General features: G+C 66.2%; 45 protein-coding genes, 2 tRNA genes, 2 rRNA genes and 1 pseudogene (2 of these 50 only partly in view). 32 read left to right on the forward strand and 18 right to left on the reverse strand.

Annotated elements, in window-relative coordinates; all coding sequences use genetic code 11:
* From AC2ITM_RS03265 to AC2ITM_RS03310, 10 genes and pseudogenes are all read left to right on the forward strand, one after another.
* A 23S ribosomal RNA gene (locus tag AC2ITM_RS03265) occupies positions 1-1,030 on the forward strand; it begins 1,797 nt to the left of the window's first position.
* Positions 1,031-1,108: 78 nt separating this feature from the next.
* A 5S ribosomal RNA gene (rrf, locus tag AC2ITM_RS03270) occupies positions 1,109-1,223 on the forward strand.
* A 210-nt stretch (positions 1,224-1,433) separates the two neighbouring features.
* Positions 1,434-1,856, forward strand: a complete 423-nt coding sequence (locus tag AC2ITM_RS03275; RefSeq protein ID WP_486466498.1) for a transposase — start codon at positions 1,434-1,436, stop codon at positions 1,854-1,856.
* On the forward strand, positions 1,856-2,203 hold the full coding sequence (tnpB, locus tag AC2ITM_RS03280) for an IS66 family insertion sequence element accessory protein TnpB (protein WP_486469385.1): 348 nt from the start codon (positions 1,856-1,858) through the stop codon (positions 2,201-2,203). The genes AC2ITM_RS03275 and tnpB overlap by 1 nt, the downstream gene beginning before the upstream one ends.
* Positions 2,204-2,257: 54 nt before the next feature.
* Positions 2,258-3,809: pseudogene (gene tnpC, locus AC2ITM_RS03285) on the forward strand (IS66 family transposase).
* Positions 3,810-4,150: 341 nt separating this feature from the next.
* Positions 4,151-4,552: an acyloxyacyl hydrolase gene (locus AC2ITM_RS03290; protein ID WP_486468403.1), complete on the forward strand. Its 402-nt coding sequence runs from the start codon at positions 4,151-4,153 to the stop codon at positions 4,550-4,552.
* A gap of 74 nt (positions 4,553-4,626) precedes the next feature.
* The gene (locus AC2ITM_RS03295) at positions 4,627-5,499 is read left to right on the forward strand and encodes a glycosyltransferase family 2 protein (protein ID WP_486468404.1); all 873 of its coding nucleotides are present in this window, start codon (positions 4,627-4,629) and stop codon (positions 5,497-5,499) included.
* A 91-nt stretch (positions 5,500-5,590) separates the two neighbouring features.
* Positions 5,591-5,845, forward strand: a complete 255-nt coding sequence (locus AC2ITM_RS03300; protein WP_486468405.1) for a hypothetical protein — start codon at positions 5,591-5,593, stop codon at positions 5,843-5,845.
* 126 nt (positions 5,846-5,971) lie between these two features.
* A tRNA-Met gene (locus tag AC2ITM_RS03305) sits at positions 5,972-6,048 on the forward strand.
* 184 nt (positions 6,049-6,232) lie between these two features.
* Positions 6,233-6,309, forward strand: a tRNA-Met gene (locus AC2ITM_RS03310).
* Between the two features lie 856 nt (positions 6,310-7,165).
* Here AC2ITM_RS03310 and AC2ITM_RS03315 read toward each other — a convergent pair.
* Positions 7,166-10,084, reverse strand: coding sequence for an EAL domain-containing protein (locus tag AC2ITM_RS03315; protein ID WP_486468406.1), 2,919 nt, complete (start codon positions 10,082-10,084; stop codon positions 7,166-7,168).
* A 648-nt stretch (positions 10,085-10,732) separates the two neighbouring features.
* Between AC2ITM_RS03315 and AC2ITM_RS03320 the strand changes: the two genes are divergently transcribed.
* From AC2ITM_RS03320 to AC2ITM_RS03355, 8 genes are all read left to right on the forward strand, one after another.
* Positions 10,733-11,383, forward strand: coding sequence for a hypothetical protein (locus AC2ITM_RS03320; RefSeq protein WP_486468407.1), 651 nt, complete (start codon positions 10,733-10,735; stop codon positions 11,381-11,383).
* Between the two features lie 28 nt (positions 11,384-11,411).
* A complete protein-coding gene (bcsA, locus tag AC2ITM_RS03325) occupies positions 11,412-13,760 on the forward strand; it encodes a UDP-forming cellulose synthase catalytic subunit (protein WP_486468408.1) in 2,349 nt (782 codons plus the stop codon).
* Positions 13,757-16,024 (forward strand): cellulose biosynthesis cyclic di-GMP-binding regulatory protein BcsB, encoded by a 2,268-nt coding sequence (locus tag AC2ITM_RS03330; RefSeq protein ID WP_486468409.1) that lies wholly within the window; start codon positions 13,757-13,759, stop codon positions 16,022-16,024. The genes bcsA and AC2ITM_RS03330 overlap by 4 nt, the downstream gene beginning before the upstream one ends.
* A complete protein-coding gene (locus AC2ITM_RS03335) occupies positions 16,021-17,136 on the forward strand; it encodes a family 8 glycosyl hydrolase (protein WP_486468410.1) in 1,116 nt (371 codons plus the stop codon). The genes AC2ITM_RS03330 and AC2ITM_RS03335 overlap by 4 nt, the downstream gene beginning before the upstream one ends.
* Positions 17,121-18,569: a hypothetical protein gene (locus AC2ITM_RS03340; protein ID WP_486468411.1), complete on the forward strand. Its 1,449-nt coding sequence runs from the start codon at positions 17,121-17,123 to the stop codon at positions 18,567-18,569. Before AC2ITM_RS03335 ends, AC2ITM_RS03340 begins: the two co-directional genes overlap by 16 nt.
* 10 nt (positions 18,570-18,579) lie before the next feature.
* A complete protein-coding gene (locus AC2ITM_RS03345; protein ID WP_486468412.1) occupies positions 18,580-19,437 on the forward strand; it encodes a viral aspartic protease in 858 nt (285 codons plus the stop codon).
* A complete protein-coding gene (locus AC2ITM_RS03350; protein WP_486468413.1) occupies positions 19,427-20,494 on the forward strand; it encodes a hypothetical protein in 1,068 nt (355 codons plus the stop codon). Before AC2ITM_RS03345 ends, AC2ITM_RS03350 begins: the two co-directional genes overlap by 11 nt.
* 501 nt (positions 20,495-20,995) lie before the next feature.
* Positions 20,996-22,459 carry a sensor domain-containing diguanylate cyclase gene (locus AC2ITM_RS03355; RefSeq protein ID WP_486468414.1) on the forward strand — a complete coding sequence of 488 codons (1,464 nt, stop codon included), beginning with the start codon at positions 20,996-20,998 and terminating at the stop codon, positions 22,457-22,459.
* Here AC2ITM_RS03355 and pepT read toward each other — a convergent pair whose 3' ends face one another.
* The 3 genes from pepT to AC2ITM_RS03370 form a co-directional block, all read right to left on the reverse strand.
* Positions 22,460-23,695 carry a peptidase T gene (gene pepT, locus AC2ITM_RS03360; RefSeq protein ID WP_486468415.1) on the reverse strand — a complete coding sequence of 412 codons (1,236 nt, stop codon included), beginning with the start codon at positions 23,693-23,695 and terminating at the stop codon, positions 22,460-22,462. It lies immediately after the preceding gene.
* Positions 23,696-23,763: 68 nt separating this feature from the next.
* Positions 23,764-24,408 carry a DedA family protein gene (locus tag AC2ITM_RS03365; protein ID WP_486468416.1) on the reverse strand — a complete coding sequence of 215 codons (645 nt, stop codon included), beginning with the start codon at positions 24,406-24,408 and terminating at the stop codon, positions 23,764-23,766.
* On the reverse strand, positions 24,405-24,752 hold the full coding sequence (locus AC2ITM_RS03370) for a hypothetical protein (RefSeq protein WP_486468417.1): 348 nt from the start codon (positions 24,750-24,752) through the stop codon (positions 24,405-24,407). Before AC2ITM_RS03370 ends, AC2ITM_RS03365 begins: the two co-directional genes overlap by 4 nt.
* A 198-nt stretch (positions 24,753-24,950) precedes the next feature.
* Here AC2ITM_RS03370 and AC2ITM_RS03375 point away from each other — a divergent pair, with 198 nt between their 5' ends.
* Entirely contained in the window at positions 24,951-25,604 is a 654-nt protein-coding gene (locus tag AC2ITM_RS03375; RefSeq protein WP_486468418.1) for an HAD family hydrolase, read from the forward strand.
* Positions 25,605-25,779: 175 nt separating this feature from the next.
* Here AC2ITM_RS03375 and AC2ITM_RS03380 read toward each other — a convergent pair whose 3' ends face one another.
* Positions 25,780-27,420, reverse strand: a complete 1,641-nt coding sequence (locus AC2ITM_RS03380; RefSeq protein WP_486468419.1) for an alpha-amylase family glycosyl hydrolase — start codon at positions 27,418-27,420, stop codon at positions 25,780-25,782.
* A gap of 312 nt (positions 27,421-27,732) precedes the next feature.
* On the opposite strand from AC2ITM_RS03380, the gene AC2ITM_RS03385 reads away from it, so the two are divergent.
* The 6 genes from AC2ITM_RS03385 (at position 27,733) to AC2ITM_RS03410 (ending at position 34,164) form a co-directional block, all read left to right on the forward strand.
* On the forward strand, positions 27,733-28,644 hold the full coding sequence (locus tag AC2ITM_RS03385; protein WP_486468420.1) for a nucleoside hydrolase: 912 nt from the start codon (positions 27,733-27,735) through the stop codon (positions 28,642-28,644).
* Positions 28,645-29,218: 574 nt separating this feature from the next.
* Positions 29,219-30,283 carry a ubiquinol oxidase subunit II gene (gene cyoA, locus AC2ITM_RS03390; protein WP_486468421.1) on the forward strand — a complete coding sequence of 355 codons (1,065 nt, stop codon included), beginning with the start codon at positions 29,219-29,221 and terminating at the stop codon, positions 30,281-30,283.
* Positions 30,273-32,270: a cytochrome o ubiquinol oxidase subunit I gene (cyoB, locus tag AC2ITM_RS03395; protein ID WP_486468422.1), complete on the forward strand. Its 1,998-nt coding sequence runs from the start codon at positions 30,273-30,275 to the stop codon at positions 32,268-32,270. The genes cyoA and cyoB overlap by 11 nt, the downstream gene beginning before the upstream one ends.
* A 2-nt stretch (positions 32,271-32,272) precedes the next feature.
* Positions 32,273-32,914: a cytochrome o ubiquinol oxidase subunit III gene (cyoC, locus tag AC2ITM_RS03400; protein ID WP_486469386.1), complete on the forward strand. Its 642-nt coding sequence runs from the start codon at positions 32,273-32,275 to the stop codon at positions 32,912-32,914.
* 1 nt (position 32,915) lies between these two features.
* Entirely contained in the window at positions 32,916-33,341 is a 426-nt protein-coding gene (gene cyoD, locus AC2ITM_RS03405; protein ID WP_486468423.1) for a cytochrome o ubiquinol oxidase subunit IV, read from the forward strand.
* 91 nt (positions 33,342-33,432) lie between these two features.
* Positions 33,433-34,164, forward strand: coding sequence for an SURF1 family protein (locus tag AC2ITM_RS03410; protein ID WP_486468424.1), 732 nt, complete (start codon positions 33,433-33,435; stop codon positions 34,162-34,164).
* A gap of 1 nt (position 34,165) precedes the next feature.
* Here AC2ITM_RS03410 and AC2ITM_RS03415 read toward each other — a convergent pair whose 3' ends face one another.
* Entirely contained in the window at positions 34,166-36,010 is a 1,845-nt protein-coding gene (locus tag AC2ITM_RS03415; RefSeq protein ID WP_486468425.1) for an adenine deaminase, read from the reverse strand.
* On the reverse strand, positions 36,007-36,651 hold the full coding sequence (locus AC2ITM_RS03420; RefSeq protein WP_486468426.1) for a phosphoribosyltransferase: 645 nt from the start codon (positions 36,649-36,651) through the stop codon (positions 36,007-36,009). The genes AC2ITM_RS03415 and AC2ITM_RS03420 overlap by 4 nt, the downstream gene beginning before the upstream one ends.
* 69 nt (positions 36,652-36,720) lie before the next feature.
* Between AC2ITM_RS03420 and AC2ITM_RS03425 the strand changes: the two genes are divergently transcribed.
* Positions 36,721-37,890 carry an amidohydrolase gene (locus AC2ITM_RS03425; RefSeq protein WP_486468427.1) on the forward strand — a complete coding sequence of 390 codons (1,170 nt, stop codon included), beginning with the start codon at positions 36,721-36,723 and terminating at the stop codon, positions 37,888-37,890.
* Here the strand turns inward: AC2ITM_RS03425 and AC2ITM_RS03430 are convergent.
* The 7 genes from AC2ITM_RS03430 to AC2ITM_RS03460 all read right to left on the reverse strand — a co-directional run bounded on the left by AC2ITM_RS03430 (position 37,887) and on the right by AC2ITM_RS03460 (position 44,821).
* Positions 37,887-38,762: a nucleoside hydrolase gene (locus AC2ITM_RS03430; protein WP_486468428.1), complete on the reverse strand. Its 876-nt coding sequence runs from the start codon at positions 38,760-38,762 to the stop codon at positions 37,887-37,889. The genes AC2ITM_RS03425 and AC2ITM_RS03430 overlap by 4 nt on opposite strands.
* Entirely contained in the window at positions 38,759-40,072 is a 1,314-nt protein-coding gene (locus AC2ITM_RS03435; RefSeq protein ID WP_486468429.1) for an amidohydrolase family protein, read from the reverse strand. The genes AC2ITM_RS03430 and AC2ITM_RS03435 overlap by 4 nt, the downstream gene beginning before the upstream one ends.
* Positions 40,069-41,130, reverse strand: a complete 1,062-nt coding sequence (locus AC2ITM_RS03440; RefSeq protein WP_486468430.1) for an ABC transporter ATP-binding protein — start codon at positions 41,128-41,130, stop codon at positions 40,069-40,071. Before AC2ITM_RS03440 ends, AC2ITM_RS03435 begins: the two co-directional genes overlap by 4 nt.
* A 5-nt stretch (positions 41,131-41,135) precedes the next feature.
* Complete coding sequence (locus AC2ITM_RS03445; protein ID WP_486468431.1) at positions 41,136-41,924, reverse strand: ABC transporter permease; 789 nt, start codon at positions 41,922-41,924, stop codon at positions 41,136-41,138.
* 4 nt (positions 41,925-41,928) lie between these two features.
* On the reverse strand, positions 41,929-42,756 hold the full coding sequence (locus AC2ITM_RS03450) for an ABC transporter permease (protein ID WP_486468432.1): 828 nt from the start codon (positions 42,754-42,756) through the stop codon (positions 41,929-41,931).
* Positions 42,757-42,876: 120 nt separating this feature from the next.
* Complete coding sequence (locus AC2ITM_RS03455) at positions 42,877-43,893, reverse strand: ABC transporter substrate-binding protein (protein WP_486468433.1); 1,017 nt, start codon at positions 43,891-43,893, stop codon at positions 42,877-42,879.
* 262 nt (positions 43,894-44,155) lie between these two features.
* A complete protein-coding gene (locus AC2ITM_RS03460; protein WP_486468434.1) occupies positions 44,156-44,821 on the reverse strand; it encodes a DUF1028 domain-containing protein in 666 nt (221 codons plus the stop codon).
* Between the two features lie 101 nt (positions 44,822-44,922).
* On the opposite strand from AC2ITM_RS03460, the gene AC2ITM_RS03465 reads away from it, so the two are divergent.
* From AC2ITM_RS03465 to AC2ITM_RS03490, 6 genes are all read left to right on the forward strand, one after another.
* Positions 44,923-46,512, forward strand: coding sequence for an ABC transporter substrate-binding protein (locus AC2ITM_RS03465; protein ID WP_486468435.1), 1,590 nt, complete (start codon positions 44,923-44,925; stop codon positions 46,510-46,512).
* A gap of 40 nt (positions 46,513-46,552) precedes the next feature.
* Positions 46,553-47,500: an ABC transporter permease gene (locus tag AC2ITM_RS03470; protein ID WP_486468436.1), complete on the forward strand. Its 948-nt coding sequence runs from the start codon at positions 46,553-46,555 to the stop codon at positions 47,498-47,500.
* Positions 47,497-49,362, forward strand: coding sequence for a dipeptide/oligopeptide/nickel ABC transporter permease/ATP-binding protein (locus AC2ITM_RS03475; RefSeq protein WP_486468437.1), 1,866 nt, complete (start codon positions 47,497-47,499; stop codon positions 49,360-49,362). Before AC2ITM_RS03470 ends, AC2ITM_RS03475 begins: the two co-directional genes overlap by 4 nt.
* Complete coding sequence (locus tag AC2ITM_RS03480) at positions 49,359-50,315, forward strand: ABC transporter ATP-binding protein (protein WP_486468438.1); 957 nt, start codon at positions 49,359-49,361, stop codon at positions 50,313-50,315. Before AC2ITM_RS03475 ends, AC2ITM_RS03480 begins: the two co-directional genes overlap by 4 nt.
* The gene (locus AC2ITM_RS03485; RefSeq protein WP_486468439.1) at positions 50,284-51,048 is read left to right on the forward strand and encodes a FadR/GntR family transcriptional regulator; all 765 of its coding nucleotides are present in this window, start codon (positions 50,284-50,286) and stop codon (positions 51,046-51,048) included. The genes AC2ITM_RS03480 and AC2ITM_RS03485 overlap by 32 nt, the downstream gene beginning before the upstream one ends.
* A 138-nt stretch (positions 51,049-51,186) precedes the next feature.
* On the forward strand, positions 51,187-51,873 hold the full coding sequence (locus tag AC2ITM_RS03490) for a GntR family transcriptional regulator (protein WP_486468440.1): 687 nt from the start codon (positions 51,187-51,189) through the stop codon (positions 51,871-51,873).
* A 4-nt stretch (positions 51,874-51,877) separates the two neighbouring features.
* On the opposite strand, the gene AC2ITM_RS03495 is transcribed toward AC2ITM_RS03490, so the two are convergent.
* From AC2ITM_RS03495 to AC2ITM_RS03510, 4 genes are all read right to left on the reverse strand, one after another.
* Complete coding sequence (locus AC2ITM_RS03495; RefSeq protein ID WP_486468441.1) at positions 51,878-53,722, reverse strand: glycosyltransferase; 1,845 nt, start codon at positions 53,720-53,722, stop codon at positions 51,878-51,880.
* Between the two features lies 1 nt (position 53,723).
* Positions 53,724-55,361 (reverse strand): cellulose biosynthesis cyclic di-GMP-binding regulatory protein BcsB, encoded by a 1,638-nt coding sequence (locus AC2ITM_RS03500; protein ID WP_486468442.1) that lies wholly within the window; start codon positions 55,359-55,361, stop codon positions 53,724-53,726.
* A gap of 95 nt (positions 55,362-55,456) precedes the next feature.
* Positions 55,457-56,674 carry an NAD-dependent epimerase/dehydratase family protein gene (locus AC2ITM_RS03505; protein ID WP_486468443.1) on the reverse strand — a complete coding sequence of 406 codons (1,218 nt, stop codon included), beginning with the start codon at positions 56,672-56,674 and terminating at the stop codon, positions 55,457-55,459.
* Between the two features lie 526 nt (positions 56,675-57,200).
* On the reverse strand, positions 57,201-57,671 hold the 3' portion of the coding sequence (locus AC2ITM_RS03510; RefSeq protein WP_486468444.1) for a carboxymuconolactone decarboxylase family protein. 75 nt of this gene lie beyond the right edge of the window; only the last 471 of its 546 coding nucleotides appear in the window; its start codon lies off the right edge, out of view; it ends in the stop codon at positions 57,201-57,203.

Below are 57,671 nucleotides of genomic sequence, written 5' to 3' on the forward strand. Positions count from 1 at the left end.
AGGTTAAAAGGAGGGGTGCAAGCTCCGAATTGAAGCCCAGGTAAACGGCGGCCGTAACTATAACGGTCCTAAGGTAGCGAAATTCCTTGTCGGGTAAGTTCCGACCTGCACGAATGGCGTAACGACTTCCCCGCTGTCTCCAACATCGACTCAGCGAAATTGAATTGCCTGTCAAGATGCAGGCTTCCCGCGGTTAGACGGAAAGACCCCATGCACCTTTACTACAGCTTCACACTGGCATCAGGCCAAGCATGTGCAGGATAGGTGGTAGGCTTTGAAGCAGGGACGCCAGTTCCTGTGGAGCCTCCCTTGAGATACCACCCTTGCTTTGCTTGATGTCTAACCGCGCACCGTCATCCGGTGCCGGGACCCTGTGTGGCGGGTAGTTTGACTGGGGCGGTCGCCTCCTAAAGCGTAACGGAGGCGCGCGAAGGTTGGCTCAGGGCGGTCGGAAATCGCCCGTTGAGTGCAATGGCATAAGCCAGCCTGACTGCAAGACTGACAAGTCGAGCAGAGACGAAAGTCGGCCATAGTGATCCGGTGGTCCCAAGTGGGAGGGCCATCGCTCAACGGATAAAAGGTACGCTGGGGATAACAGGCTGATACTGCCCAAGAGTCCATATCGACGGCAGTGTTTGGCACCTCGATGTCGGCTCATCTCATCCTGGGGCTGGAGCAGGTCCCAAGGGTATGGCTGTTCGCCATTTAAAGAGGTACGTGAGCTGGGTTTAGAACGTCGTGAGACAGTTCGGTCCCTATCTGCCGTGGGTGTAGGATACTTGAGAGGAGTTGCCCCTAGTACGAGAGGACCGGGGTGAACGAACCACTGGTGGACCAGTTGTCGTGCCAACGGCAGTGCTGGGTAGCTATGTTCGGAAAGGATAACCGCTGAAGGCATCTAAGCGGGAAGCCCCCCTCAAAACAAGGTATCCCTGAGGGCCGTGGTAGACCACCACGTCGATAGGCCGGAGATGTAAGTGCAGCAATGCATTCAGTTGACCGGTACTAATGGCCCGATAGGCTTGATCTGAACCAGTAGAAAACAGACCAAGATCAGAAGCACACACTTCGGACACGTTGATTGTATCCCTCAAAGGTTTTTCCTTGGTCTGGTGGTCATAGCACGAGCAATACACCCGGTCCCATCCCGAACCCGGAAGTTAAGTGCCGTCGCGCTGATGGTACTGCGCCTCAAGGCGTGGGAGAGTAAGTCACCGCCAGACCTAGAAAAAACCTGAACGATGTCCAATAACAAGAAGGCCCCGAGCAAATCGCTCGGGGCCTTCTTGCTTGCTAAACAACCCCAGGGCCGGGATGCCGATCCGACAGACCCCGAAGATCCCGGAGCGCCAGAGGAGACGTAACCGGTGTCTGTAGCCCACGTTGCCGTGTGTGGCGTCGATTGCGAAGTGATACGCATCTCATGATGGGGAGTGCGTTTCGCAATGTGCGCGATCAGATCGTTTCTCAATTCTCTGGGCGTCGAGGTCCATGCCTCGGGTCATCGGCGCTGGCCGGATGGGGCCAAGGCCCGTGCGGTTTCGGAAACGCTGAAGCCCGGCGTGACTGTGAACTCCGTGGCCGAGCGGTACGGCATCCGTCCCAATCAGCTTTCGGCATGGCGACGGCTTGCGAAGGACGGCAAGCTGGTGCTGCCCGCCGCTGCTCCCGACGAACCGGTCTTCTCGCCTCTCGTGGTCTGCGATCCTGCCGAAGATGTTGGGACGCATGAGGCAGGGCCTGTTCTGTCCCCGATCCAGATTGCCCATGGCGGCGTCGTGATCGAGTTGGCGCATGACACGCCTGCGGTCCGCATCGCGGAGATTGTTCATGCCCTCGGGATGACGCCGTGCTGATGCCGTCTCAGGGCGTGCGGATCCTGGTGGCGACGAAGCCGGTAGACTTTCGGAAAGGCCATGACGGGCTCGCAGCGCTGGTCCAGTCCACGCTGGCCGAAGATCCTTTCACGGGGACGGTATTTGTCTTCCGCTCAAAGCGGGCTGACCGGTTGAAGATCCTGTTCTGGGACGGCAGCGGTCTGGTCATGGCTTACAAGCGCCTGGAGGAAAGCACCTTCACCTGGCCTGCCATCCGCGACGGCGCCATGACGCTGAACCGGGCGCAGTTCGAGGCCCTGTTCGCAGGCCTGGACTGGCGCCGGGTGCGATCGCTGGAGGTGCGCCGTCCGGCTGTGGCAGAGTGACTCGGCCTGGGGAATATCCGCGCAGTACGGCCTGAAGCGCGGTATCATCCGGCCATGTCCAGCGCCTCGCCCATCGACCTGTCCGCGATCCCCGAGAGCCAGCGCGCCGCTGTTCTGGCGCTGCTGCAGGAGCGTGATGCGCTGAAGGACGCGAGACCTGTGGCTGGAGCATCTCGTGGCCGAGCTGAACCATGTCGTGCATGGCAAACGCTCCGAGAAGCTGAGTGAGGACGACCGGCAGCTGGCCTTCGAGGACCTGGAAACGGCCATCGCCGAGACCGAGACCCGCAAGGAGCAGGCTGCGCCGTCCACCACGACGCCGCGCCGAACGCGTCAGCGCAACCTCGGCCATCTGCCTGCGGATCTGCCGCGCATTGAGCGCGTCATCGAACCGGCGAGCCTCGATTGCCCTTGTGGCTGCGGTCGCATGCACCGGGTCGGCGAAGATCGTACAGAGCGCCTCGACATCGTCCCGGCGCAGCTCCGCGTGCTGGTCGACATCCGGCCGAAGTATGCCTGTCGGATCTGCACGGACGGGGTCACTCAGGCTGTCGCAGCGCCCTGGCTGATCGAAGGCGGGATGCCGACCGAGGGCGCCATCGCGCACGTCCTGGTGTCCAAGTTCGCGGACCACCTGCCATTTTACAGGCAAAGCCAGATCCTTGCCCGCTCCGACATCCAGATCGACCGCAGCACCTTGGCGGACTGGGCGGGCACAGCCGCGTTCCACCTCGGCCCCGTGGTCGACCGGCTGACCGAACACCTGAAAGGATCGACCAAGCTGTTCATGGACGAAACCACCGCCCCAGTGCTGGACCCCGGTCGGGGCAAGACCAAGACCGGCTACCTCTGGGCTCTGGCGCGTGATGACCGCGGTTGGGGCGGAGAGGATCCGCCCGGTGTCGTCTTCACCTACCATCCCAGCCGCGCAGGCGCGCACGCGGAACAGATCCTGCAGGGCTTCGACGGAATCCTGCAATTGGACGGCTACACCGGTTACGATCGGTTGACGCGCCCCTCCCGCAAGGGCGGCGCGCCGATCACGGTCGCGCATTGCTGGGCACACGGTCGCCGGAAGCTGAAGGAGGTCTTCGACCGGGATGGATCCGAGATCGCTGCCGAGGGACTGCGCCGGATTGCCGAGCTCTACCGCATCGAGGCCGAGATCCGCGGCATGGGCCCCGGTCAGCGCCTGTCGGCCCGCCAGACCCGCAGCGTGCCCCTCGTGGCCGAGTTCGGTGATTGGCTGCAGGCACAACGCCTGCGTATCTCGGCCAAGTCGCGGCTGGGTGAAAAGCTGACCTACATCCATCGCCACTGGGGCGGACTGCAGACCTTCCTCCACGACGGTCGCATCGAAATCGACTCAAACGCCATCGAGAACCTGATCCGGCCGATCGCCTTGACGAGAAAGAATGCCCTCTTTGCAGGACATGACGAGGGCGGTCGTACCTGGGCCCGCATCGCCTCCCTGATCGCCACCGCGAAGGTCAATGGCGTGGAACCCTTCGCTTATCTGAAGGCGACCCTCGAAGCGATCGCCGCCGGTCATCCGGCCAGACGGATCGACGAGCTCCTGCCATGGAACTTCACCCCGTCAAGCTGAACACGCGTGGGGCGGAAACACCGGTTACTCTCGTCACGGTACTTCGACAAGATCTGATCCGAGGTATCACCAGAAGGTTGGCAGTCTCTGAAGGCGTTGCAATCGGGCAGGGGGGGCTTCACGGAAACGCGACTTGTGCCGTTGGGTCATGCGGCTGGACACGGGAATGCGACGCGCGCAAAGATCGCGCATCATTTCTTCTTGTGTCAAATCGGACGTGTATCGTGAACGGAACCTTCGCCGTCTTATTCCTCTTGGCCGGTCTGACCGACATGGGGGTTAACCATTGTGGAACGCAGAATGGTTGCCTGGGGCAGACCCCCTCGGATCAGCACCTCACGTTGGGCTATGGCTCTGTGAACTTCCAGGACAAGCTGGTCGGGCACGAGCTTTATGCCAGTGTCGATCTTCCGCACAACTATGGCCCCTTCACCCCGGCCATGGCGCTGTCGGTCTCGGAGGATGGCGAGGGCTGGATCGGCTTCGGGGCCAACTGGACCAAGCATTTCCTCGATAACCGGACCTTCGTGCAGCTGTCGCTGATGCCGGGCCTTTATACCCGGGGATCCGGCATCGACCTGGGATCCCCGATCGAGTTCCGCTCGGGCATCGCGCTTGGCTACGAGGCGGTGAACGGCGTGCGCTATTCGATCAGCTATGATCACCGTTCCAATGCCGACATTTCTTCGCTGAACCCAGGGATGGAGACGGTGGGCTTCCGGGTGTCCTTCCCGCTGAAATAGGCCACCGCTGCCGCCTTGCATGGGGAACTCTGCCACAGGTAGAGTGACCCATATCGCTTGCGAGGGGCGTCCGCATGAGGATCGCGTTTCTGACCATGGTCTGGCAGGATCATGTCTTTCTGCAACTCTGGCTGCGCCATTACGGCGGTCAGGTCGGGCGGGCGAACCTTTATGTGATCAATCATGGCGATGATCCCGGGGTCCGGGATCTTGCCACCGGGGCCAATGTGCTGGCCCTGCCGCGCGATCCGCCGGACGCGTCTTTCGACCGTACCCGTTGGGGGCTGCTGTCGGACCTCGCCTCGGGGTTGTCGCGGTTCTATGATCTGGTGATCGTCGGCGACGTGGACGAGCTGATCCTGCCGCTGACCCCGGGGCTGACCCTGGTCGAGGCGCTGCGCCGCAGCCCGCCGGTGGGGCTGAGCGCGCCAGCGGGATACGAGCTGTTTGCCGAGGACGACCACCCGATTGATCCAGAGGCGGGCGTGCTGGCCCGGGTTGGCGCAGGGGTGCTGAGCGGCACCTACACCAAGCCCTGCCTTCTGACCGGCCCGACCCGGCTGAGCGCCGGTGGCCATGGCAGCCGGACGGAATTTGCCCTGCGCCCGGACCTTGCGCTGCTGCACCTGCGGTTCCTGCCTTTGCCGGGCCTGGCGGAACGCCGCGCCGCCCGGGCCGAGATCGCCCGGGCTGCAACCAGGGCCAGCGATGCCGCCAGCCAGTCCTTTCTGGCCGGGTGGCGCCGGTCCGAGGCGGTGCGCGACAAGATCCGCGCGCAATTCGATGCGGCGCCGCCGGTGCCCTCGGCCGAGGCGCCAGAGCGCGCGGGCCGGGTTCTGCAGGGCGCGCGGCGACGCAAGGGGGCGATCCATTCCATCGACATGCAGGCGGTGCGGCGCGACGATTTCCGGCTGATGCTGGATCCCGCTCTGCGCCAGGCCTTCTGACCCGCGTTAACGAGTTTGCAAGACTCTTCTGGGTTGAGCGACGCCGCTGGCGTACCAATGGCCTTATCCGAAAATTGTTGGAAAATTGCCTATGGAACCGCTCGTCCTGCTGTCCGCGGGCTTTGTCGCCGTGCCCGATTACGACAAGCAACTGCATTACCTGACCGGCGCCGCGATCACCGCCGCAGCCCGGGAAAGCGATTACACCCCGTTGCAAAGCTGTCTGTTCTCGCTCGGGGCAGGGTTGATGAAGGAGGCCTGGGATTCGACCGGCCGGGGCGATGTAGAGCTGGCCGATGTCGCCGCCACCGGCTTTGTCGGCTGTCAGATCCGAATCCGGTTCTGACCTGCCGGTGCAGGTCACCGGTTGACGTAGGGGAGATGAAATTTTTGTCAAAAATAGACTTCCACCTCTTGCGGCTCCCGGCCTCAGACGATAGATGGGGCGCACACCAGAAGACACGGTGTTTGGCGCGGGGTGGAGCAGCCCGGTAGCTCGTCAGGCTCATAACCTGAAGGCCGCAGGTTCAAATCCTGCCCCCGCAACCAAATCAATAAAAACCATTGCAGCCATCCGCGCTGCGATGGTTTTTGTGTTTTTATTTCCAATCTTTCCAAAGGTTTATGCTGACTTTAGGTTATCCTGAAAACTGCCGGTTAAAGTGCGGAATTCGCTTGCGGCCCCCGGCCTCAGACGATAGATGAGGCGCACACCAGAAGACACGGTGTTTGGCGCGGGGTGGAGCAGCCCGGTAGCTCGTCAGGCTCATAACCTGAAGGCCGCAGGTTCAAATCCTGCCCCCGCAACCAAATCTAAGTTCGAAAACCCTGCCTTTTGGCGGGGTTTTTCGTTTGTACCGAAAGCTTAAGGATCCGGGCAAGATCGCCGCGCAGGTCGATTTTCACTTTGCATCCACCAGCGTCGGGACAATGCCCTCGACCAAGTGTCCTGATGATATCGGCGGTTTCCCTGCGTCTTCATCCTGGGTCCCCGGACGCGCGGGCGGCAGAGCTGCGCCATCGAAGGGTGCCGAAAGGGGGGGGCTGCGGTGAGCTATGGCTTGCAGGCGTCCAGGCGCTTCATGTCATTGACGATGGCTTCGTTCGGTCCGACGGAGGTGTTGCTGGTCAGTAACCTGGCAAACGCGCGATCACTCTCTTCGATCTCGGCTGCGGCGACCCCGGAGCGACCCGCCATGTCGGGGCGATTGACCTTGCATCACGACGGGCGCCGGATGGGCGAGGCGGGTGGCCTCGACGGGCAACGCATTGCGTCCAGAGAGGTATGGCCGCGGCCGGGACCAAATGAAACGATCTTTCCGGGGGGGGGCGCAGATCTGCCTGTCTGCAGTGCAGGCCCGGAACCTGGCTGGGCCGGCGGGGGTGCTGGCCGCTCATCCCGCCTTGGGCGATGGGATCGCCGACCGAGGTTGCGATGTCCGAGCGGATTGCCGTGCATTGCCGTCGCGCTCACTTTTTCAGATCGTGCGACCGGAAGGCCCTTAGATCGGTCGATGCCGCGCTCTGCCGCAGGCGCAACGGTTCTTCGGCGGGCTCGGACACGTCAGGAATGTGGCCTTGGGATACGACCAAACCGCCGGACACGACCTGACGGCTGTTCTTTTGGGGGGTTCAAGGCGTTGGCCAAGCGGAATAAGGCCGCATCCTAGCGCTTCAGTGGCAGCAGATAGCGGCGTTCGAAATCTTCGGGCGGGACGGCGCGGCCGCCTAGATAGCCCTGGATCACCTTGCAGCCTTCGCGGCGCAGCCAGTCCCGCTGGGCCTCGGTCTCGACGCCCTCGGCGACGGTCTGCAGGCCGAAGCGGTCGGCCAGCGCCAGGATCGCCCGCAGGATCGTCGTGGCGCCCTCGTCGCTGTCGCCGCGCGACAGTGGCGTGATGAAACTGCGGTCGATCTTGATCTCGGAGGCGATCAGCCGCTGCAGATAGCTGAGCGAGGAATAGCCGGTGCCGAAATCATCGACCGAAATGCTGATGCCGCCCTGCCGGAACAGGTCGATATTGGTCAGCGCATTGCCCGACGCGGACACCAGAGAGGTCTCGGTGATCTCGACCGTGACGGCCTCCGGGGGGACGCCCTCGGCGGCCAGCCAGTCCAGCAGACGCGGCGCCAGGGCGGGGCTTTCGAAGGTACGCGGCGAGATGTTGATGCTGGCGGGCAGGGCGTGGCCCGCGCGGTGCCAGGTGCCCATCTGCCGGGCGAACAGCTCGATCACGTGGAAATCGATCTCCGAGATCATCCCGGACGTCTCGGCCACCATGATGAATTCATCGGGCCGCACCTTGCCCAGCCGGGAAGAGTTCAGCCGCAGCAGCGCCTCGGAACCGACCAGACCCTCGTCGCCCGACAGCGCGAACTTGGGCTGGAAGACCAGCTGGAACTCGCCGCGTTTCAGCGCCAGACGCAGCGCCTGGATCAGTTCCGTGCCACGGGCAAAGCGGCGCTCCATCGTGGCCGAGTAATAGGCAAAGCGGTTGCCGCCCGCGCCCTTGGCGACCTCGATCGCCAGTTCCGCCTGGCGCAGCAGCCCCTCGGGGGGCATGGCGGGATCTTCCATGGCACTGATGCCGATGCTGCAGGTCAGGTAGAAGGTGCCGCCGTCGATGTCGCAGGGTTCGGCCACGGCCTGGCACAGGTCCCGGGCGATCCGTTCGGCGGTGCCGGCATCCGCATCGGTGACCAGGGCCACGAAACAGTCGCTTTCGGTGCGGGCCAGGGTCGCCCGGCCGGCCAGCAGCGTGCCCATGCGTTCGGCCTGCAGGCAGATCAGCCCGTTGCCGATGTCATGCCCCAGTACCGTGCGCACGCGCTTGAACTTGTCGACATCCATCGCCAGGACATGAACCCGGCCGGGCGCGGTCTGGGCCATCGCCTGCCGCAGCAGCCGGATGAAATGGCGCCGGTTCGGCAGGTCGGTCAGCAGGTCGTGGTCGGCATCATGCAGCGCCTTCGCCGCCACGGCGCGGCGCGCCTCGTCGGCTTCGTGCCGCTCGGTCACGTCGGTCAGCGACAGGACAAGGTGGTCGGCGGTTTCAGGGGCGCGCAGCGGCGAGGCATTGACCGAATAGATCACCTGCCGCCCCCCGGGCTGGGGGCGAGAGAACATCAGCCCCCGGATCGGGCTGTCGCTGGCCGCCACCTGCGCGAACGGGATCGCCGCCGCCGCCGGATCGGTCACCACCGGGGCAAAGGGCCAGTCGCGGGCGGGCAGGGCGCCCGGGGGGCCGAAACTGTCAAGGATCCGCCGCCCCTCGGAATTGGCGAAGATGCAGTGCCCGTCCGGTCCGCAGACCATCAGCGCCGAGACGCCGGTCTCGGTCAGGGTCGAGAGGAAATCGCGTTCCGCCCGCAGTGCGGTTTCCAGCTCGCGCTGCTTGGTGATGACGGTCGAAACAAAGACGAAGCCCGACAGCGCCCCCTGCGCGTCATTGAGCGGCTGCATGTTGAAGGCCACCCAGTGCGGCTGATGGGTGGCATCATAATAGGCATCGACCCCCTCGCAGCCTTCGCCCGCCAGCATCGCCGCCAGGATGCGCTCGGCCAGGGCGGGGTCGCGCTCGGGTCCGGCGGTGACATCGGCCAGACGGCGGCCGCGCAGCGTGGCGGTGTCCTCGCCGATCAGGTCCTCGAAGGCGTTGTTGGTCCAGGTGATCGTGCCCTTCGGATCGACGATCACCACCAGGTTGGTCATCAGCTCGACGATGCGGCCCAGGCGCTGCAGCTCGGCCTCGCCCTCGATCCGTTCGGTGATGTCGCGCATCACCAGCAGATAGCCCAGACCTTCGCCCCGGGCACGCGGCGCGCAATGCGAGCCCGAGACCTCGTACCAGGCGCTGCGATTGCCGGTGGTTATTCGGTGAATGCGGCACTGGACGCTGTGGTTGTCGTCGATCTCCTGCATGTAACTGCGCATCTCGCGCGCCAGGTCGGGGGGCAGGACATCTTCCAGAAGCGATCCGACCATCTCGGTCGAGGCCTCGATCTCGTTCGAGGTATCGGGAGAGATCACGCTGCGCAGCCGGCCGTCGCGGTCGATCTCGAACATCAGGTCGGGCATGGCCCAGTGGGCGGCGGTGCGGATCTCGTCCGAAAGATCGGCGCCGGCATGGCCCTGCAGCGGGCGTCTGGGGCGCGCCTGCTGCGTCAGCGTCAGCAGCATGTCCGAGATCATCGTCAAAAGCCCGGGATCCTGTGCCGCGCCCGAGGCCAGGGCCTCGCCGCGGTCAAAGACCAGAAGGCCCTCCATCTGCCGCCCCGAGAACATCGGCATCAGGAACACCGGCTGATCGTGGAACGGGTTGTCGCGTCCTGCTGCCAGCAGCACACCTGAGCCGCCGCGCAGCCGCTCCAGGCTGGCCGAGAGCGCCTCGGCGCTGACCGCCACGGGGCCCAGCCCGCGCGAAGGGGCACTGCGCGACCAGTCGAACATCTTGCGCAGCCCGCCGTCGGGGCGCCGTTCGAAAATCGCGATTCGGCCGGTGTCGTAGTAATCGCCCAGATGGGTCAGCGTGTTCTCTACGACCGAATCGACTTCATCCTCGGATGCATTCAGCGCCAGCTGCATGAGCTGTCCAAGAAGCGTTTCCCGCGCCATTTTCGGATGTGTCGGCACGGTCCTGTGCACCTCTGGTTCTTTCCAGGTCTTGGGGTCTTCGGCGGCGGGTGTCATCTGGGCCTGGGGCGAGTGCACGCTGGTTCCTGATCCCGGAGGCGCTGTGCCACCGGGCGCGATGGGGTCAACTCTGGTCGATCTATCGCGATCTGCGCAAAGGGTTTTTCCGTTTCAATGAAAGCTGGCACCCAGATGCAACGCTTTGGGCAACACAAGAATACGGCAAGAGTAAGCCCGAGTTGACGTCACGGCGCAAGTCCCCGAAAGTGGCCGTGTGGAACACAGGACTACATGGTGTGACGGGCCGATGCCGGGTCGGGGGGCTTTGACCCCGGAGGGGCTTCGCGGAATGTGCCTTCTTGAGGGCGTTCCGACCGACGGACCAATAAAAATGCCTGGTATCTGCTTGGGGTAGAAGACATTTGACCGCGCCTAGCGCGACATTTGCGCAACGCTTAACAGGTAAGCGGGGATGTGATTGGTCACGCGTGCTATATACCCTGAATATCTTAACCCTATGTTAACTTCCACGTGTCGCGGCGGTTGGTCGCGTGTATTCTGGATAAAATCCGAATGACTTTCCGCTTGCTGTTGTGTCGCATGAAAAACGCTTTCCGCCTTGTCGCCCTTGGGGCGATCTGCCTGGTTTCCGCCTGTGCCCGTCCCGGTCTTTTGCCCTTCGAGCACAAGGCGATGTTGGACAACGTCCAGTATTCCACCGGCAAGACCAGCCAGATGTGGGTGGCCCCGAAACCGACGCTGATCATGGTGCACCGCGGTCTGAACCGCGACCAGGAGCAGCTGATCGGCCTGCGCAACGATACCACGCTTGATGGCGACAACTTCGTTTGGGTGCGGGCGCGCTCGGACGAGGGGTTGAATGGCGGGCGGCTGACGCTGAAGGGGCTGCTGGCGCGCTTCGGCAGCGTGCCCGCGCCCTTCACCAAGATCAGCGAGCAGAACCTGCATTCCGCCTCCGACAGCCTGGGGCCCTACCTCTGGCAGGAATACCGCACCGGCGTCTCGACGGTCTGCGTGCTGGCGATCCGGCGGCTGTCGGCGGATGCGCGGGTGCTGCCGGGGCAGACCTCGGATCTGGAAATCCTGATGCGCAACTGCGTGAACGGCACCGTGGATCAGGCCCTGGCCCCGATCCTCGACGGCCAGATCGGTTTTGGCGTGATCACCGACCCCTCGGCGCCGCAGGGCGGCAACCGGATGCTGTCGCCGCTGGCAGCCCCGCTGCAGTAAGGTCTGCCAAGAGAATGGATCGAACATGATGAGCCGCAAAGCCCGGACCGGAAAGACCACACGCAACGCGCCGCTGTTCCTGCTGTGGTGCGTCTTCCTGGTGCCCATCGCCGTGATGATCAGCGTGCCGACCTCGACCGCGGGGCAGGCCTTCCTGGGCATTGTCGCGGTGATCATCGTGGCGCTGCTCAAGCCCTTCGCGAACCGCATCGTGCCGCGCTTCTTCCTGCTGGCCACAGCCAGCGTGCTGGTGATGCGCTACTGGATCTGGCGCGTCGTCGAGACGCTGCCCGAACCCTCGCATCCGTTCTCTTTCGCGATCGCCATCGTGCTGCTGCTGGTCGAGACCTATTCGATCTGCGTGTTCATGCTGAACGCCTTCATCTCGGCCGACCCGACGCAGCGGCGTTTCCCGCCGCAGGTCGATCCCGACAAGCTGCCCACCGTCGACATCCTTGTGCCTTCCTACAACGAGCCGACCGAGATGCTCTCGATCACGCTCGCTGCGGCCAAGAACATGATCTACCCGAAGGAAAAGCGCACCGTCGTGCTGTGTGACGACGGCGGCACTGACCAGCGCTGCAACCATTCGAACCCCGACATCTCGGGGCCTGCCCGCGCCCGCCGCGCCGAGCTGCAGGACCTGTGCGACCGCCTCGGCGTGAAATACTCGACCCGGGCGAAGAACGAGAACGCCAAGGCCGGCAACATGTCCGCCGCGATGGAGCATCTGGATGGCGAGCTGGTGGTGGTCTTTGATGCCGACCACGTCCCCTCGCGCGATTTCCTGGCCCGCACGGTGGGCTATTTCGTCGACGACCCCAAGCTGTTCCTGGTGCAGACGCCGCACTTCTTCATCAACCCCGATCCCATCCAGCGGAACCTGGAGCTGAGCCCCAAGTGCCCGCCGGAAAACGAGATGTTCTATTCCACCGTGCACCGCGGCCTGGATCGCTGGGGCGGCGCGTTCTTCTGCGGCTCGGCGGCGGTGCTGCGGCGCGCGGCGCTGGACAGCGTGGGCGGTTTTGCCGGTGAAACCATCACCGAAGATGCCGAAACCGCGCTGGAAATCCACTCTCAGGGCTGGAAGAGCCTTTACATCGACCGCGCGATGATCGCCGGCCTGCAGCCGGAAACCTTTGCCTCGTTCATCCAGCAGCGCGGCCGCTGGGCCACCGGCATGATGCAGATGCTGCTGCTGAAGCGGCCGCTGTTCCGCAAGGGCCTGCGCCTGCCGCAGCGCCTGTGCTACGTCAACTCGATGAGCTTCTGGCTGTTCCCGCTGATCCGCCTGACCTATCTGGTGGTGCCGCTGATCTACCTGTTCTTCGGGGTCGAGATCTTTGTCGCCACCTTCCCCGAGGTGATGGCCTATATGCTGAGCTACCTGGCCACCGCCTTCCTGGTGCAGAACGCGCTGTATTCCAGGACGCGCTGGCCGCTGATCTCGGAGATCTACGAGGTCGCGCAGGCGCCCTATCTGGCGAAGGCCGTGTTCAAGACCGTGCTGCGGCCGCGTTCGGCCAGCTTTGCCGTGACCGCCAAGGATGAAACCCTGGCCGAGAACTACATCTCGGGCATCCACTGGCCGCTGACCTGGCTGTGGCTGGCGATGGCGGCGGGCGTGGTGGCGCTGGTGATCCGCTGGATCCTGTTCCCGGGCGACCATTCGGTGCTGGCGGTCGTGGGGGGCTGGGCGGTCTTCAACTTCATCCTGGTGACCATTGCCTACCGTTCCGTGGCCGAAAAGCAGCAGCGCCGCGCCTCGCCGCGGGTGCCGATGAACGTGCAGGGCAGCTTCTGGGCCAACGAGACCACGGACGAGGAACTGCCCGCCCGCATCCTCGATGCCTCCACCAGCGGCGCCCGCGTCCTGGTCGAGGGGGTGTCGAACGTCTGGCGCAGCAGTGACGAGATCAAGGGCAAGAAGGTCTGGTTCAAGCCGACCTTCCCGGAATCGCCCAAGCTGGAAACCCGCGTGCGCGCCAAGGTGATGTCGGTCACCTCGACGCCGGCGGGGCAGGTGCTGGGCCTGCTGATTGATGCCGACCAGGACCTGAAGGTGCGCGAGACCGTGGCCTTCCTGATCTTCGGCGACAGCGAGAACTGGCGGCGGATGCGCGCGGCGGCCACGACCCGCAAGGGGATGACCGGCGGTTTCCTTTATACGCTGGTGCTGTTCCTGCGCGGCACCCCCAAGCTGATCGGCGACATTGCCCGTGAACCGGCGCGCCGGGCGCGCGTTGCGGCCACCGTGCCCGCAGACCGCAAGGCGGCGCACCTGCTGGCCTTCGGGGTCGATCTGGATGACAAGACGGCCGAGGCGGAGGACGACGAGTTCAACCGCATCGCCCGCGAGACGAGGGCTGCCTCATGAGCACTGGAACCGCCGTCCGCCTTGGCCGCGGGCTGGGCTTTGCCATGGTCTGCGCCGGGGTGGCCCTAGCGGCGCCGCAGCGTCTGCGCGCGCAGGCGTCGGACAACGTGCCGACGGTCAATCTGGCCCCGCTGATGAAAACCCTGGAGGCCGGTGTTGCCTCCGGGGGCGCCGGGACCCCGGCCGATACGTCCGAGCCCGGCAGCAAGGGGGCGATCCCGGAATACATCCGCAGCGCCGGCGACAACCCGGTCAGCGGCGCCGGTCTGGCCGCCGAGGCCCCGGCCCCCACCACCATGCTGCTGCCGCTGCAGGTCAAGGGTGGCGCGCCGGTGGGCGCGGACCGCATCGTGCGGCTGTCGGGGGAACGGGCGACGCGCAGCTTCCAGCTGAACGTGCCTAATCCGCAGGCGGTCTCGGATCTGACGTTGGCCTATCGCATCAGCATCAACGTGCTGCCGGAACGCTCTCAGATCCGCATCCGCATCAACGGCACCGACGTGCCTGCGGTGCAGCCTGACGCCTTCAGCGGTTTCGCGCAGATCCCGCTGCCGAAGGATCTTCTGATCTCGGGCAACAACACGATCGAGGTGACGGTGCAGGAATCGCACCGCATCTTCTGCGGCCCCGATGCCAGTTTCGAGATCTGGACCGAGTTCGACCTGAACGCCAGCGGTGCCACGGTCGATCCCGCCGGCCTGCCGCTGGATGCCGATGGCTTTGCCGCCGCGCTGCAGGCCCAGCTGGCGCTGCACCAGTCGATCCCGGTGCGGATGCCGAAGGGCACTTCGGCGAGCGTCCTGCCGGAACTGACGCAGCGCCTGGCCGCACTGCGCGATGGCGGCGCGGTGACGATCGATTCCCGCAGCCCCTATGACCTGCCTCTTGATGCCACGCCGCTGGCGCGCATCACCGTTCTGCCCGGCAACCCCGTCCCGGCCGAGATCCGTCGCGGCGCCGACGGGGCGGCGGTGCTGGTGCTGTCCGAGGCCCCCGGCGGCGGCCTTGACCTTGCCAGCCTGGACCGCTTCCTGCCGGCCCCCGGCCCGGTCGAGGACGTCGCGCAGCTGCCGCCCGGCACGGCCACGTCGCTGACCGGGCTGAAATTCACCGATACCTCGACCTACAACCACTATTCCGAGCAGAAGGTCACCTTCCGCCTTCCCGACACCTGGCTTGAGCTGTCGTCGCTCGACGGGTTGCTGCGGCTCAGCTACCAGTTCGCCGACGGGCTGCCCTACAACGCGCTGATGCTGGTGAAGGTCAATGGCACCACCGTGCGGCTGCTGCCGCTGGGCCAGGGCGGGGGCGGCAAGATGCTGCCGCTGCTGGACGTGGGTTTTCCGGCGCGGCTGATGCATCCCGGGGTCAACGAACTGACCTTCGAGGCCATGGTGCCCGGCGATCCCGCCGACCTGCCGTGCCCGACCTATGACAGCCCGCTGCTGACGATCAACCCGGCCTCGACGCTGCTGGCGCCGAAAGTGCCGAAGATGACCATGCTGGACATGAGCGCGCCGCTGGCCTCCGTGCAGGCGGGCCAGGTGGCTGATGAGGTCGATGGCGACAGCCGCGCCAGCCAGACCGCGCTGGACCTGCAGACCGCGCTGCGGCCGGTCTCGGGGGTGGCACCGCGCCGGGACGCGCAACTGCACGTGATCGAGGCCTCCAGCCTGGATCTGCTGAAGATGGGCGAACTGGGCGTCACCCGCCGCGATCTGGAAGAGCTGTTCTTTGCCGCGCGCCCCGCCGCCCTGACCCAGCCGATCGAGGATCCCTCGACGCGCAGCTGGTTCATGCCGGCGCTGCGGCAGACCGCCGGTGCCCTGGCGCAGAACCTGCGCGATCTGGCGATGCCGGGCGAGGGCGCGCTGTCGGCCTGGCTGCACGGCCGCAAGGCCGATGTCCTGCTGGCAATGCCCGACGCCAGCAAGCCCGATGACCTGTGGCTGGTGCTGGGGCCGCATGTCGATCCGGCCTATGCCGCCCAGGCGCTGGCCCAGGCGCGGGTCAGCCCGGACGGGCCGCATGGCCGCTTCGCGCTGTTGGATGCCTCTGATGGCAGCTGGTCCAGCTGGACCGACACCCGCCATCCCCCGGCCCTGCAAGAGCCCCTGACTCCGAAAAACTTCCGTGCTGTGGCAGGTAATTACGCTTCTTGGTCGCCACTGTATTTTGTCGCCGTCCTTCTGGGACTTACCATTGTGTCCGTCATCGTGGCGCTGATTTTCGTTATCTCCACCAGGGGAGCACGCAAGCAATGAACCGTAGAACCCTGCTGGGCCATCTGGCCGGCAGCCTTCTTCTTGGGGCCGTCCTGCCGGGCGGTGCCGCCCTGGCGCAGGACGCCACCGATACGGATACCGATGTGGCCGACCTGCTGGTCGCGCCCTGGGCCGCATGGAAGGATGCCTATCTGTCGCAGGATGGCCGGGTGGTCGATGCCCTGCAACAGGGCGCCAGCCATTCCGAAAGCCAGGGCTACGGCCTGCTGCTGGCGGCGATCATGAAGGACAACCAGGCCTTCGACCTGATCCGCCGCTGGACCGAGGCGAACCTGGCGGTGCGTTCGGATGCGCTTCTGGCCTGGCGCTGGCTGCCCACCGGCGCCAGCCGCGTGCCTGACCGCAACAATGCCAGCGACGGCGACCTGTTCTATGCCTGGGGCCTGGTGATCCGGGGCCAGCGTGACGGCCAGCCGGACCTGGTCGAGCGCGCCTCGGGGATCGCCCGGGCGCTGGTGTCGAAATGCGTGGTGGCGGCGCCCGACCGCTCGGGGCGGCTGCTGCTGGTGCCCGCGGCCGAGGGGTTCTCGGTCGAGGGCGGGGGGGTGATCGTGAACCCCTCCTATTCGATGCCGCGGGCGCTGCGCGAGGTGGCCGAGGCCACCGGCGTGGCCGAGCTGGCCACCTGTGCGACCGATGCGGAATCCATGATGGCCGAGCTGGCCGCGGGCGGGTTGGTGCCGGACTGGGTGCTGGTCAATGCCGCAGGCATGTCCGAGGCGCCGGGCAAATCGTTCCGCAACGGCTACGAGGCAATGCGCGTGGCGCTGTTCCTGATCTGGTCGGGCGGCTCGGGCAGCCTTGCCGTGACCCAGCAGGCGGCGGCCTACCAGCAGGCGCTGCGCACCGGTGCTGCGGCACAGGGCAAGTATGTCACCATCTTCGACCGCACCAGCGGCGAGGTGCTTGAGACCAGCCCGAATGTCGGCTACGGCGCCATCGCGGCCTTCGTGAACTGCGCCGTCTCGGCCGGCCATGGCGCCGAGATCCCGTTTTACCAGACGGTGGATCAGCCCTATTATCCGGCCACGCTTCACCTGATGACCCTGATTTCCCAAGTCCAGAGTGCCGCAACATGCCAGCCCATCTGAGTACCCGCCCCGGCCCGTTCCGCTCTGTCCTGCTGGCAGGGATGCTGGCCTTGACGCTGGCGCCTGCGGCCTTTGCCCAGACCCAGGCCGCCGCCACCCCCAGCAACGAAGACCTGCGGGCGCTGCGCTTCTACATCGAGAAAAACCAGACCGCCGCCGTCAACGCCGAGGTCAACCGGCTGGAAAAGGCCTTTCCGGGCTGGACCCCGCCGAAGGATCTCAAGCAGCTTCTGGTCACCGGTCCGACCACCGAGATCGCGGATATCTACGCCCGCCTTGGCCGTGGCGACGTGACCGGCGCCCAGGGCCTGATCGCCCAGACCAAGGCGAAATACCCCAGCTGGAGCGTCCCGCAGGACCTGCAGGCGCAGATCGACCTGACCCAGGCGCAGAAAAGCTTTGATGCGGCGGTGGCCAGCCGCGATGTGTCGAGCGCGCTGGATCTGGTGTCGCAGACCCCGGCGCTGCTGCGCTGCGACCGGATCAACAATACCTGGAACCTGGCGCTGCTGCAGCAGCAGGCGGGCAACAAGTCCGGTGCCTTCGTGACCTACCAGCAGATCGTCAACACCTGCAACGGCGTGCCGGATCTGGTCTCGACCATCGAGAAGGCCGACCAGGTGACGACGCCGGCGCAGCTGGGCACGCTGGTGGATGCCGCCAAGGCTCGCTTCGTCACCCAAAGCGCCACGTTCGACACGCTGGAACGCCGCCTGCTGGCCGGGCGCGGCATCGCGACGCCCGGCGCCGTGACCACAACGGCCGCCACCACGCCGCGCAGCCCGGCCGCACCGCGCACCACCGCCCCCGTGCGCCGCACCACTGCGCCGGCCGTCGGGATGCCGCTGGCGCCCGCCACCCGCACCAACCTGCCGCGCAGTGGTGACGGCCGCCTGGCCCGCACCCGCGCCGATGCCAAGGTCGGCAACTGGCGCCAGTGCGCCGCCGACAGCGCCGATCCGCGCTCGATCGACATTGCCTATGAACGGGCCTGGTGTGTCTACAACCTGGATCGCCCGCTCGAGGCGCTGGCCTATTTCACCATGACCGCCCAGGGTGGCGGCAGTGCCGACGTGGTGCGCGATGCCCGCTTTGGCATGGCGCTGGCGCTGCTCAAGCGCAACATGACCGAGGATGCCTCGCGCGTGGCGGCCAGCTCGAATTTCACCATGGACCAGCGCAAGCAGGTCGAAAGCACCATCCTGAACCAGCGTGGCGTGCGCGCCTACAATACCCGCGACTATGCCAAGTCGATCGAGTATTTCGATGCGCTCGAGAAGGTCTCGGGTTCGATCACCCGTGACCTGGCCTTGATGCGCGGCTATGCCTACCTGAACATGGGCAAGACACAGCAGGCCCGGGCCGAGTTCGAGAAGCTGAACAACGAACTGTCGACCAAGGACACCCGTGCGGCGCTGAACGCCACCTACTGAGGATCGCCTGATGGCCCGCCTGCCTTTCCTGCGCCTGCCTTTCCTGGCCCCCGCGGCCCTGCTGATGACCCTTGCCGCCTGTGGCGGCGGCGGGGCCACGGCCGTCAGCGGCAATGCCCCGGCCGAGGGCACCACGATCGACACCCCCGGCATCGAAAGCTACGTCACCGACGATACCGGCTATACCCGGGCGCGGATCACCACCGGGACCTCGGACAGCGATACCGCCGTGCTGAACGCCTTCGACACCGGCGACAGCCCGGCGGGCTACAAGCGGCTGATCACCCTGACCGAGCAGAAATACCTCGACAACATGCACCTCGAGGTCATCGCCCAGATGTCCAGCGACGAGGACGACGCCACCGTGGTGCGCATTCTGCGGCTGACCGCCGATCAGGGGGCGTTCAACAACGTCGATGATGACGGCAACCTGATCGCCTCGGGGAAATACTATTTCCGCGGCAGCGCGCAGGTCTATGCCTCGGTCGATGGCGGGGCGCTGCAGGTGGGTGTCGGCGATCTGGAGAACCTGGTGGTCGATTTCGACACCCAGACCGTCAGCATCGACCTGCGCACGCCCTATGATCCCGACAACGGTTCCGACATCGAGACCGAGCTGACCGCCGAGGTCCCCCTGAACGTGCTGACCGGCACCTTCGGCGGTGACGTGACGCTCAGCTCGCGCTCGGCCAGCACGGGCGAGACGACGACCGCCTCGGGCGAGCTGCGCGGCAACATCAACGGCGATTCCGAGGGCCTGTCGCGGCTGGTCGAGAACATGACCACATCCGGGGTATTCTCGGTCTCGGGGGACAGCCTGGATGCGACGGGGATCTTCTGGGGCAGCCAGCTGAACTATGGCAACTAGACTGCGCCTGCTGGCGCTGGTGCTGCTGGCCGGGCTGACGGCGGGAACGGCACAGGCCGGCACGGCCTCGGAAGAACTGCGCGACACCGCCCAGCTGGTGGTGTCGGAACGGCTGCGGACCTATGCGCTGGCGCATGGGCTGCAGGAGGGGCTGGCGCAGGGCGGCCCGGATCTGGGCACGGCGCTGGACCTGAAGCGACTGCTGGAACACCAGGGCTATTACCTGAAGGGCAAGGGCTGGCAACGCATCGACGCCGAGCAGGAGCTGTACCCGCTGCTGTCCTATGTGCCCAACATCAACGGCGGCGCACCGCAGGACAAGCTGGTCCTGTATGGCCTGACCTTCACCCTGCGTGACGACCTGCGGGCGCGCGGCGCCTGGGCGGGGGGCTTGGGCTATGACGGGCTGGTCCGCTACGGCTGGTCCGAGGGCCGCTATGTCGAGATGCGCGGCCAGATCTCGGGGATGCATGCGCTGTCGGACGACTATGGCTATACCCGTGGCCAGGTGCAGATCTGTTCGCGCAACAATATCTCGGGGTGGAATTTCCTCGATGCCTGCGTGATCCATACCGAAAGCCACCGGCAATTGTCGGACAGCGAACAGGACGTCTTCGAGGTCTCGGGGGTGCATCTGTTCGGACGCGGCAGCACCCGCCATGAAACCACCCTGGCGCTGCGCCGCACCCGGCTGGACGGGATCGAGCGCACCGAGGCCGAGCTGGGCCTGGGATCGGTCTGGCGGCGCAGCGCGACGCGGATTTCGGCTACGATCGACAGCCCCGGCCGCGACGAGGAAGGCGCGGGGCTGGGCCTGGCGGGCGATGTCCGCTGGCGGGTGGCCGGGCGGCTGGCGGGGCTTGGCCTGTCGGTCAGCCGGTCGTCGCATACGCAATTTCTGGGCATGGACCGGCAGGACCTGAGCTATGGTCTGAACGGGCTGTTGCAGCTGTCGCGCAAGACGGTGATGACCGTGTCGCTGTTGCGGGTCGACTCTTCGGTCGCCTTCTTCGATGACCGGCAGATCGCGGTGAACCTGACCTATCAGATTCGCTGACAGGCCCGCCACGTCCGGGCCGGCCGGAAACCGGTTCGGGGCCAGGAGGCTTTTCAACATTTTTTGTGGCCCCGTTAACCTTTCAGGGGGGGGAGATGCGTGCCGGCCGCTGTCCCCGCAGGGGCCGCGGCAGGCCGCGCGCGCGGCCTGCGGTACGTGCCGAGACGGCTGTTCAAGGTATTGAAATGGGGTTCGTTTCCGCTCTGGTTGTGGGCAGGTGCCAGCGGGCCGGGGGGCCGGTTGGACTGTCAAAACCATCGGATTTCCCGTGAAATGGCCCCTTCCAACGCGCAAAGATGCCCTTTTTCCGCACCGTTGCCAGCAAACGGTTAACATGCCTATTTAGAATATGTGCATTCCGCAAGGTTGGCGCCGGGGCCGGGACGCCCTGGCCGGGGGCGCGCATATGCCCGGCGGACATGCGGCAAGCGCAGCGGTCCGGGTATTGGTTTTCATGGGTAAGCCCGTTTTGGCTACGTAATGCTTTTCGAGGGTAGAGTAATGAACGTCCGATCCGCTGTACTGGATCTGTCCGCCACATTCGAACTGGCGCCGGTGTCGCTGTGGCTTGAGGATTTCAGCGGCGTGGCCGAGATCTTTCGCGACTGGCGGGCGCGGGGCGTCACCGATCTGGAGGGCTTCCTGCGCGAGGATACCGCGCGGGTCGCGCAATGTGCCCGCCAGATCCGCGTGCTGCGCGTCAATGCCCGCACCCTGGAGATGTTCGAGGCCGAGGACGAGGCCCAGCTGGTGGCGAACCTGGCGCAGGTGTTCCGCGATGACATGCTGGAGACGCACATCCACGAGCTGATGCAGCTGTGGGAGGGCAAGCTGTCGTTTTCCAGCATGGCGGTGAACTATACGCTGGCGGGGCGGCGGCTGGATGTGCAGCTGAACGCCGTGGTGTTGCCCGGGCATGAAACCGACCTGTCGCAGCTGTTGCTGACCCTCGAAGACGTCACCGCCCGCGAAACCGCCCTGCGCGAAAGCGAGGCCAGCCATGCCTATGCCCAGGGCATCTTCGAACATTCCCCGGTGTCGCTCTGGGTCGAGGATTTCTCGTCGATCCGGGACCTGCTGGAAGAGCTGAAGGACATGGGCATCACCGACCTGCGGGTCTTTACCGATGTCCATGCCGAGTTCATCGAGAAATGCATGCGCGAGATCCGCGTGCTGGATGTCAATGCCGCGACGCTGACGCTGTTCGGGGCGCGTGACAAGAACCACCTGCTCGACAATCTGGGCCTGGTCTTCCGGGACAACATGCGCGACCAGTTCCGCGAGCAGCTGATCGACCTGTTCAACGGCAGGACCTTCCACACCCGCGAGGTGGTGAACTATGCGCTGGACGGGACAGAGCGACACCTGATCATGCAGTTCTCGGTGCTGCCGGGCCATGCCGACGACTGGTCCCAGGTGCTGGTGTCGCTGACCGACATCACCGCGCGCAAGAAGGCCGAGGCCTATCTGGAATACCTGGGCAAGCACGATGTGCTGACCGGGCTGCACAACCGCTCCTTCTTTGCGGACGAGATGAACCGGATGGACCGGCGCAACGTGATGCCCGCCTCGATCGTGGTGGTGGATCTGAACGGGCTGAAGCGGACCAACGACCGGCTGGGCCACGATGCGGGCGACAAGCTGCTGCGCCGCGCCGGAGAGGTGCTGAAAGAGGCGACGACCGGCGCGCTGAAGGCCTGTCGGATCGGTGGCGATGAATTCGCCATCCTGATGCCGCGCGCCGGCGCCGAGAAGGTGGCCGAGCAGGTCGACGCGATTGAAAAGCTGATCGCGCTGAACAACACCTTCCATTCCGGCAAGCTGCTGTCGATGTCGATCGGCTGGGCCACCCGCCGCGACGGCGAGACGATGGAGGCCGTCGCCCGTCGCGCCGATATGCGGATGTACGACAACAAGCGCCAGTTCTACGCCCAGGCCGAGGAGAACCGGCGCGAGGCCGACTGATCAGCCGGCAGCGCGGCGCACCAGACCCAGGCACAGCTGCGTCGCGGCGGCCATGTCCTGCACGGAAATCCATTCCAGCGGCCCGTGGATGTTCTGCATGCCGGTGAACAGGTTGGGGCAGGGCACGCCCATCTCGGTCAGCCGAGATCCGTCAGTGCCGCCGCGGATCGGCACGGAAACGGGCTCCAGCCCGATGTCGCGGGCGGCATCGCGGGCCAGCTCGACGGGGGTCATGTCCTTTTCCAGCCAGTAGCGCATGTTGCGGTACTGCGGCGCGATCTCGCAGGTGATGCGGGCGCGGGGCTCGCCCGCCTGCACGGCGTCGCAGACCTTGCGCAGCAGATCGCCCTTGGCCGCCAGCCCGTCCAGTTCGAAATCGCGCAGGATCAGCGTCAGCTTCATCTCGAAGGCGTCGCCCGTCATGTTGGTGATATGCACGAAGCCTTCGGTCCCCGAGGTCGTCTCGGGGGTCATGGTGGCCTGCGGCAGCGCCGAAACGATCTTCGAGGCCAGATGCGTCGCGTTCACCAGCTGCCCGGTGGCATAGCCCGGATGGATCGAGACGCCGCGCACCGTCACCACCGCACCATCGGCCGAGAAGCTTTCGTATTCGATTTCGCCCACCCGGCCGCCGTCGAAGGTATAGGCGAAATCGCAGGCCAGATCGGCGGGCAGGGCGGGGGCGACGCCTCGGCCGATTTCCTCGTCCGGGGTGAAGGCCAGACGCAGCTTGGGATGCGCGATGCCGGGGTTTTCCAGCAGGTGGCGCGCGGCGGTCATCACGATGGCAACGCCCGCCTTGTCGTCGCCGCCCAGCAGCGTCGTGCCCGAGGCGGTGATCAGGTCATGCCCCTTGCGAGAGGCCAGGTAGGGGTAATCCTCGGGCGACAGGATCAGGTCGTTGTTGTCGGGATAGGTGATGGCGCTGCCGTCGTAATCGCGGATGACGCGCGGCCGGACACCGGTGGCGTTGAACTGGGGGGCGGTGTCGACATGGGCCAGCAGTCCGATGACCGGGCCGGGGGCGGTGGCGGGGATGGTGGCCAGCACGACGCCGTAATCCGTCAGGGTGACATCCTGGGCGCCCATGGCGGTCAGCTCGTCGTGCAGCAGGCGCTGCATATCCAGCTGGATCGCGGTGGTGGGGCGGCTGGTCTGGTCCGGATCGCTCTGGCTGTCGATGGCGGCATAGCGGGTCAGGCGGTCTTCCAGTTCCGCGTCGAATGGGGTCTTCATCCCGGGTCTCCTGTGGCTTGGGCCCCAGAAGGATGCCGGCCGCCGCCAGTGTCAAGGCAGGCGGCGCGTCAGGGGTTCGGTTCCGGTTCGGCGCCCTCGGGGGTGCCTGCGGGGGCCGCAGCGATGCGCCGACGTTGATGCGTGCGCCACAGCGCCCGCCCCAGCCACAGCGCCAGCGCGCCCGCGCCAAGCGCCAGCACCGCCGACAGCGCCGCATCCGAGGCCTGCCCCAGGCTGCCGGCAAAGACATAGCCAAGGCCAAGGTAGATCGTCACCCAGATCAGCTCACCCGGCGTCCCCCAGGCGGCAAAGCGCGGCCACGACAGCCCCGAGGCTCCGGCGGCAAAGTTCACGTAAGGCCCGATGGGAGAGAACAGCCAGCGCGACAGGAACAGGAACGGCCCGCCGCGTTCGATCAGCATCCGGCGGGCGCGCTCGATGGGGGCGGCGCGGCGGGCCAGGCGCTGCATCAGCCCGGCGCCGCCGAAGCGGCCCAGCAGATAGACGCTCTGGTCGCCCGCGATCAGGCCCGCCAGGGCCGCCGCCATCACCGACCAGATCGACAGATCCCCCACCGCCGAAAACCCCCCCGCCGCCATCAGCATCATCGAGGCCGGCAATGGCAGCGCGAAGCACGACAGGAAGATCACGCCGCCCAGCAGCGGCGGGCCATAGCTGGGCACCAGGGCCAGAAGCCAGTCGGTCAGGCTCATGGGCGGGGTCCGGGGGCGGGCATCTGGGCCAGGGCGGCCTCGATCCGGGCGATGACGGTGGCGATGTCGGTGTTCTGAATGCGGGCGATCTGCTCGATCGTGTAGGGATGGGCGCCGGGGGCGGGCAGGCCGGCGATCCGGTCGATGTCGCGGGGCGAGACATGGTGGATGCGGGCGATCACCCCGACGGTCATCCAGGGCTGCAGGCCGCCGTCGGCGGGCGGGTGCCAGAACATCAGCACCATCGCCAGCCGTGCCAGGCAGAAAAGTGCAAGGACCAGGGTGGCAAGGAAGGCCAGCGCCAGGCGCGGATGATGGCGGCAAGAGGTGATCAGGGTGGGCATCGGGGTCTTTCCAGGCAGGTCCGGGGCAGTCTGGCAGGTTCCGCAACGCTTGCCCATGGGGCACGGCGCCTGCCGCAGGGGCGGGCGGGGCCGCGATGACTTGCCCTTGGGGGCGTGGCGCCGTTACTCTGACCCCAAACCGACCTCTTGAGGGAGAGCTTCCTTGATCCGTTTCCCCCGCCGCGGTGCCCTGCGCCGATGACCGCAGACTTCCCCCATGCCGCCGTCCTGTGGGACATCGACGGAACCCTGGCCGACAGCGAACCGCTGCACCTTGAGACCTTCCGCCGGGTGGCGGCTTCGGTCGGGGTGACGCTGCCGGATGACTTCCACGAACGCACCATCGGCCGCAGCGAGGAAATGTCGCTGGCCCTGCTGCAGCAGGATTACGGCCTGCCGCTGGGGATGGCGGAATGGACGGTGCGCCGCTTTGCCGACTACATCAGCCACACGGACGAGATCACACCCTTTGCCCAGACCGTGACCCTGTGGCAGCAACTGCAGGCGCTGGGCGTGCCGCAGGCGCTGGTGTCGAATTCCGATCGCATGATCGTGGCGGCGAACGTCCAGCGGCTGGGGCTGGACCGGCCGGGGCTGGTCTGCGTGACCCGCAATGACGTGGTGCAGGGCAAGCCCGCGCCGGAACCCTATGAACGCGCGGCCCTGCTGCTGGGGGTCGATCCGGCCCGCTGCGCCGTGGTCGAGGACAGCGCCACCGGCATGCGCGCGGGCCTTGCCGCCGGCGCCACCGTCTATGCCGTGCCCCATGCCGAGGGCGATCTGCCCGAGGGCATCCGCCCCCTGGCCGCGCTTTTGGCCATGGTGCCCGCCGACCAGGGCGAAACCGTCTGATCCAGACCGGGGGCGTCGCTTCTGCTCGGGGTCCGGTGCGCTGCGCCGGGCCCCGTTCCGTTTGGGCCGCCTCCTGTTCGGGCCCCCTCTGTTCGGGCCCCGATGTTCCAGTGCTCGTGTTGCAGTTCGTGTGCCGGGGCGCCCTTGTCCGGGCGCCCGCGGTCCCGCCCCCTGGTCAGGCGCTGCGCGACAGCAGCATGAAGCCCCAGCCGGGCAGGACGGCCTGCGGGCCGGGGGGCACCGCGCCGCTCAGCCCGGTGCCGATATCGGTCCAGCGGCCCTCGGGCAGGGTCAGGGGCAGGGGATCGGGGCCAAGGTTGAAGGCGCAGAAGACCTCTTCCGTGGCATCCTTGCGGCGGAAGCACAGCAGCGCGCCGGTGCCGGTCATCTCGGGCGTGGCGCCGGTGCGTAGCACCGGATGGTCGCGGCGCAGCGCGATGGCCGCGCGGTAGTGGTTCAGCAACGAGGCCGGATCGGCGCTCTGGCTGTCCACCGCCATCGCCGCCTGCACAGGCGAGACCGGCAGCCAGGGCTTGCCATAGCCAAAGCCCGCATGGGGCGCGCCTGCCTCCCAGACCATCGGGGTGCGGCAGCCGTCGCGGCCCTTGAACTCGGGCCAGAACTCGATCCCGTAGGGGTCCTGCAGGTCGTCATAGCCCACCTCGGCCTCGGGCAGGCCCAGTTCCTCGCCCTGGTACAGGCAGGCCGAGCCGCGCAGGCACATCAGCAGCGTCGAATAGGCCCGCAGGCCCTCGGGCGTCAGGTGCCAGCGGCTGGCATGGCGCACCACGTCATGGTTGGAATAGGCCCAGCAGGCCCAGCCATCGGGCGCCGCATGGTCCAGATCCGCCATCACCTGCGCCACGTAATCGCCGCGCGGCGCATCGCCCGACAGCAGCTCGAAGGCGTAGCACATGTGCATCATGTCGTCGCCGGCAGTGTATTCGCCCAGGATCTCCAGCCCGCGCTGGTCATCGCCCACCTCGCCCACGGCGGCGGCACCATAGGGTTCCATCACCGCGCGCAGGCGGCGCAGGAAGGCCAGGTTCTCGGGGCGGGACTTGTCGAAGAGGTGTTCCTGCCAGGTGTAGGGATTGACCGAAGGGGCGGTCTTGGATTCGCGCCGTTCGGGCGGCAGGGCGGGGTTGTTGCGCAGTTCCTTGTCGTGGACGTAGAAGTTGATCGTATCCAGCCGGAAGCCGTCGACACCCCGGTCCAGCCAGAACCGCGCCACATCCAGCAGCGCATCCTGCACTGCAGGACAGTGAAAGTTCAGGTCCGGCTGCGAGGTCAGGAAATTGTGCATGTAGTACTGCATCCGCGCGCTGCTCCACTGCCAGGCAGAGCCGCCGAAGATCGACAGCCAGTTGTTGGGGGCGGTGCCGTCGGGCTTGGGATCGGCCCAGACGTACCAGTCGGCGCGGGCATTGTCGCGGTCGGTGCGGCTTTCGGCGAACCAGGGATGCTGGTCCGAGGTATGCGACAGCACCAGGTCGATCATCACCCGCAGGCCCAGTTCATGCGCGCGCGCCACCAGCGCGTCGAAATCGCTGAGGGTGCCGAACATCGGATCGACGGAATAGTAGTCGCTGACGTCGTAGCCGAAATCCTTCATCGGCGAGGTGAAAAACGGCGAGATCCAGACCGCATCGGCCCCGAGGCTGGCGATATGGTCCAGCCGCATGGCGATGCCGGCCAGATCGCCGACGCCGTCATTGTTGCTGTCCTGGAAGCTGCGCGGATAGATCTGGTAGATCACCGCGCCGCGCCACCACGGGCCGCCACCGGGCACTTCAGTCCTGAGTTGGGAAGTCATGGGCATCATCCTGTCTGACGGGGCGGCCCGCAGGCCGGTCCCCAAGTATGTCTGCGCGGGACGCCGGCCGATCAATGGCTTGCGACAGCGCAGCCGCCCGGTGCACGCGGAATGTCCCCGCGCTGCACAAGGCGGCGCCTTCGCGGCCCCGCACATCGGAAAACCAACCCCTTTGGGGCGGGGGCTGTTCCCTGCGACGGCGGCGGGGCAGGGTGACGCGGCGGGCAGTGGGGCGGCCGGACAGGCCCTGCGTGCCATGGTACGCGTGTAATGGATTGACGGCGCTCGCGCGGCGCAGCACATCCTTTTCCCATGAAAATGATCATCGACACGGATCCGGGCGTTGACGACGCCATGGCGATCCTCTTCGCGGCACTGCATCCCGGGATCGAGCTGCTGGGCCTGACCACCGTCTTCGGCAACGTCACCGTTGAACAGGCGACGCGCAATGCGCTGCGCCTGGTCGAACGGGCGGGCCTGGATATTCCCGTGGCCGAAGGCGCGGGCCAGCCGCTGGTGCTGCCCCCGTTCGAGCCCGCCCATATCGTCCACGGCCCCGAGGGCTTTGGCCACCTGCCGGCCGAGACCCCCGCGCGCAGCCCGCTTGCGGAATCCGCGCCCGCGTTCCTGGTCCGCATGGCCCGCGAACACAAGGGAGAGCTGGTGCTGTGCCCGGTGGGTCCGATCACCAACGTCGCCGAGGCGATCCGGCTGGACCCGGAATTCGCGACGAATGTCGACCGGATCGTCCTGATGGGCGGCACGCTGGATGCGCCGGGCAATGTCTCGGCCGTGGCCGAGGCCAACACCTGGCACGATCCCCATGCGCTGGATGTCGTGCTGGCCTCGGGGGCGAAGGTGGTGGTCGTGGGGCTGGACGTGACGATGCAGGTGCTGCTGCAGGCCCCCGATTTCGACCGCCTGGCCGAGGCCCATCCCGAACACGGCGGCTTCCTGAAGGCCATGAGCCACTTCTACCTGGAGTTCTATCACTCCAAGGGAGAGGTCGGTTGCGGCCTGCATGACCCGATGGCCGTGATCGCCTGCCTGGAGCCCGATCTGTTCACCATGGAAGAGGGCCCGCTGGCCTGCATCCTTGAGGGAGACGAGATCGGACGCGTGGTGCGCGCCCCCGACAGCAGCCGCCGGCCGGCCCTGACCTGTCTGGATTGTGACCCCGCCGTGATCGCCGAACGCTTCTTCGCGCCCTTCGAAGCGGACTGAAAACCGCTCGGCCGAAGGGGCCCAGTTAACCTTTTCGGCCGAGTCGCCCTGCCTGCCGTCGCGTCGCCGGCAGGGCGCGATATCATGAAAACGATGCCAACTAGCGTCAGTTTACCTTAAAACATCACAACTCTGTGTTGAGCCGCACCTGTTTTGTCATGTCCCCATCGGGAACCTGTCATGATCTGAGTGCATGGCGCAGGATCGTAAAAGGTTAACGCACCTCGCTGTAACGTGTTCTGCACGTGACCGGCCGGGTCTGGTATGCGGGCTGCGGGATGCCCATCTTTTGCCAGCGATTTCAGCGCCGAACAGCCGTTTCCCAAGGCGGAACGCAGGGACGGCATCAGGGTTATCAAAGCTATGTTGCGGACGGGATTCGCAGATCAACCAGAGGGCGAATTCCGCAAAGCCTCTTTCGGTGCGGCACATTGACGCCTACTGCTGCGACGCACACAGCCGTATCGCACGGGGTGTTCCCACGACGCGCCCATCGTTCTATAGACGCGCCGCAACCTTCCCGCCGGTCGTAGGGCATCGTTCCTTGCGGCCGTGTAGCCTCATGAGACGAACATTGCTGAGACCCTGGAAAATCCTAGTCGCGCTGGCCATGACTGCCGCGCTGTCGGGATGCCGGTATGAGGTGCTCTTCCCCAGCGGCTGGGTAGCCGCGCAAGAGCGCAACCTGCTGGTCATCTCGACTGTAATCATGTTGATCGTCGTCATCCCTGTCGTGGTGATGGCCATCTACTTCCCCTGGAAATATCGCGCTGGCCGCCCTGACAAGAGCGACTACGAGCCCGGGTTCACCCACTCGAACAAGATCGAGGTCGCCGTTTGGGGCGTGCCGATCCTGATCGTGATCGCCCTCGGTATCTTCACCGCGATCTATACCTACCGGCTCGATCCGTACCGCCCGCTCGACTATGCGGGGATGGAAAACAAGGACAAGCCGATCGAAGTCCAAGCCGTGTCGCTGGACTGGAAATGGCTGTTCATCTACCCGCAGTACGGCGTGGCTTCGGTGAACGAGCTGGCGATCCCCGCCAACCACCCGATCGACATCAAGCTGACCTCCTCGACGGTCATGAACACCTTCGCGGTTCCGGCCCTGGCCGGCATGATCTACTCCATGCCCGCCATGGAGACTCAGCTGCACATGATCGCCAACAAGGAAGGCACCTTCGAGAGCCGCTCCGCCCACTACTCGGGCCCGGGCTTCTCCAAGATGACGTTCCAGACGATCTCGATGAGCGACGGTGATTTCGCTTCCTGGATCAAGAAGGCAGGCGAGGCCAATGCGCCGCTGACCCGCGCCTCCTACCTGAAGCTGGAAAGCCCGACCATCGCAGAGCCCGTGCACTTCTACTCGTCGGTCGAAGACAACCTCTTTGATCGCGTGGTGGGTCTGTGCGTCGAGCCCGGCAAGGTCTGCGTCAGCACCATGATGATGCAGGACAAGCAGGGTGGCGGCGGCAAGGCCGGCATCGACGCGAAGGCGCAATACGAGTACGATAACCAGCGCGCCATCGACAGCTTCGGCAACCCGATCGGCAAGGCGGACGACGTCAAGCCCGAGAAATCCCACGACCAGGAAGTATCCTCCCTGGAAATTCAGCGAGGGACGAATGTCAACTGAAGTCACCCATTCCCCCCAGGAAACGTGGTCGCCGCTGTTCGGCCGGCTGACGCTTGACTGGATCCCCTACCACGAGCCGATCCTGGTCGGCACCTTCGCGGGTGTCGCCGTTGCGGGCATCATCGTCTTCGCGCTGATGACCTACTACCGGCTCTGGGGCAAGCTCTGGACCAACTGGGTCGTCTCGATCGACCACAAGAAGATCGGCATCATGTACATGGTGCTTGGCTTCATCATGTTCGTGCGCGGCTTTGCCGACGCCATCATGATGCGCCTCCAGCAGGCCCTGGCCGCCGGTGGGCACGAGGGCTATCTGCCCCCGCACCACTTTGACCAGGTGTTCACCGCCCACGGCGTGATCATGATCTTCTTCGTCGCCATGGCCTTCATCACCGGCATCATGAACTTTGTCATGCCGACGCAGATCGGTGCCCGCGACGTGGCCTTCCCGTTCCTGAACAACTTCGCGTTCTGGATGACGGTTGCGGGCGCGCTGCTGGTCAACATCTCGCTGTTCATCGGTGAATTCGCCCGAGTCGGCTGGCTGGCGTTCCCGCCATTGTCGGACGCGGCCTATTCGACCGGGCCGGGCATGGACTACTACCTGTGGGCGCTGCAGATCGCCGGCATCGGGACGACCATTTCGGGCGTCAACCTGCTGGTCACGATCTTCAAGATGCGCGCACCGGGCATGAAGCTGTTCGACATGCCGGTCTTCACCTGGACCGCGCTGTGCACGAACGTGCTGATCGTCGCCGCCTTCCCGGTTCTGACCGTCTCCCTCGCGCTGCTGCTGCTTGACCGTTACGTCGGCACGCACTTCTTCACCAACGACCTTGGTGGCAACGCGATGATGTACGTCAACCTGATCTGGATCTGGGGCCACCCCGAAGTTTACATCCTGATCCTGCCGATCTTCGGTGTCTTCTCCGAGGTCGTCGCGACCTTCTCGGGCAAGCCGCTGTTCGGCTACAAGACGATGGTCTGGGCGACCATGGCCATCATGGTCCTGTCGTTCATCGTCTGGCTGCACCACTTCTTCACGATGGGCTCCGGCGCGGATGTGAACACCTTCTTCGGCATCACGACGATGATCATCGCCGTGCCGACCGGTGTGAAGATCTTCAACTGGCTGTTCACCATGTACAAAGGCAACGTGCGCTTCGAAGTGCCGATGCTGTGGACCACCGGCTTCATCATCACCTTCGTGATCGGTGGCATGACGGGCGTCCTGCTGGCCGTTCCGCCGGTCGACTTCCAGCTGCACAACTCGCTGTTCCTGATCGCGCACTTCCACAACGTGATCATCGGCGGCGTGGTGTTCGGCGTCTACGCGGCCGTCACCTACTGGTGGCCGAAGGCCTTCGGCTTCAAGCTGCATGACGGCATCGGCCGTGCGACCTTCTGGTTCTGGTGCATCGGCTTCTATGTCGCCTTCATGCCGCTCTATGCGCTTGGCCTGATGGGTGTGACCCGCCGGATGCAGTCCTACATGGACACCGCCTGGCAGATCTACTTCATCATCGCCCTGATCGGTGCGCTGTGCATCTTCACGGGCATCCTGCTGGCCTTCTTCAACTTCTTCTACTCGACCATCAACCGGAAGAAGCTGGCCTGCGGTCCCGACCCGTGGAACGCCCGGACCCTGGAATGGGCAACCCAGTCCCCGCCCGCCTACTACAACTTCCCGCAGGAAATTCACGTGCGCGGCAAGGACGAGTTCTGGCGGATGAAGCAGGAAGGCTTCAAGTGGTCGGATCACTACAGCCCGATCCACATGCCCAAGGACACGGCAACCGGCGTCATCATGGCCTTCTTTGCCCTGATCTTCGGCTTCGCCATGGTCTGGTACATCTGGTGGCTGGCGATCCTGGGCTTCGTGGCCTGCATCGCAACCGTCATCGCCCATACCTTCAACTACAACCGTGATTACTACGTCCCTGTGTCGGAAATCGCGGAAATTGAACGCAAGGGAACCGTCGCATGACCATGATCGACACCCCCCTGACCGGACGAGTGGAGGGGCCTGCTGGCCCCTCCCACCCGGCCGACGCCCACGCCCACGATCACGGTCATCACGACAGCCCGACGCCGCTTGGCTTCTGGGTCTACCTGATGAGCGACTGCATCATCTTCGGCACGCTCTTTGCGACCTATGCCGTTCTGGGCTACAACTATGCAGGCGGCCCCGCGCCGAAGGACCTGTTCGAACCGGGCTTCGTCCTGATCGAAACCGCCTTCCTGCTGATCTCTTCGGTGACCTTCGGCGTGGCGATGCTGCGCGCGGAAGCCGGCAAGCTCGACGCCACCTCGCTGTGGCTGATCATCACCGCCGTCTTCGGCGCCGGCTTCATCGGCATGGAACTCTATGAATTCCATCACCTGATCGAAGAAGGCGCGGGCCCTGACCGTTCGGCCTTCCTTTCGGCCTTCTTCACCCTGGTCGGGACCCACGGGATGCACGTGACCGCCGGTCTGATCTGGCTGGTGACGCTGTCGTTCCAGCTGCGCATGCACGGCCTGACCGAGGCCAACATGCGTCGTCTGGGCACGCTCAGCATGTTCTGGCACTTCCTCGACCTGGTGTGGATCGGCGTCTTCTCCTTCGTCTACCTGGTGAGGCTGATCTGATATGAGCACTCCGACCACGCACAGCCACGGCACGATGGGCAAGCTCATGATGGGCTTCGCCATGTCGATCATCCTGACGATCATCCCCTTCGGTGTCGTCATGGGGAATCCGGCGATGTCCTCGGGCATGAAGATCGGGATCATCATGGGTCTGGGCGCCATCCAGATCATCGTGCACCTGGTGTACTTCCTGCACCTCGACGCCAAGGGCGAGGGCGGCTGGACGCTGGCTGCCACCTTCTTGGCGCTCATCATCCTGGTCATCGTCATGGCAGGCTCGCTCTGGGTCATGCACAACATGAACGAGTACATGATGCCGATGCCGAACGACATGAAGGCCCTGATGAACGCCCAGGGCGGCGAGGCGATGCCGCTGGATCTGCAGAACATGCAGCACGGCGGCACCGAAGCCACCACGGGCAACTAAGCCCCGGGCCTTCGGCCTGACAGTATCGACGGGGGGCGGGCAATCCGGCCCCCGTTTTCGTTTCTGACCTACTGATGGGAAGGCGCCCGCCATGACGCGCAACATCCGCTGGCCGCTGACGATCATCGTCACGCTGTTCGCCCTTTTCGGGCTCTGGGGCTTTGCCAGCCTCGGGATCTGGCAGGTGCACCGCCTGCACTGGAAACTGGACCTGATCCAGCGGGTCGATGAACGGGTCCATGCGGCGCCTGTCGCGCCCCCCGCCAAGGCCGACTGGGCCGGTGTCACCACCGACAGCGCCGAATACCTGCATGTGACCCTGACCGGCCATTTCCTGCAGCAGGACGAGGTCCAGGTCTACACGCCCTCCGATTTCGGGCCGTCCTACTGGGTGATGACGCCGCTGCAGCAGGCGGATGGCACGCAGGTCTGGATCAACCGCGGTGTCGTCCCCGAGGCGATGCGCGCCCCCTCGGCCCATCCCGCCGCGCCCGAGGGCGAGGTGACGGTGACGGGCTTGCTGCGGATTTCGCAGGCCAAGGGGTGGCTTTTCTCGCAGAAGGATGATCCGGCGGCGGGCAAGTGGTATCGCCGCGACATCGCCGCGATGAGCCAGGCCAAGGGCCTGACCGATGCCGCGCCCTATTTCATCGACCAGGCCGAGGTCCCCGGCACCGACTGGCCCAAGGGCGGCCAGACGGTGATCCAGTTCCGCAATTCGCACCTGTCCTACGCGATCACCTGGTTCGCGATGGTCCTGCTGGTGGCGGCCTGCTACGGCTTCTTCCTGTGGACGGAAATGCGTCCCCGGGACGAGGACTGATCTACCAGACGACCGGGTGGGTCTGCCCGGTCTGCACCTGCACCAGCCCCTCCGGCGCATGGTCGGAGGGCGCGACCAGGTTCCACCGCCAGGGCGAGCAGGTCAGCGTCGCAAAGGCCAGCCGTTCCGGGAAACCCGGCGCCCAGCGGGGGTGGAACGAGGGTTCGAACATCCACTCCACCTGTTCGCCCGCCGCATAAAGCGCCGCCATGTCCGCCGCCAGTTCGGTGGCGGGGCGGGCGGTCATCAGGCCCGCGATCTCGTAGGGGACGCGGGCGGTGATCTCTCCGCGATGGACCAGCACCCAGCCGCCCTGCATCTGGGCGCAGGCATTGACCGCCAGCGCCATCGCCGCATCCGAGGACCCCACGGCCCAGACATTGTGCTTGTCATGCGCCATCGAGCAGCACAGCGCCGTGTCGGGATCGCGCGGGCCGCAGCCCAGCCAGAACATCTTCGAGACCGAGGCCGTGCCGCTGTAGCGGTCGATGATGGCGAACTTGGTGATGTTGCGCGTCGCGTCGCGCTGCACCAGGCCCTGGGCCACCGGCAGCTCATAGGTCAGGAAATCGTCGGTCCAGTGGAACGGGCGCAGCACGGCGGCCTGTGCGGTGGCACCGTCGCGGGGGGCGGGGATGGCGAAATCCTGCGCCGTGAGGGCCCGGCCGATGTTGACGGTCTGGCGCGCCCAGTCCGGCCAGTCGATCTTCGGCACCTCCAGCAGGTAGTCGGTGCCGTCCGAGGCCTGCCGGCCGTCGGCCCAGACCTCGGCGATCTCGAAGGTTTCGACATCCGACAGAAGGACGATATCGGCAAAGCGGCCGGGCGTCAGCGATCCGACCCAAGGGGTCAGCCGCATGTGCCGCGCCGGGTTGATCGTGGCCAGCTGGATGGCCTTTTCCGGCGACAGCCCCGCCTCGATCGCCATGCGGACGTTACGGTCGGTGGCGCCTGTCGCCAGCACCTCCTGCGCGGGGCGGTCGTCCGTTGCCAGCGCCACCTGCGACCAGTCGGTCAGGCCGCGGTCCAGCAGGCCCGCGATGATCTCGGGGCCGGTGTGGATGCGGATCTCGACGAAAAGACCGGCCTGCAGCTTGTCGAAGGCTTCTTCGGCGGTCCAGGCCTCGTGGTCCGAGGCAATGCCCGAGGCCGCGAAGGCGTTGATGTTGGGCAGGTCGCGAATGCCCGCCGCGTGGCCCTCGACCACGGCGCGGGCGGCCCAGGTGGCCTCCATCATCGACCACAGGCGGTCATGGGCGGGGTTCTGGGGGTCCGACACGGCGGGCCAGTCCATCACCTCGTCCAGACCGGCGGCCATCAGGCTTTGGGTCAGGAAACGGGACTGGTCCTGCCCGTCCAGATGCGCGCCATGTTCCCAGGCGGTGGGCGGCACGGCCGAGCCGGGCAGGGGAAAGATCTTCAGCGGCGATCCGGCCCGCGCCGGGGCCAGCCAGAAATCGAGCGTCTTCTGCGGCACCACGTTCGAGAACTCGTGGCTGGCCTCGCAGGTCCAGGTGTTGCCGCGTGGAATGACCAGCGCGGCCTCGTATTCCGGGGTGACATGGCTTGATTCGATATGCTTGTGGACCTCGCCCAGACCGGGCACGGCCGACAGGGCGGGGCGCTCGACGGTCTGCAGGGCGGTCCCGGCAAAGCTGCCACGGGGCCCGACAAAGGCGATGCGTCCGGCGTGGATCGCCAGTTCGACATCGGTGCGCCAGAGGCCGGTGTTGGTGTCCAGCAGCCGGCCCACCCGCAGCAGCAGGTCAGCGGGCTGGCGGCCCAGGGCCACGGCGATCAGGGTCTGGCGGAGGCGGGCCTCGGCGGCGGCGGTGATCTCGGTCATGCCCAGCCCTCGGGGGTTTTCGCCAGGATCGGCGTGGCGAAGGCGCCTTCCACGGGGACGGCACCGACATGGGATTGCCAGCCGGTGCCCTGCAGCATCGCCGCGCCGATGGCGACGGGGGTGACGCCCACCAGATCCATCAGCCGCAGCACGGCGGCGATGGACTTGCCCGAGGACAGCACGTCATCGACCACCGCCACCCTGCGCCCCTTCAGCAGCGGCAGCATCCGCGGATCGATGTAAAGCCGCTTGCCACCGGTCGGCGTGGTGATCGACGACAGCTCGACCGAGAGCGCCTCGTCGTACCAGAACTTGCGGCTGGTCCCCAGCGGCACCAGACGGGCATGGCCCAGACGGCGGGCGACGGCCTCGGCCAGGGGCAGGCCCAGGGTGGGCACGGCGATGATCACCTCGGGGGCATAGCCCTGCAGGCCGGTGGTCACGCGCTCGGCGATGGCATCCAGCACCGGGAAACTGGCCTGGTTCAGGATCAGCGAGGCCGTGCCGCGCGTGCCCTCGGGCAGGGTGCGGATCGGCAGCAGCAACTGGTGCGCCCCCATCTGCACGACAAAGGTTTCCCCGTCCGGCTGCACGCCGGGTGCCAGGTCTTCATGCAGCTCTTGCCAGACATCGGTCCTCACGCCGGGTCCCCCCTTGAGATTGCGCGCCACGGGCTTACCCTCGCGCCGATCCGGATGGGAGAGCAAGCCATGACAAACGTGACGATGGACCAGGATACCCTCGCGGAACTTACCGCGTTCCGGCGCGATCTGCATGCAAATCCGGAACTGGGGTTCGAGGAACGCCGCACCGCCTGGCTGGTCGCCCAGCGGCTGGAGGCCGCCGGGATCGAGGTGACGCGCGGCCTTGGCGGCACCGGCATCGTCGGCACGCTGCGGCGCGGATCGGGGAACCGGGCGATTGCCCTGCGGGCCGATATGGATGCGCTGGCCATGCCCGAGGAAACCGGGCTGCCCTATGCCTCGACCAGCGCCGGCAAGATGCATGCCTGCGGCCATGACGGCCATACGACGATGCTGCTGGGCGCGGCCGAGGCACTGGCGGCATCGGGCGATTTCTCCGGCACGGTGCATTTCGTCTTCCAGCCCGCCGAAGAGGGGCGCGGCGGTGGCGCCGCCATGATCGCGGATGGGTTCCTTGAGCAGTTCCCGGTGGATGCGGCCTATGGGCTGCACAACATGCCGGGGCTGGATCTGGGGGTGATCGCGGCGGTGACGGGGCCTCAGCTGGCCTCGTCCGACAGCTGGACGGTGACGTTCCGCGGCATCGGTTCGCACGGCGCCAAGCCCCATCAGGGCCGCGATGCGGTGACGGTGGCGGGGCAGTTCCTGGGCCAGGTGCATTCCATCGTCGCGCGCGAGGTCGATCCCCTGGAACCCGCCGTGATCAGCGCCTGCGCGCTGGAGGCGGGCGATTTCAACGCCCTGAACGTCATCCCCGAGGTCGTCCGCATCGGGGGCACCGCGCGCGCCTATTCGACGGAGGTGCGCGACCATCTGGAAGAGGCGATCGGCCGCCATGCGAAGGGTCTGGCCGCCAGCTACGGGATCGAGGCCGATTACACCTTTACCCGCCGCATCCCGCCGGTCGTGAATGCCGAAGCCCCGACCGAGGCCGCCCGCCGCGCCGTGCGCGCGAAGATGGGCGCCGATCTGCTGCGCGAAAGCTTTCCGCCCTCGACCGCGGGGGATGATTTCGCGGAATTCGGCACAAGGGTGCCCGGCTGCTATGTCTGGCTGGGCATGGGGGAAACGCGGGTGAACGGCCAGCACCACAACCGCAACTACGATTTCAACGATGCCTGCATTCCCCATGGCGTGGCCTTCTGGCGTGCCATCGTGGAAGAGGAACTGGCCTAGGCGGCCAGCCCCTCCAGCAGCTTTGCGCGCAGGGCGGGGGCATCAAGGCCCATCGCTACGCGGACCTGATGCGGCCCCTCGACCAGTGCGCCGATCCCGTCGACCTGCAGGGGGCGGGTCTCGACCCGGAAGAGGTCGGGGTAGAGCGCGTAAAGCGGCACGCAGGGGTCATGCAGCGGGCGGCTTTCACGCTCGGTCTCGCCGAAATAGGCCTGCACCAGATCGGCCGAGGTGACGGCGGCGACCTGTCCCGTCGCCCGCAGCGCCGAAAGCCAATTGGCATCGGCGCGGAACTGGCGGGTGGCGTCCAGCGGGATCAGCGTCAGATCCAGGCCCGAATGCAGGACGCGTTGCGCGGCTTCGGGATCCTGGCCCAGGTTGAACTCGGCCCGGTTGCCGGGGCCGAAGTTGCCGTGGGTCTCGACCGCGCCGCCCATGGCGATGATCCGGCCGATGCGGGCGGCGGCCTGCGGCGCCTGATCCAGCAGTAGCGCGATATTGGTGAGCGGCCCGAGGCAATGCAGATCAAGGCTGCCCGCCGGGTGATCCATCAGCAGCCGCGTCAGCGCCGGGATGGCGGGGCCGGCGGGGCCTTCGGCGCTGGCGGGCAGCACCACGCCGCCCAGACCGTCATCGCCGTGGATCGCCAGCTCGGGTTCATGCGCGCGGGCCAGGGGGGCATTGGCGCCGGGATGCACGGGCACCTGCGCCCCGGCCAGCGCCACCAGGTTCAGCGCATTGGCGGTGGTCACGCCCAGCCCGATGTTCCCAGAGACCGAGGTCAGCGCGGCGACCTGCAACAGCGGCGAGCGCAGCGCGAACAGGATTGCCAGCGCATCATCAAGGCCGGGGTCGGTGTCGATGACGATCATTGCAGATGCTCCCGGTCGATCTCGGTAATGCGGGCGCGGAAGGTTTCCGCGACCTGCAACAGGTCCGCCATGGCCTTGCGGGCATCCAGCGTCAGGACCTTGCGGTCCTGCATCAGCCAGCGTCCCGCGACCATGGTACCCCGCACGTCGCTGGCCAGCGTCGCAAAGACCAGCATGGAATAGATGTCGTAGATCGGATGCAGGCGCGGATCCTCCAGGCTGATGCGGATCAGGTCGGCCTGCTTGCCGGGTTCCAGGCTGCCGATGCGATGGGCCATCCCGAGGGTCGCCGCGCCCTCGGTCGTGGCCATGCGGATCACGTCGATACAGGGTAGGGCGCCGCGGGTCCCGGCGGCGATCTTCTGGAACATGCTCGCAGGGCCGAACTGGGCGAAGAGGTCCAGCGTATTGCCCGACATCGGCCCGTCGGTGGCGATGCCGACATTCACGCCGCGTGCCCGCAGCCCGTTGATCGGCGCGATGCCCCGCCCGGCCTTGCCGTTCGAGCGTGCATTATAGGCCACGTTCACCCCGCGCGCCGCCATCAGGTCCATGTCGGCTTCGGTCGGATACATGCAATGGGCGGCGACCAGATGGCCGTTCAGCAGGCCCGCGCGGTCCGCGACCTCGACCGTGGTGCAGCCGTGTTCGCGTTCGGCCCAGTCCAGCTCTGGCTTGGTCTCGGCCAGATGCATCTGGACGGGCAGAGCGCGGGTTTCGTTCCAGCGCGCGACCCGGGTCATCACCTGCAGACCGGTGGAATAGGGCGCGTGCGGTGCGGCCGAGGCGGTGATGCGCGGATGATCCGCGTAAAGATCCGCCAGCGCGTCGAGCCGGGCAAAGCCTTCCTCCATCGAGCCATGATCGGGGGCGGCGAAATTCGCCAGCGTCTGGCCGACCACGCCGCGCAGGCCGCTTTCGTCCAGCACCGCACCGATGCGGTCCTCGAAGTAATACATGTCCGCCACGCAGGTGACGCCGCCGCGGATCATCTCCAGCGCGGCAAGGCGGGCGCCGGTTTCCACCACATCCGCCGTCACAAGGGCGCGTTCCAGCGGCAGGATGTAGCGGAACAGGCGGTCATCCACGTCCTCGCCCAGGCCGCGGAACAGGGTCATCGGCATGTGGCAATGCGGGTTCACCATGCCGGGCATCAGCAGGTCGCCGCCCATGTCCTGCACCTCGCCCTCGGGCGGGGTGCCGCTGCCAAGCGCCGCGATCCGGTCGCCGTCAAGGGCGATCCAGCCGCAGGCGTGCTGGGTCAGGCCCGCATCCATGGTCAGGATGCGGGCATTGGTCAGGATCCTCATGCCGATTTGGCGGGCAGCAGGCAGCACTGCTCGGGCAGGGGGATCAGGTTGACGTGCAGCCCCTCGTCATAGGGGGCGGTCAGCGGGCCGTTGGCCTTCACCTCGCCTGCGGGGGTGGTGCACTGGTACTGGTAGGCGCGGCCCAGATAGGTGCGCAGGCCCAGCGTCGCGGGGATGCCCCATTCGGTGGTCGAGACCGCCAGCCCCTCGGGGCGGGTGGCCAGGATGAAATCGCGCGAGGGCAGGGTGAACTGCGATTTCGGGAAATCGAGCGTGGCGCCTCCGGCCATCTCGGCGCGCACGGCATCGCCCGCCTCGCTGATGGCGCGCATCGGGATCATGTTCTCGAAGCCCACGAAATCCGCCACGAAGGCATTGGCAGGGCGGGAATAGAGGACCTCGGGGGTATCGAGCTGCATGATCCGGCCCGCATTCATGATCGCCACCCGGTCCGAGATGCTGAACGCCTCTTCCTGGTCATGGGTCACGTAAAGCGCGGTGGTGCCGTTGGCCTGCTGCAGGCGGCGGATTTCCACCCGCATGTCCACGCGCAGCTTGGCGTCGAGGTTCGAGAGCGGCTCGTCGAACATCAGGAGCGGCGGCTCGATCACCAGGGCGCGGGCCAGGGCCACGCGCTGGCGCTGACCGCCCGACAGGTTGGCGGGGTAACGGTCGGCCAGATGGCCCAGGCCCACGCGCTCGATCATGTCATCGGCGCGGCGGCGGCGCTCGGCCGCGCCGACCTTGCGCTGCTTCAGCCCGAAGGCCACGTTGTCGCGCACGCTCAGATGCGGGAACAGGGCGTAGGTCTGGAACACCAGCCCGATGTCGCGGGCATGGGCGGGCAGGCGCGTCAGGTCGCGATCGCCCAGCCTGATGGTGCCCGAGGTGGGCTCCAGAAAGCCTGCGACCAGCCGCAGCGTGGTGGTCTTGCCGCAGCCGGAAGAGCCCAGCAGCGACACCAGTTCGCCTTCGGCCACATGCAGCGACAGGTCTTCCAGAACCTTGGTGGATCCGTAATGGGCGGTGATCTGTTCGAGGGACAGGGAAACGGTCATGTCGGTCACTTCGTCAGGAAGGTCAGGCCAAGGGTGCGTTCGACGACGGCCATGACGGCCACGGTCACGAACATCAGCAGCACGGAAACCGAGGCGATGGTCGGGTCGAAGAACTGCTCCATATGGGCCAGGATCTGGATGGGCAGGGTGGAAACGCCGGGGCCGGTCAGGAAGATCGACACGGACACGTCGTTCAGCGAGGTGATGAAGGCCAGGATGAAGCCCGCGATGATGCCGGCGCGCACGTTCGGCAGCACGACGGTGAAGAAGGCCTTCCAGCGCGGGCAACCCAGGCTGATCGCGGCCTCTTCCACCGAAAAGTCGAAGGCATTCAGCGAGGCGCCCACCACCCGCACGCAATAGGGCAGCACCAGCAGCGCATGGCCCACCAGCAGCGAGGCCATGACGGGCACGTCCATGCCGATGGCCACGGTCTTCATCAGCGAGAAGCCCAGCACGATTTCCGGGATCAGGATCGGCAGCACGTAGATGTTGCCCAGAAAGCGCGGCAGCTGGATGCGGTAGCGCGCCATGGCATAGGCCGCCGGGATGCCGATGCACATCGACAGCGCCGTGCCCCCCACCGCGAGCTGGAAGCTGGTCCACATGGTGCGCGGGAAGGCCGAGATGGCAAAGACGTTGGCATACCAGTGCAGCGTCAGCCCGCGCGGCGGGAAGGTCAGGAAGGTCGAATTCGACAGCGAGGCGCCGATGATGATGATCAGCGGCCCGATCAGAAAGACAAAGACTGCGGCCGCGAAGGCGATCAGCAGGGGATGGGTCTTGGTTTTCATGGTTTTACCCCGCAACCGGGTTCAGGCGCTGCGCCAGTTTCGACATGATCAGGACGGTGATCAGCGTCACCACCACCATGACCGCGGCAATGGTCGAGGCCCCGACCCAGTCGAAGGTCACCATGGCGCGCTGATACAGGAACGTGCCCATCATCATCTGCCGTTCGCCGCCCAGCAGCTGGGGCGTGGCGTAGCTGGTGAAGGAGCCGGTAAAGACCAGCACCGATCCGACGATCAGCCCCGGCACCGCCATCGGCAGCACCACCTGGCGGAAGGCGGCGGCGGGTTTCGCGCCCAGGCTGGCGGCGGCATCGGTCAGGTCCTGCGGGATGCCTTCCAGCACGCCCACCAGCGTCAGGATCATCAGCGGCACGAACAGGTAGACCATGGCGATCGTCACGGAAAACTGGGTGTAGAGCATGTCGAGCGGCTCGCTGATGATGTGCAGGCGCATCAGCGTGTCGTTGACGATGCCGTTCTTGCCCAGGATCACCAGCCAGGCGAAGGAGCGCACCACCACGCCGGTCAGCAGCGGGAAGACCGCCGCGATGATCAGCAGGGATTTCATCCTGGCCGGTGCCTTCGACACCACCCAGGCGGTGATGAAGCCCACGAAGACCGAGACCGCGGTGGTGACCAGCGCGACCTCCATGGTGCGCCACAGCACCCGCATCCGCAGCTTGCTGTCGAAGAAGGCGGCATAGGTGCTGAACGGGCCCTTGGGGGCGCCGAAGGTCGTGGCCAGCGTCGAGATCACCGGGATGCCGAGGCAGATCAGGACAAGCAAAAGCGCCGGGGCAGAGAGGACCCAGGCGCGCTGACGGGGAGACATTGGCTGCTCCTTCTAGGGGATGGGCTGCAGGGAGCCAGAAAATCAAGACGGGACGCGGGGGGCATCCCTCGCGTCCCGGTTCAGGTCAGGCGGCGGAACGGCGGGCGTTCCGCGCTGTGATCACATGCCGAAGATTTCGTTCCACTGGTCGATCCAGTCGGCCTTGGCGGCGTTCATCTTGCTGTAATCCATGATGTTCAGCGCGTCGATCTGGTCCTTGCCATAGGTCCACAGCTTGGCCTGATCGGGGGTCAGCTTGACGTCCATATTGATCGGCGCGTCGATGCCTTCCTCGGCTTCTTTCTGCTGCACCTCGGTCGAGAGCAGGAAGTCGATGAACTCGTAGGCCAGGGCCTGGTGCTCGGATCCCTTGGGGATGTTCACCGTGTTCAGGACGGCGATGTCGCCTTCCTTCAGCTTGGCCCAGGTCATCGTGGGCACCGCGTCCTGCAGCGACTTCAGGGTGAAGTCCTGGGTCATGGTGACGGCCATCTCGCCGGTGGAGGCCAGGTTCACCATCTCGGAGCCGGTGTTGTAGTTCTTCACGACGTTGGGCTTGAGGGCTTCGATCGCCTTGAAGGCGGCGTCGGAGTCCTCATAGGCGTCGACGCCCGCGTGCTTGCCGGCCTCGACCACGAACATCGGGCCTGCGGTGGTGGTGATGCCCGGCAGCGAGATCTTGCCCTTCAGGTCATCGCGCCACAGGTCGTTCCACGAGGTGATCGGGGCGACGGTCTTGGCGTCGTAGACGATGCCGATGCGGCCCACGGTATAGGCCGGGCCATAGCCGCCCTGGGGATCGCGCGCCTGCGGGTAGATCTTGTCGAGGTTGGTCAGCTTGCTGTCGTCGAACTTGGCGAAGACGCCGTTCTCGATGCCGATCTGGGAATAGCTGTCGGAGAGGAAGATGACGTCGACGCCCTTGCCGCCGCGCGCGGTCAGCTTGCCCAGACGGTCGGCGTTGTTGCCGGTTTCGAACACCACGTCGCAGCCGCACTTCTTCTTGAAGGGCTCGATGATGTTGGCGTTCAACTTGTCGCCGTTGTAGCCCCACCAGGAGATGGTGAGGGTTTCGGCCTGCGCGGCGGCGGCCGAGGCCACCAGTGCGAGGGCGGAGACCACGAGAGATGTCTTCATGTCGCTGACCTGTCGTTCCTGAAGTGTAAAAGCCCGGGAAAGCGGCCGCGCCTGCCCGTAGATGCCGGGATTGAGTAGAGGCGTATGCCGGGGTTTCAAGTCAACTGTGACTCTGCCGTCGCGGGAATTTTCCTGCTTGTGCGCATTTGATCACTTCTTGAGCAGTCGTGCAATGACGGCAGCCGGTCGGGGGGCGCTGCCCCCATCGCTTCTGCGAAGCGATTCCCCCGGAGTACTTGGGGTCAGATGACGGGGAACCGGGTCAGTCGAGGCCGCGGTGGGGGGCATTGAGGGTGGGGACCTGGGCGGACCAGAAAGCGTAGTCGCCGCGGGTGGCGCGGGCCAGAAGGTCTGACAGGGCGCCGATCGGGTCGGTGGGGTGGTGGTCGATGCGCAGCGTCAGCGGCGCGTGGTCGGGGTGCAGGACCAGCAGGGCGGTGGACAGCAGGCCGCGGCTGTCGCTGCCGGCCGCCTGTCCGGCCGCGAGGGCTGCGATCAGGCGGTCGGGGACGGGACCCGGGGTGGTCTGCCAGGCGCGGGCGGTGGCGGTCAGCACATCGGGAGAGGAGAGCAGGTTGCCCGCCACGATGCCGTGGTCGAAGGCCAGGCTGCCCTTGTGGTCGCTGTTGCCGGTGCCGGTGAAGCAGGCGGTCCGGCCCTGCAGGTCAAGCGCCGAAAGCTGCCGGTCCTGGCGGCCGGTGTCGGGATCGGTGATGCGGGGTACGGCCTGGGGCGCGGGGATGTCCTGCCGCATCAGGGTCAGCACGTCTTCGCCCCAGAAGGTCGAGGGTGAGGCCCCCTGGGAGGCCGACATCCCGGCATCGAGCGCACCGCGCAGCACCCAGCCGCCGACGCAGAGCGATCCGGTGGCGGCGGCCCCTGCAAGGGTGCCTGTTTCGGGGTCCTGCACAAGAATCGAATAGGTCATGATCCGCCTTCATCCGTTTCGGGCGAATTTATCATGAATAATTTGACGGGGCAATTTATCATGATAATTTTCGAGTCGAACCAACAGGGGGAGTGCCCGAGATGACATCTGCACGCTGGACACGCCGGGGCTTTCTGGGCCTTGCGGGATCGACCATGGCAGTAAGCGCGCTTGCGCTGGCGGCCGCGCATCCTGCCCTGGCGCAGGCGCCCGCGGGGGTGCTGATCGTCGGCCAGATCGCCGAGCCGAAGTCTCTGGACCCGGCCGCCGACACTGCGGTCAACGATTTCCGCATCCTGGTGAACCTTTATGACGGGCTGGTGCGCTACAGGTCCGGCACGCTGGAGGTCGAGCCGGCACTGGCCGAGACCTGGGAGATTTCCGGGGATGGCACCGTCTATACCTTTACCCTGCGCGAGGGGGTGACCTTCCATGACGGCACGCCCGTCGATGCCGAGGCGGTGAAGTTCAACTTTGACCGGATGCTGGTCGAGGATCACCCCTATCACGACACCGGCCCCTTCCCGCTGGCCTTCTTCTTCTCGGCGGTGAAGACGACCGAGGCGGTGGATGCGAGGACGGTGCGCTTTACCCTGAATGAACCCTATGCGCCCTTCCTGTCGAACCTGGCCTATCCGACGGGGCTGATCGTGTCTCCGGCCGGGGTGAAGGCGGGGGGCAAGGATTTCGGCCGCCAGCCGGTGGGTTCGGGACCGTTCAAGTTCAGGGAGTGGCGCTCGAACGAGGCGGTGGTGCTGGAGAAGAACCCCGATTACTGGGATGGCGCGCCGCAGCTGGAGGCGCTGGTCTTCCGGCCCATCACCGATGCCAATACCCGCGTGGCCGAGATGCTGTCGGGCGGCATCGACATGATGGTCGAGGTGCCGCCGACCTCGCTGGCGCAGTTCAGGACCGATGATTTCAAGCTGGCCGAGCAGGCCGGGCCCCATGTCTGGTTCCTGATCCTGAACATGAAGGAGGGCCCCTTTGCCGACAAGCTGCTGCGCCAGGCGGCGAATTACGCGATCAACAAGAAGGCGCTGTGCGAGGATGTGCTGGAGGGGACGGCGGCAGTGTCGAACGGGCCGGTCGCCCCGGCGTTCTCCTGGGCCTATGACGACAGCCTGGAGCCCTATCCCTACGATCCCGAGAAGGCGAAGGCGCTGATCGCGCAGTCGGGCGCCACGGATCTGTCGGTGACCTTCTACGTGACCGAAGGGGGATCGGGGATGCTGGATCCGATCCCGATGGGCACCGCCATCCAGGCGGATCTGAAGGCCGTGGGGTTCGACGTGAAGATCGAGACCTTCGAATGGAACACCTTCCTGGGCAAGGTGAACCCCGGGCTGCAGGGCAAATGCGATATGGCCGAGATGGCCTGGATGACCAATGATCCCGATACGCTGCCGTTCCTGACCCTGCGCAGTGCGGCGATGCCGGATCAGGGGGGCTTCAACTCGGGCTATTATGCCAATCCGCAGGTCGATACGCTGCTGGAACAGGCCCGGCGCGAGACCGACCAGGGCAAGCGCGGCGCGCTCTACCGGCAGATGGCGCGGATCGTCCATGACGATGCGCCATGGGTCTTTGTCGCCAATTGGAAACAGAACGCGGTGACGTCCAGCGCGGTGCGGGATTTCACCCTGCAGCCCTCGTTCCTGCTGGAACTGGGCAAGGTCTCGAAGGTCTGAGCCACCGGGGGCGTCGCCGCCCAAGAGAGGAGGCAGGTTCATGCCGGGCTACATCCTGAGGCGCCTTGCCTCGGCCATACCGGTGGTGCTGGGGATCACGGTGATCGTCTTTCTGATCATGGCGATGATCCCCGGCGATCCGGCCACTGCCATTCTGGGCAGCTATGCCACGCCCGACAATGTGGCGCGGATCAATGCCGCGCTGGGGCTGGATAAGCCATTGGTGCAACGGTATTTCATCTGGCTGGGCCATATGCTGACCGGCGATTTCGGCCGCAGCTACGCGCTGAACCGCCCCGTGCTGGACGAGATCCTGGACCGTTTCAGCGCCACCATGGTGCTGGCCGGGACCAGCTTTGTGCTGTGCGCGGTGCTGGGGGTGCTGGCGGGCGTCGTCTCGGCGGCGCGGCAATATGGCTGGGCGGATCGGGCGATCACCTTCGTGGTGCTGGTGGGGATCTCGGTGCCCAGCTTCTTTCTGGGCATGATGATGATCCTGATCTTCGCGGTGCGGCTGAAATGGCTGCCCGTTTCGGGGATGTATGCGATCTATGGCGGCGGCGATCTGGCTGATCTGGCGCGCCATCTGGCGATGCCGGCGCTGGCGCTGGCCGCGGTTGCCACCGGCGTCATCGCGCGGATGGCCCGATCCGCCATGCTGGAGGTCCTGCGTCAGGACTACATTCGCACCGCCCGCGCCAAGGGCCTGCCCGAGCGCCGGGTGATCCTGCGCCATGCGCTGAAGGCGGCGATGGTGTCGGTGCTGCCGGTGCTGGGGCTGCAGGCGGGCTTCGTGCTGTCGGGCGCCGTTTATATCGAGATGGTCTTTCAATGGCCCGGGGTGGGGCGGATGCTGGTCGATGCGATCCTGAAACGCGACATCCTGCTGGTGCAGGGCGGGGTGGTCTTCGTGGCGGCCTGCTACGTGGTCTTCAACATCGCGGTGGACGTGGTGCAGGGCCTGCTGGACCCGAGGATCAAGGCATGAGGCCCTTTCTGCACCTGCTGCTGCGCAACCGGCTGGCCGCATTGGGGGGGCTTGTGATCACGGCCATCCTGGGGCTGGCGCTGGCGGTGCCGCTGCTGCCGCTGCAACCGCCCGACGTGACCGACACAGCCGCCCGTTTCGCGCCGCTGCTGACCCCGGGCCATCTGCTGGGTACCGACAACCTGGGCCGGGACCTGCTGTCGCGGCTGTTGCACGGCACCCGCCTCAGCCTGGCGGTGGGGACCGTGGCGGCGCTTGGCGCGGCGGTGACGGGATCGGCGATCGGCATCGTCGCGGGCTATTTCGGCGGGCGGACCGATGCGCTGATCATGCGGCTGATCGACATGCTGATGGCCTTTCCCTACATCCTGCTGGCCCTGGCCATCGTCGCGGCCCTGGGGCCGGGGCTGGTCAATGCGCTGATCGCGGTGGCGGCCGTCAACGTGCCCTTCTTCGCCCGCAACATCCGTGGCCTGACGCTGGGCCTTGCGGGGCGGGAATTCATCGACGCCGCCCGGCTGTCGGGCCTGGGCCACACCCGCATCATCCTGTCCGAGCTTCTGCCCAATGTCCTACCGGTCATCGTCATCGGCATCTCGACCACCATCGGCTGGATGATCCTTGAGACCGCGGGCCTGTCATTCCTGGGGCTGGGCTCGCAGCCGCCGCAGGCCGATCTGGGCTCGATGCTGGGCGAGGCGCGGGCGGCGCTGATCACCGCGCCGCTGACCTCGGTCGTGCCGGGGGTCATGATCTTTCTCATCGTCATGTCGATCAACCTGCTGGGCGACGGGGTGCGCGACGCGCTGGACCCGCGGCTGAAATCCGGCGCCCTGTCGCGGCCGCGTGCGCGGACCCTGGTCGCGCGCGACACCATCCCCGAACGCCCGCAGCAGGGGGTGCTGGATCTGCAGGAGCTGCAGACGCAGTTCCATCTGGGGGGCCGGGTGTTTCGCGCGGTGAATGACGTGTCGCTGCATGTGAAGGCCGGGGAATGCCTTGGGATCATTGGCGAAAGCGGATCGGGGAAATCCGTGACGGCGCTGTCGGCGATGGGGCTGGTGGCCTCGCCTCCGGGTGTGATCACAGGCGGCGCGGTGCGCCATGACGGCGATGACCTGCTGGCGGTGCCGGACCGGACCCTGCGCGCCCGGCGCGGTGCCCGCGTGGCCTATGTCTTTCAGGACCCGCTGGCGACGCTGCATCCGCTGTTCACCGTGGGCGACCAGCTGGTCGAGGCGATCCTGGCCCACCGCGCCATGCCGAAGGCCAAGGCCCGGGCCCGCGCGCTTGAGATGCTGCGCGCGGTGCGCATCCCCAATCCTGCCCACCGCCTGGACGATTATCCGCACCAGATGTCGGGGGGCATGCGTCAGCGCGCGGGCATCGCCATGGCGATGATCAACGACCCCGAGGTGCTGATCGCGGATGAACCGACCACGGCGCTGGATGTCACCGTGCAGGCGCAGATCCTGTCGCTGCTGGATGCCCTGCGGCGCGAGCGGGGGCTGGCGATCGTGTTCATCACCCATGATTTCGGCGTTGTGGCGCAGCTGTGCGACCGGGTGGCGGTGATGTATGCGGGCCGCATCGTCGAAGCAGGCCCTGCGGCGCAGATCCTGGCCGCCCCCGCGCATCCCTATACCCGGGCCCTGATCGACTGCGTGCCGGAACTGGGCGGCGGCCGGCGCCGGCTGTCGGCCATCCCCGGCCTGCCGCCGATGGTCGATGCCCTGCCCGAAGGCTGCGCCTTTGCCCCGCGCTGCGCGAAGGCGCAGGAGGCCTGCCGCAGCGGTGACATTCCCTTGCGCGGCAAGGGGCGCTCGGTGCGCTGCCTGTTCCCCGAGGAGGCCCCCGCATGAGCGCCCTGAGCATCACCGATCTGTCCAAGACCTTTGCCGTCTCGGGGGGCCTCCTTGGGCGCGCCCGTCCCGGGGTGCGCGCGGTGCGGCCGATGTCCCTGACGGTCGAGCAAGGCGAAACCCTTGGCATCGTGGGGGAATCGGGCTGCGGGAAATCCACCCTGGCGCGGATGCTGGTGGGGCTGACCCCGCCCACGACGGGGCAGATCCAGATTGCCGGACGGGATCTGGATACCCGCGATCCGGCTGCCTTCGGGCGGCTGATCCAGTATGTCTTCCAGGACCCGATCAGCAGCCTCAACCCGCGCAAGACCATCCGCCAGATCCTGGAGGTGCCGTTGCAGCGGCTGCACGGCCTGGACCGCGCCGCCCGGCAGGCCCGCATGGCCGAGATCCTGCAATCGGTGAACCTGAGAGAGGATTTCCTGGACCGCTATCCGCATGAATTCTCGGGCGGGCAGGCGCAGCGCATCGGCATTGCCCGGGCGCTGGCGGCGGCCCCGAAGATCCTGATCCTGGATGAGCCGGTCTCGGCGCTGGATGTGTCGGTGCAGGCGCAGGTGCTGAACCTGCTGGGCGATCTGCAGCGCGACCTGGGGCTGACCTATCTGTTCATCTCGCATGACCTGGCGGTGGTCGAGGCGATCGCCGACCGGGTGGCGGTGCTGTATTTCGGTGCGGTGGTCGAGGTCGGCCCGGCGGAACGGATATTCAATTCGCCCCGCCATCCCTATACAAGGCTTCTGGCAGAGAGCGCGCCCGTCGTCGGCCGCCCCCTGCGCCCACCCGAGCAGACAGGCACCGAACTGCCCGATCCGCTGAACCCGCCCCCGGGCTGTGCCTTTGCCGGCCGCTGCCCGCGGGCCACCGACCTGTGCCGGGGCCAGGACCCGGCCCTGCGCCCGATGGGAGAGCACCAGCTTGCCGCCTGCCACCACCCGCTCGAAGCCTGAAGCGAAGCTGTCGCGCCCCTCTGCCGTGGCCGAGGCGATCAAGGACATGGTGGTCGCACGCGGCCTTCAGCCCGGCGACCGCCTGCCCAGCGAGCCCGAGATGATCGAGACCTTCGGCATGGCCAAGGGCACGATCCGCGAGGCGATGCGCATCCTTGAGGCACAGGGGCTGATCCGCACCCGCACCGGGCCCGGCGGCGGGTCCTTCGTCCATGCGGTCAGCACCGAACGGGCGACGGCGCTGCTGGGCAACTACTTTTACTTTCAGGACCTGACGATCGGCGATGTCTACCAGGTGCGCCGGGCGCTGGAACCGGAACTGGCCGCCGCGCTGGCCGGGCGGCTGTCCGATGAGGTGCTGCAGGACTTGCAGGCGATCACCGCCGCCTATGCCGAACCCGCCGCCTCGGCCGAGGAGGAGCGCGCCCAGCACATCGCCTCGTTGCGCTTTCATGCGGTGCTGGCGGCGCAGGGCGGCAACCGCCTGCTGAGCTTTGTCATCGAATTCACCGTCAAGCTGTTGACCGACATCACCGTGTCCCGCCAGCTTTACGCCCCGCCGAACCCCGAGCTGTGGCGCCAGGGGCATGATTACCACCGCCGCCTGCTGATGGCCCTGCGTGAAGGCGATGCCGGTGCCGCCCGGGCGATCATGAGATCCCACATGGAAACCGCCTGGGCGCTGATGGGCGACCAGGAGGCAAAGGCGCTGCAGGGCTTCATGGGGGAATAGCTGTCCAGATATGACTTCCTCTAGCTAAGCGTACACCCGCGGGTGGCATACTGTCATATTGCACGGCCCGGTGGATCTCTCCTAAGGCATTCCCGGGCGTTCAGGTTCCCATACCGTCCCGCCCCACAGGAGGTCCGCATGAACATCCAGGCCAAACCCAGATCGCTCACGGAACAGGTCACCGCCATGCTGCGAAGCTGGATCATCGGGGGCCGCCTGGCGCAGGGCAGCCACCTGTCCGAGGTCCGCCTGGCCCAGCAGCTGAACGTCAGCCGCACCCCCATCCGCGAGGCGATCAACCGGCTGGAAAGCGAGGGGCTGGTGCAGGTGATCCCGCAGCGTGGCACTTTCGTCTTCCGCATGGCAGAGGCCGACCTTCTGAAGATCAGCGAGGTCCGCGTGGCGCTGGAATGCGCGGCGCTGACGCTGGCGATGCGCAACCGCGGTGACCGGCTGGCGCTGCGGCTGGCCGAATGCGTCGCCCGCATGGACGAGGCCCGCGCCGAGGATGACGATTTCGAATATATGGGCCTTGATACGGAATTCCACCAGCTGATCATCGACGGGTCGGAAAACTCATACCTGGTGGATAGTTACCGGGCCATTGCGCCAAAGATGGCGATGCTGCGCCACCAGTTGCGGATGATTTCCGACCGCATGGACGACACTCAGGCCGAACACCACGCCCTGGCGCGGCTGGTATCGGCGGGGGATCTTCCGGCGGCGCTGGCATTGCTGTCAGAGCATATCTTCCACGGCGGCCGCCTGCCCGGGGCGCCGCCGATCACGGTGACGGCCGCGCCGCAACCGGTGATGGCGGGCTGAGGCCTCAGGCGACGCGCAGCGGCTTGCTTTCGACGACATTGCGCAGATAGGCCTGCGACAGGTCCTCTCGTTGCGTGGTGATGCGGATCGACAGCATGGATTCCAGCGTGAAATAGGCGCGCAGGATGCGGAACAGCAGGTAGGGCAGCATGGCGCGGATCGCCAGCGGCTGGCCGTTCGCCAGGGCGGCCAGCACCGCCATCAGCGCCGGGGCCCCGATGAACAGCGCCAGGATCGCCGACCACAGCACGGGGCTGGCGGGGTTGTAGCCGCCGGCATGTTCGATCAGGCCGAACAGGAACAGCGGCAGCAGCATCGTGCGCCGCCCCGAATTCACCAGCATGAACGGCATCAGCACCTTGCCGCGCAGCGTCAGCCAGGGCGAATACATCAGGTCCCGGCAACGCGAGCTGATATGGTAGACCGAGCGGAACCAGCGGATGCGCTGTTCCCGCATGTGGCGGTAGGTGGTGGGCACCTCGGAGATATAGCGGATCCGCGGATCGACGACCGAGCGATAGCCCATCTCGCCGATGCGCAGGGAAATGTCGGTGTCCTCGCCGTTCATGCCCTGGACAAAGCCGCCCAGTTCGCGGGGCTGGGCGGTGCGGTAGCACACGAACATGCCGGGGATGCCGACGACGCAGTTGATGGCGGTAAAGCCCACGGAATAGAAGCCGTGCTTGACCAGCACCTCCAGCAGCCGGGCGCTGTCGAAGGGGCCGCCGCCGGGCGGCATCGGCATCCCGCCCACGCAGCCCACATGGGGGTCGCGGAAATACTGCATGGCGCGCGACAGGTTGTCTGGGCCCAGCTGGGTATCGGCATCGACGCGGATCATGAATTCGGTCCTGACCATCGCCAGCCCGGTATTGAGGGCGTTCGACTTGCCGGGGGTGGGGATGTGCAGGACCTCTCCGGTGGCGTGGCGGCAGGCGGCCAGGGCCGCGGCCGCAAGCGCCCCCGTTGCATCCGAGGAATTGTTGTCGAGGATCAGCACATGCACCGCCCCAGCATAGTTCCCGGCGGCGATGTCCATCGCCTCGATGGTGCGGGCGATGATGTATTCCTCGTTGTAGGCGGGCACGATGATGGTCAGCGGCGGGGTGAAGGGATCGCTGAGGCGCCGGCGCTGCACGCGCCAGTCGTCCCAGCGGCCCAGCAGGTAGATCTGCACGAAGACGGCGGGCAGGAACAGGAAGACCCCCGGCCCGATGCCCCCCAACAGCGACAGGCTGCGCAGCCAGCCCACCAGCGGCAGGTGCAGCGACACCACCCAGCCCGTCAGCACGCCCGAGACCGCCAGCACCAGCCCCAGCCGCAGCGTCGCCATCCAGGTGTGGAAGGGGCGGTAGACCACCCGGATGCGGCTGGGCATGTTGCCGCGCTCCAGCAGCTTGAAGGCGAAGAGGGCAAAGCCGAAGAGGCCGCTCATGATCTCGACGAAGTTCATCGAGTAAAGCGTGCCGTTGATCGCCCCGATGACCCCGTTCGCCAGGTCGAACAGCGCACAGAGCAGCGCGTAGGTGATCAGCAGGTCCAGCAGGAACAGCACCCGCCCCGCCAGCGAGGCCGTCGCGAAGGCCGAGAAGGCGATGTAGAACGAGATCACGAAGATCCGCACGGCGATGGAATGGGTGCCGCGGTAGTCCGACAGCACCAGGTCATGGCCGGCAAAGACCAGATCCATGCCGGGCAGGGCGCGCAGGCTCAGCAGGCCCCAGGCCACCAGGCAGAAGCAGACCAGCGTCGCGGGCGCGCGCCATTGCGGCACCTGGATGGCAAAGCGGCGCGGGTTGCTGTCGACCGAGGCAAAGACCACCTGGCTGCGGGCGTCCTGGTTGGGCATGTCAGCCCTCCGATCCGGCAGGCTGGTCCTGCGGGGCGGGCTGGGCCTGAGCGGGGGGCTGGTCCGGCACCGGCAGCGACAGGATCACCGCTGCGGGCCAGATCAGGCCGCCGTATTGCTGCTGCATCTGCGCCAGCGGCATCGCGCGGGGCAGCTGGCTGTCGGGATCGGACCAGATGACCCAGTGCTCCCAGCCGGGCCGGGCCAGCGCCTCGGCATCCTTGACCAGCGCCCCCGAGACGGCGATCGCCTGCGGATGGCTGTCGTCGGCACCGGCTTCGATCGCGGTGGCGCCAGGGGCGAGGGTGGCCAGGATCCGGGCGATGCGGGTGGCCTCGGGGCCGGTCAGGTCGGTGCCACGGGTGACGCGCAGGTGCTGCTGCTGGGCGATGCGGTTGCGCAGCCGGGCGATGGCGTCGGGCACCAGCGACGGGCCGCCGGCCAGCAGCGTACCGGGCCGCATCTCGGCCAGCAGTTCGGGGCCGCGGTTGCAGATGCCCTGCACGTCGTAATCGGAACTGGCCGAGACCTCGACCACCACGGCCTGGTTCGGCGACAGCTTCGGCAGCGGCAGGTCGCGGTCATATTGGCCCACGTCGCCGGGCAGCTTTTCGGCCCGCACGAGGGTGCCGTTGACGGTGACGGCGATGGTCCAGTCGGTGTCCTTGGGCAGCGGACCAAGCGCCATCGACAGCGCCAGGGATTGCGGCACCTCGCCGGCGGGCAGCTGATCGGGATCGAGGCGCGTGCGCCAGCTGGTGTTGCGGAAGAAATGCCTCAGGCCGCCATTGCCGCCCACCGTCGACAGGTCGATGGGCCAGCTGTAGCCCATCAGCGCGGTGTCGCTGCGCGGCCGCATCGCCAGCGGCAGGGGGGCGGTGCGGCGCAGCGTCTGCAGATCGTCCGTGGTCAGGGCATCGGCCTGGGGTTCGGCGCGGAAGGCCACACCGTAATGCTGGCGCACCAGATCGGCGGCCAGCACCAGCCGTTCGGTCTGCGCATCGGCGCCCAGATCCGGCGCCCAGCCGATGCGCACCGTGTCGCCCCAGGCGATCACCCGGTCCCGCACCGAGGACACCGGCCGGTCCAGCTGCAGGTGCAGCGCGCTGGTGGGCTCGATCTGGACGATGCTGCCGATGCCGTCCTCGGAACAGGGGGCGTTGGTGCCGTGGCCCTGCAGGCTGAACGACACCGGAAGGATGCCGCCCGCCAGTTCCTGGGCGGTCAGGGGGATCTCGATCCGGCGCTTCTGGGTGCCGGTGGCCAGCAGCACGTCGGCGCGGCGGGTGCCGTTGATGGTGACGCGCAGGGCGGTTTCGATGCCGGGCAGGGTCTGGGCGGTGGTCTCCAGCACCAGCGTGCCGCCCAGCGGGCGGGCATCGAAGGGCAGGACGAAATCGGCGCTCTGGTAGGCGGGGACGCCGGACAGGATCATCGGATCCGACGGGTCGGCGCGCAGGGTGATCTGGGTCTGGTCGCGGCGGTGCGAGGCCTGCGGGGTGACCTGGGCAAAGCGCAGCGTCGGATCGCTGAGCAGCGCCTGGGTTTTCAGAAGAACGTCATCGGCCCGCAGATAGGACAGGGCAACGGCGGCGCCCGCCAGCAAAAAGGCGAGCAGCGCAAGACCAAGCATACGCATGAATTAAGTACCTGAATGTATTTGGGGAACCGGAAAGACCCGCGCCCCCTTCACGAAAGGGCGCGGGCCTGGTCTGCCGGTCCGGTATTGAAAGATTACTTGCCGACGGCGAACAGCGGCACGTCGTTGGACACCACGCCCGGGCGCTGGTCATGCGTCCAGGTCGAGACGCAGGGGATCATGTCCCGGCGGCAGCGGTGCGCGTATTTCTTCGAGATCTCAAGCGTCTCGTCCAGCAGCCCGTCCTTCAGCGTGATCGGATCAAGGCCCAGCGACAGGAAGGTCTTGTTCGAGACGCGCAGGTCGTTCTCGGCGGCTTCGTTGCGGGGGTTCTCGACCAGGGCGACGCGGGCCCCGGTGACCGAGCTGACCAGCCGCGCCAGATCGCGCACGCGGTGGGTCTCGGTCATCTGGTTGATGATCTTGACGCGGTCGCCGGCCTGGGGCGGGTTGTCGACCGCCAGCGCCACGCAGCGCACGGTGTCCTGGATGTTGATGAAGGCGCGGGTCTGGCCGCCGAAGCCATGCACCGTCAGCGGGTGGCCGACGGCGGCCTGCATCAGGAAGCGGTTCAGCACCGTGCCGTAATCGCCGTCATAGTCGAAGCGGTTGATCAGCCGTTCATCCATCCGGGTCTCTTCGGTCTGGGTGCCCCAGACGATGCCCTGATGCAGGTCGGTGATCCGCAGCTTGTCGTTCTTGGCGTAGAACTGGAACAGGATCTGATCCATCGACTTGGTCATGTGATAGACCGAGCCGGGGTTGGTGGGATACAGGATCTCGCGCTGGTAGATCTGCTTGTTGTCGCCGGGGACATAGACGTTCAGGTAGCCCTCGGGGATCTCCAGCCCGTCGCCGTCATAGCCGTAGACGCCCATGGTGCCCAGGTGCACGATGTGGGTTTCCAGATCCAGCTCGGTCACCGCGGCCAGCAGGTTGTGCGTGGCGTTGATGTTGTTGTTGACCGTGTAGACCTTTTCCTCGGCGCCCTTCATCGAATAGGGGGCGGCGCGCTGTTCGGCAAAGTGGATGATCGTGTCGGGCTTGACCCGGGTCAGGGTGTCGCGCAGCGCCGCGTAATCGGTGGCGTCGACATTGTGAAAGCCGATGGTCTGGCCGGTCAGCTCTTCCCAGGCGGCGATGCGGGTCTCGATCGAGGCGATGGGGGTCAGGCTGTCGGCGCCCAGCTGGGCGTCGATCCGGCGGCGGGAAAGGTTGTCGAGGATGGCCACGTCATGGCCGAGGGCGGAAAGATGCAGAGAGGTCGGCCAGCCGCAGAAGCCGTCGCCACCGAGTACGAGAATGCTACCCATTTGATGTATCCTTTGCGGATTATCTGTCGTGTTTTTTAGAAAAGTCCCTGACCATTTGATTAAAGTAAACGTCCGCTTTCGGGCAACACGGCTTGCGCCCCGATGGGATGTTCTTTGGAAATGGATTCTCACCCTCCGGGTAGGAGGTATATCCCTTCGGATAGGGTTTCATGGCCGAACAAAAGGGTCTCTGGAAACGGAAAAACCGTTCAGATCCCAGTCTCGGCTGGCTCCGCTCGTCCTACAACACCCGGACAGTTCGGAAACGAATCACCTGAAACGGGTGATCGCATGTCAGGAGCGCCGGCCAGCGCCCTGATCCCTGCGTATCTCAGATACCAGAAGCCTTGTCCAGAAACTCTTCTGAATTGGCGAAGGATAATGGTGGATCCCGGATTGCATGTTTCCAGATTGGGCGGGTCTGCAATTCCAGGATGTATGAATGCCAGTTTGTCGCAGGGTATTTAATGCAGAACGCCGCCATTCCAGTGGGAACGGCGGCGTTTTGAATTGCATTGCCCTGCGTCTATTCCGCGGCGCGCAGGCTTTCGCGGGGATGCGGCTGCAGGTCGACGTCGAAGGTTTCGGCCACCCGACAGGTCAGCATGTACTGGCCGATGGTCATGGTGATGTGCATCAGCTGCTGGTTGTCGAAATGGCCCTTGGCCTCGGCGAAGGTGCCGTCGCTGACGCGCACGTCGCGGACCATCTCGTCGGTGAAGCGCAGCGCGGCCAGCTCGGCCGGGGTAAAGCAGGCGGCGGTGGGGCGGGTGCGCAGGCCCAGGATGATGTCCTCGGACACGTCATTGCGGCGCAGGAATTCCTCGTGCTGGCGGATCACGTAGCCGGCGCCCTGCAGGTTGGCGGTGCGGGTGATGATGTATTCATACAGCATCAGCCCGATCGAGAGGTGCTGGCGCAGGTAGGTGCCAAAGCCCAGATGCCCCGGCACCACGTTGCCGGCATGGGCCAGCATGCGAAAGATGTTGCCGCCGGG

Source organism: Pseudooceanicola sp. NS-SX9 (assembly GCF_057380705.1).

Bases quoted from the DNA above. Each gene is read 5' to 3' on its own strand.
- tnpB (WP_486469385.1), top strand. From the start codon at position 1,856: ATGCCGTCTCAGGGCGTGCGGATCCTGGTGGCGACGAAGCCGGTAGAC.
- AC2ITM_RS03295 (WP_486468404.1), top strand. From the start codon at position 4,627: ATGAGGATCGCGTTTCTGACCATGGTCTGGCAGGATCATGTCTTTCTG.
- AC2ITM_RS03300 (WP_486468405.1), top strand. From the start codon at position 5,591: ATGGAACCGCTCGTCCTGCTGTCCGCGGGCTTTGTCGCCGTGCCCGAT.
- AC2ITM_RS03315 (WP_486468406.1), bottom strand. From the start codon at position 10,084: ATGCAGCTGGCGCTGAATGCATCCGAGGATGAAGTCGATTCGGTCGTA.
- AC2ITM_RS03320 (WP_486468407.1), top strand. From the start codon at position 10,733: ATGAAAAACGCTTTCCGCCTTGTCGCCCTTGGGGCGATCTGCCTGGTT.
- bcsA (WP_486468408.1), top strand. From the start codon at position 11,412: ATGAGCCGCAAAGCCCGGACCGGAAAGACCACACGCAACGCGCCGCTG.
- AC2ITM_RS03330 (WP_486468409.1), top strand. From the start codon at position 13,757: ATGAGCACTGGAACCGCCGTCCGCCTTGGCCGCGGGCTGGGCTTTGCC.
- AC2ITM_RS03335 (WP_486468410.1), top strand. From the start codon at position 16,021: ATGAACCGTAGAACCCTGCTGGGCCATCTGGCCGGCAGCCTTCTTCTT.
- AC2ITM_RS03340 (WP_486468411.1), top strand. From the start codon at position 17,121: ATGCCAGCCCATCTGAGTACCCGCCCCGGCCCGTTCCGCTCTGTCCTG.
- AC2ITM_RS03345 (WP_486468412.1), top strand. From the start codon at position 18,580: ATGGCCCGCCTGCCTTTCCTGCGCCTGCCTTTCCTGGCCCCCGCGGCC.
- AC2ITM_RS03350 (WP_486468413.1), top strand. From the start codon at position 19,427: ATGGCAACTAGACTGCGCCTGCTGGCGCTGGTGCTGCTGGCCGGGCTG.
- AC2ITM_RS03355 (WP_486468414.1), top strand. From the start codon at position 20,996: ATGAACGTCCGATCCGCTGTACTGGATCTGTCCGCCACATTCGAACTG.
- pepT (WP_486468415.1), bottom strand. From the start codon at position 23,695: ATGAAGACCCCATTCGACGCGGAACTGGAAGACCGCCTGACCCGCTAT.
- AC2ITM_RS03365 (WP_486468416.1), bottom strand. From the start codon at position 24,408: ATGAGCCTGACCGACTGGCTTCTGGCCCTGGTGCCCAGCTATGGCCCG.
- AC2ITM_RS03370 (WP_486468417.1), bottom strand. From the start codon at position 24,752: ATGCCCACCCTGATCACCTCTTGCCGCCATCATCCGCGCCTGGCGCTG.
- AC2ITM_RS03375 (WP_486468418.1), top strand. From the start codon at position 24,951: ATGACCGCAGACTTCCCCCATGCCGCCGTCCTGTGGGACATCGACGGA.
- AC2ITM_RS03380 (WP_486468419.1), bottom strand. From the start codon at position 27,420: ATGACTTCCCAACTCAGGACTGAAGTGCCCGGTGGCGGCCCGTGGTGG.
- AC2ITM_RS03385 (WP_486468420.1), top strand. From the start codon at position 27,733: ATGAAAATGATCATCGACACGGATCCGGGCGTTGACGACGCCATGGCG.
- cyoB (WP_486468422.1), top strand. From the start codon at position 30,273: ATGTCAACTGAAGTCACCCATTCCCCCCAGGAAACGTGGTCGCCGCTG.
- cyoC (WP_486469386.1), top strand. From the start codon at position 32,273: ATGATCGACACCCCCCTGACCGGACGAGTGGAGGGGCCTGCTGGCCCC.
- cyoD (WP_486468423.1), top strand. From the start codon at position 32,916: ATGAGCACTCCGACCACGCACAGCCACGGCACGATGGGCAAGCTCATG.
- AC2ITM_RS03410 (WP_486468424.1), top strand. From the start codon at position 33,433: ATGACGCGCAACATCCGCTGGCCGCTGACGATCATCGTCACGCTGTTC.
- AC2ITM_RS03415 (WP_486468425.1), bottom strand. From the start codon at position 36,010: ATGACCGAGATCACCGCCGCCGCCGAGGCCCGCCTCCGCCAGACCCTG.
- AC2ITM_RS03425 (WP_486468427.1), top strand. From the start codon at position 36,721: ATGACAAACGTGACGATGGACCAGGATACCCTCGCGGAACTTACCGCG.
- AC2ITM_RS03430 (WP_486468428.1), bottom strand. From the start codon at position 38,762: ATGATCGTCATCGACACCGACCCCGGCCTTGATGATGCGCTGGCAATC.
- AC2ITM_RS03435 (WP_486468429.1), bottom strand. From the start codon at position 40,072: ATGAGGATCCTGACCAATGCCCGCATCCTGACCATGGATGCGGGCCTG.
- AC2ITM_RS03440 (WP_486468430.1), bottom strand. From the start codon at position 41,130: ATGACCGTTTCCCTGTCCCTCGAACAGATCACCGCCCATTACGGATCC.
- AC2ITM_RS03445 (WP_486468431.1), bottom strand. From the start codon at position 41,924: ATGAAAACCAAGACCCATCCCCTGCTGATCGCCTTCGCGGCCGCAGTC.
- AC2ITM_RS03450 (WP_486468432.1), bottom strand. From the start codon at position 42,756: ATGTCTCCCCGTCAGCGCGCCTGGGTCCTCTCTGCCCCGGCGCTTTTG.
- AC2ITM_RS03455 (WP_486468433.1), bottom strand. From the start codon at position 43,893: ATGAAGACATCTCTCGTGGTCTCCGCCCTCGCACTGGTGGCCTCGGCC.
- AC2ITM_RS03460 (WP_486468434.1), bottom strand. From the start codon at position 44,821: ATGACCTATTCGATTCTTGTGCAGGACCCCGAAACAGGCACCCTTGCA.
- AC2ITM_RS03465 (WP_486468435.1), top strand. From the start codon at position 44,923: ATGACATCTGCACGCTGGACACGCCGGGGCTTTCTGGGCCTTGCGGGA.
- AC2ITM_RS03470 (WP_486468436.1), top strand. From the start codon at position 46,553: ATGCCGGGCTACATCCTGAGGCGCCTTGCCTCGGCCATACCGGTGGTG.
- AC2ITM_RS03475 (WP_486468437.1), top strand. From the start codon at position 47,497: ATGAGGCCCTTTCTGCACCTGCTGCTGCGCAACCGGCTGGCCGCATTG.
- AC2ITM_RS03480 (WP_486468438.1), top strand. From the start codon at position 49,359: ATGAGCGCCCTGAGCATCACCGATCTGTCCAAGACCTTTGCCGTCTCG.
- AC2ITM_RS03490 (WP_486468440.1), top strand. From the start codon at position 51,187: ATGAACATCCAGGCCAAACCCAGATCGCTCACGGAACAGGTCACCGCC.
- AC2ITM_RS03495 (WP_486468441.1), bottom strand. From the start codon at position 53,722: ATGCCCAACCAGGACGCCCGCAGCCAGGTGGTCTTTGCCTCGGTCGAC.
- AC2ITM_RS03500 (WP_486468442.1), bottom strand. From the start codon at position 55,361: ATGCGTATGCTTGGTCTTGCGCTGCTCGCCTTTTTGCTGGCGGGCGCC.
- AC2ITM_RS03505 (WP_486468443.1), bottom strand. From the start codon at position 56,674: ATGGGTAGCATTCTCGTACTCGGTGGCGACGGCTTCTGCGGCTGGCCG.